The sequence below is a fragment of the Spirosoma lacussanchae genome (genome assembly GCF_005870035.1).
GTDB lineage: Bacteria > Bacteroidota > Bacteroidia > Cytophagales > Spirosomataceae > Spirosoma > Spirosoma lacussanchae.
In genome coordinates, this window is record NZ_SWJG01000004.1 from 418960 (window position 1) to 476630 (window position 57671).

At 54.9% G+C, this 57671-nt stretch carries 52 protein-coding genes; 15 read left to right on the forward strand and 37 right to left on the reverse strand.

Going from position 1 to position 57671, the window contains the following annotated elements:
- Positions 1-277: 277 nt before the first annotated feature.
- Positions 278-1909, reverse strand: a complete 1632-nt coding sequence (locus FBR45_RS17675) for an ABC-F family ATP-binding cassette domain-containing protein (RefSeq protein ID WP_138504675.1) — start codon at positions 1907-1909, stop codon at positions 278-280.
- Between the two features lie 203 nt (positions 1910-2112).
- Between FBR45_RS17675 and FBR45_RS17680 the strand changes: the two genes are divergently transcribed.
- Complete coding sequence (locus FBR45_RS17680; protein ID WP_138504677.1) at positions 2113-2778, forward strand: DUF2461 domain-containing protein; 666 nt, start codon at positions 2113-2115, stop codon at positions 2776-2778.
- A 10-nt stretch (positions 2779-2788) separates the two neighbouring features.
- Here FBR45_RS17680 and FBR45_RS17685 read toward each other — a convergent pair whose 3' ends face one another.
- The 4 genes from FBR45_RS17685 to alaS all read right to left on the reverse strand — a co-directional run bounded on the left by FBR45_RS17685 (position 2789) and on the right by alaS (position 8397).
- Complete coding sequence (locus FBR45_RS17685) at positions 2789-4321, reverse strand: S10 family peptidase (protein ID WP_138504679.1); 1533 nt, start codon at positions 4319-4321, stop codon at positions 2789-2791.
- Positions 4322-4360: 39 nt separating this feature from the next.
- The gene (gene murI, locus FBR45_RS17690) at positions 4361-5179 is read right to left on the reverse strand and encodes a glutamate racemase (protein ID WP_138504681.1); all 819 of its coding nucleotides are present in this window, start codon (positions 5177-5179) and stop codon (positions 4361-4363) included.
- Positions 5180-5193: 14 nt separating this feature from the next.
- Positions 5194-5592, reverse strand: coding sequence for a Dabb family protein (locus FBR45_RS17695; RefSeq protein ID WP_138504683.1), 399 nt, complete (start codon positions 5590-5592; stop codon positions 5194-5196).
- A gap of 120 nt (positions 5593-5712) precedes the next feature.
- Positions 5713-8397 (reverse strand): alanine--tRNA ligase, encoded by a 2685-nt coding sequence (alaS, locus tag FBR45_RS17700; RefSeq protein ID WP_138504685.1) that lies wholly within the window; start codon positions 8395-8397, stop codon positions 5713-5715.
- 135 nt (positions 8398-8532) lie between these two features.
- Here alaS and FBR45_RS17705 point away from each other — a divergent pair, with 135 nt between their 5' ends.
- A complete protein-coding gene (locus FBR45_RS17705) occupies positions 8533-8901 on the forward strand; it encodes a MerR family transcriptional regulator (protein WP_138504687.1) in 369 nt (122 codons plus the stop codon).
- 230 nt (positions 8902-9131) lie between these two features.
- Here FBR45_RS17705 and FBR45_RS17710 read toward each other — a convergent pair whose 3' ends face one another.
- Positions 9132-10970, reverse strand: a complete 1839-nt coding sequence (locus FBR45_RS17710) for a cytochrome c peroxidase (RefSeq protein ID WP_138504689.1) — start codon at positions 10968-10970, stop codon at positions 9132-9134.
- An 88-nt stretch (positions 10971-11058) separates the two neighbouring features.
- Positions 11059-12519 (reverse strand): hypothetical protein, encoded by a 1461-nt coding sequence (locus FBR45_RS17715; RefSeq protein ID WP_171044916.1) that lies wholly within the window; start codon positions 12517-12519, stop codon positions 11059-11061.
- 232 nt (positions 12520-12751) lie between these two features.
- Between FBR45_RS17715 and dprA the strand changes: the two genes are divergently transcribed.
- The gene (gene dprA / locus FBR45_RS17720; protein ID WP_138504799.1) at positions 12752-13864 is read left to right on the forward strand and encodes a DNA-processing protein DprA; all 1113 of its coding nucleotides are present in this window, start codon (positions 12752-12754) and stop codon (positions 13862-13864) included.
- Here dprA and eutC read toward each other — a convergent pair.
- Positions 13797-14603, reverse strand: a complete 807-nt coding sequence (gene eutC / locus FBR45_RS17725) for an ethanolamine ammonia-lyase subunit EutC (RefSeq protein ID WP_138504691.1) — start codon at positions 14601-14603, stop codon at positions 13797-13799. The genes dprA and eutC overlap by 68 nt on opposite strands.
- Before the next feature lie 271 nt (positions 14604-14874).
- Between eutC and FBR45_RS17730 the strand changes: the two genes are divergently transcribed.
- Positions 14875-15849: a glycoside hydrolase family 43 protein gene (locus FBR45_RS17730; RefSeq protein ID WP_138504693.1), complete on the forward strand. Its 975-nt coding sequence runs from the start codon at positions 14875-14877 to the stop codon at positions 15847-15849.
- A 7-nt stretch (positions 15850-15856) separates the two neighbouring features.
- Here the strand turns inward: FBR45_RS17730 and FBR45_RS17735 are convergent, their stop codons facing one another.
- A complete protein-coding gene (locus FBR45_RS17735) occupies positions 15857-17230 on the reverse strand; it encodes an ethanolamine ammonia-lyase subunit EutB (protein ID WP_138504695.1) in 1374 nt (457 codons plus the stop codon).
- A gap of 114 nt (positions 17231-17344) precedes the next feature.
- Between FBR45_RS17735 and FBR45_RS17740 the strand changes: the two genes are divergently transcribed.
- Positions 17345-17467, forward strand: a complete 123-nt coding sequence (locus FBR45_RS17740; RefSeq protein WP_138504697.1) for a 30S ribosomal protein THX — start codon at positions 17345-17347, stop codon at positions 17465-17467.
- Between the two features lie 89 nt (positions 17468-17556).
- On the opposite strand, the gene FBR45_RS17745 is transcribed toward FBR45_RS17740, so the two are convergent.
- Positions 17557-20118 (reverse strand): hypothetical protein, encoded by a 2562-nt coding sequence (locus FBR45_RS17745; RefSeq protein WP_317128625.1) that lies wholly within the window; start codon positions 20116-20118, stop codon positions 17557-17559.
- Positions 20119-20281: 163 nt separating this feature from the next.
- On the opposite strand from FBR45_RS17745, the gene FBR45_RS17750 reads away from it, so the two are divergent.
- Positions 20282-20536, forward strand: coding sequence for a hypothetical protein (locus tag FBR45_RS17750; RefSeq protein WP_138504701.1), 255 nt, complete (start codon positions 20282-20284; stop codon positions 20534-20536).
- A 108-nt stretch (positions 20537-20644) separates the two neighbouring features.
- On the opposite strand, the gene frr is transcribed toward FBR45_RS17750, so the two are convergent.
- The 5 genes from frr to dusB form a co-directional block, all read right to left on the reverse strand.
- Positions 20645-21205 carry a ribosome recycling factor gene (gene frr / locus FBR45_RS17755; RefSeq protein ID WP_138504703.1) on the reverse strand — a complete coding sequence of 187 codons (561 nt, stop codon included), beginning with the start codon at positions 21203-21205 and terminating at the stop codon, positions 20645-20647.
- 126 nt (positions 21206-21331) lie between these two features.
- Complete coding sequence (gene pyrH / locus FBR45_RS17760; RefSeq protein WP_077922794.1) at positions 21332-22054, reverse strand: UMP kinase; 723 nt, start codon at positions 22052-22054, stop codon at positions 21332-21334.
- A gap of 125 nt (positions 22055-22179) precedes the next feature.
- On the reverse strand, positions 22180-22677 hold the full coding sequence (locus FBR45_RS17765; protein WP_138504704.1) for an acetyl-CoA carboxylase biotin carboxyl carrier protein subunit: 498 nt from the start codon (positions 22675-22677) through the stop codon (positions 22180-22182).
- A 56-nt stretch (positions 22678-22733) separates the two neighbouring features.
- Positions 22734-23642, reverse strand: a complete 909-nt coding sequence (locus tag FBR45_RS17770) for a DMT family transporter (RefSeq protein ID WP_138504706.1) — start codon at positions 23640-23642, stop codon at positions 22734-22736.
- Between the two features lie 62 nt (positions 23643-23704).
- Positions 23705-24694, reverse strand: coding sequence for a tRNA dihydrouridine synthase DusB (gene dusB / locus FBR45_RS17775; protein WP_138504708.1), 990 nt, complete (start codon positions 24692-24694; stop codon positions 23705-23707).
- Between the two features lie 139 nt (positions 24695-24833).
- Between dusB and FBR45_RS17780 the strand changes: the two genes are divergently transcribed.
- The 4 genes from FBR45_RS17780 (at position 24834) to FBR45_RS17795 (ending at position 27668) form a co-directional block, all read left to right on the forward strand.
- Positions 24834-25790 (forward strand): CPBP family intramembrane glutamic endopeptidase, encoded by a 957-nt coding sequence (locus FBR45_RS17780; RefSeq protein WP_394344391.1) that lies wholly within the window; start codon positions 24834-24836, stop codon positions 25788-25790.
- 37 nt (positions 25791-25827) lie between these two features.
- On the forward strand, positions 25828-26046 hold the full coding sequence (locus FBR45_RS17785) for a putative signal transducing protein (protein ID WP_077922789.1): 219 nt from the start codon (positions 25828-25830) through the stop codon (positions 26044-26046).
- Positions 26027-26860: a phosphatidate cytidylyltransferase gene (locus FBR45_RS17790; RefSeq protein WP_138504711.1), complete on the forward strand. Its 834-nt coding sequence runs from the start codon at positions 26027-26029 to the stop codon at positions 26858-26860. Before FBR45_RS17785 ends, FBR45_RS17790 begins: the two co-directional genes overlap by 20 nt.
- 85 nt (positions 26861-26945) lie before the next feature.
- Positions 26946-27668 (forward strand): carboxypeptidase-like regulatory domain-containing protein, encoded by a 723-nt coding sequence (locus tag FBR45_RS17795; RefSeq protein ID WP_077922872.1) that lies wholly within the window; start codon positions 26946-26948, stop codon positions 27666-27668.
- 21 nt (positions 27669-27689) lie between these two features.
- Here FBR45_RS17795 and FBR45_RS17800 read toward each other — a convergent pair whose 3' ends face one another.
- A complete protein-coding gene (locus FBR45_RS17800; protein ID WP_138504713.1) occupies positions 27690-28466 on the reverse strand; it encodes a UDP-2,3-diacylglucosamine diphosphatase in 777 nt (258 codons plus the stop codon).
- A gap of 154 nt (positions 28467-28620) precedes the next feature.
- Here FBR45_RS17800 and FBR45_RS17805 point away from each other — a divergent pair, with 154 nt between their 5' ends.
- On the forward strand, positions 28621-29421 hold the full coding sequence (locus FBR45_RS17805) for a hypothetical protein (protein WP_138504715.1): 801 nt from the start codon (positions 28621-28623) through the stop codon (positions 29419-29421).
- A gap of 69 nt (positions 29422-29490) precedes the next feature.
- On the opposite strand, the gene bioB is transcribed toward FBR45_RS17805, so the two are convergent.
- From bioB to FBR45_RS17905, 20 genes are all read right to left on the reverse strand, one after another.
- Positions 29491-30495 (reverse strand): biotin synthase BioB, encoded by a 1005-nt coding sequence (bioB, locus tag FBR45_RS17810; RefSeq protein ID WP_138504717.1) that lies wholly within the window; start codon positions 30493-30495, stop codon positions 29491-29493.
- A 58-nt stretch (positions 30496-30553) separates the two neighbouring features.
- Positions 30554-31717, reverse strand: coding sequence for an acyltransferase family protein (locus FBR45_RS17815; RefSeq protein WP_138504803.1), 1164 nt, complete (start codon positions 31715-31717; stop codon positions 30554-30556).
- A gap of 139 nt (positions 31718-31856) precedes the next feature.
- Positions 31857-33035 (reverse strand): helix-turn-helix transcriptional regulator, encoded by a 1179-nt coding sequence (locus FBR45_RS17820; protein WP_138504718.1) that lies wholly within the window; start codon positions 33033-33035, stop codon positions 31857-31859.
- 90 nt (positions 33036-33125) lie between these two features.
- Positions 33126-34892, reverse strand: coding sequence for a signal peptide peptidase SppA (gene sppA / locus FBR45_RS17825; protein ID WP_138504719.1), 1767 nt, complete (start codon positions 34890-34892; stop codon positions 33126-33128).
- 198 nt (positions 34893-35090) lie between these two features.
- Positions 35091-35738 (reverse strand): inorganic pyrophosphatase, encoded by a 648-nt coding sequence (locus FBR45_RS17830; RefSeq protein ID WP_170315650.1) that lies wholly within the window; start codon positions 35736-35738, stop codon positions 35091-35093.
- A gap of 223 nt (positions 35739-35961) precedes the next feature.
- A complete protein-coding gene (locus FBR45_RS17835; RefSeq protein WP_138504720.1) occupies positions 35962-36942 on the reverse strand; it encodes a glycosyltransferase family 2 protein in 981 nt (326 codons plus the stop codon).
- A 52-nt stretch (positions 36943-36994) separates the two neighbouring features.
- Positions 36995-37699, reverse strand: coding sequence for a tRNA1(Val) (adenine(37)-N6)-methyltransferase (locus FBR45_RS17840; protein WP_138504721.1), 705 nt, complete (start codon positions 37697-37699; stop codon positions 36995-36997).
- The gene (locus FBR45_RS17845; RefSeq protein WP_138504722.1) at positions 37699-38337 is read right to left on the reverse strand and encodes a ribonuclease H1 domain-containing protein; all 639 of its coding nucleotides are present in this window, start codon (positions 38335-38337) and stop codon (positions 37699-37701) included. The genes FBR45_RS17840 and FBR45_RS17845 overlap by 1 nt, the downstream gene beginning before the upstream one ends.
- Before the next feature lie 266 nt (positions 38338-38603).
- A complete protein-coding gene (locus FBR45_RS17850; protein WP_138504723.1) occupies positions 38604-39572 on the reverse strand; it encodes an MBL fold metallo-hydrolase in 969 nt (322 codons plus the stop codon).
- A gap of 100 nt (positions 39573-39672) precedes the next feature.
- Entirely contained in the window at positions 39673-40896 is a 1224-nt protein-coding gene (locus tag FBR45_RS17855; RefSeq protein WP_138504724.1) for a helix-turn-helix domain-containing protein, read from the reverse strand.
- Positions 40897-40934: 38 nt separating this feature from the next.
- Positions 40935-41588 carry a hypothetical protein gene (locus FBR45_RS17860; protein ID WP_138504727.1) on the reverse strand — a complete coding sequence of 218 codons (654 nt, stop codon included), beginning with the start codon at positions 41586-41588 and terminating at the stop codon, positions 40935-40937.
- Between the two features lie 13 nt (positions 41589-41601).
- Positions 41602-41946, reverse strand: a complete 345-nt coding sequence (locus FBR45_RS17865) for a hypothetical protein (protein WP_138504729.1) — start codon at positions 41944-41946, stop codon at positions 41602-41604.
- 112 nt (positions 41947-42058) lie between these two features.
- Positions 42059-44488 carry a TonB-dependent receptor domain-containing protein gene (locus FBR45_RS17870; RefSeq protein ID WP_138504731.1) on the reverse strand — a complete coding sequence of 810 codons (2430 nt, stop codon included), beginning with the start codon at positions 44486-44488 and terminating at the stop codon, positions 42059-42061.
- Between the two features lie 281 nt (positions 44489-44769).
- Positions 44770-46032, reverse strand: a complete 1263-nt coding sequence (gene pepT, locus FBR45_RS17875; RefSeq protein WP_138504733.1) for a peptidase T — start codon at positions 46030-46032, stop codon at positions 44770-44772.
- 49 nt (positions 46033-46081) lie between these two features.
- Complete coding sequence (locus tag FBR45_RS17880) at positions 46082-46552, reverse strand: pyrophosphohydrolase domain-containing protein (protein ID WP_138504735.1); 471 nt, start codon at positions 46550-46552, stop codon at positions 46082-46084.
- 8 nt (positions 46553-46560) lie between these two features.
- Positions 46561-47766, reverse strand: coding sequence for a vWA domain-containing protein (locus FBR45_RS17885; protein WP_138504737.1), 1206 nt, complete (start codon positions 47764-47766; stop codon positions 46561-46563).
- Positions 47767-47851: 85 nt separating this feature from the next.
- On the reverse strand, positions 47852-48700 hold the full coding sequence (locus FBR45_RS17890) for an AAA family ATPase (RefSeq protein WP_138504739.1): 849 nt from the start codon (positions 48698-48700) through the stop codon (positions 47852-47854).
- Positions 48701-48783: 83 nt separating this feature from the next.
- Positions 48784-49344, reverse strand: coding sequence for a hypothetical protein (locus tag FBR45_RS17895; protein ID WP_138504741.1), 561 nt, complete (start codon positions 49342-49344; stop codon positions 48784-48786).
- Between the two features lie 102 nt (positions 49345-49446).
- A complete protein-coding gene (locus tag FBR45_RS17900) occupies positions 49447-50625 on the reverse strand; it encodes a M28 family metallopeptidase (RefSeq protein ID WP_138504743.1) in 1179 nt (392 codons plus the stop codon).
- Between the two features lie 10 nt (positions 50626-50635).
- A complete protein-coding gene (locus FBR45_RS17905) occupies positions 50636-51010 on the reverse strand; it encodes a winged helix-turn-helix transcriptional regulator (RefSeq protein ID WP_138504745.1) in 375 nt (124 codons plus the stop codon).
- Positions 51011-51346: 336 nt separating this feature from the next.
- Here FBR45_RS17905 and FBR45_RS17910 point away from each other — a divergent pair, with 336 nt between their 5' ends.
- The 4 genes from FBR45_RS17910 (at position 51347) to FBR45_RS17925 (ending at position 54724) form a co-directional block, all read left to right on the forward strand.
- On the forward strand, positions 51347-52117 hold the full coding sequence (locus tag FBR45_RS17910) for a type 1 glutamine amidotransferase domain-containing protein (RefSeq protein ID WP_138504747.1): 771 nt from the start codon (positions 51347-51349) through the stop codon (positions 52115-52117).
- Positions 52118-52173: 56 nt separating this feature from the next.
- Positions 52174-52794 carry an NADPH-dependent F420 reductase gene (locus FBR45_RS17915; protein ID WP_138504749.1) on the forward strand — a complete coding sequence of 207 codons (621 nt, stop codon included), beginning with the start codon at positions 52174-52176 and terminating at the stop codon, positions 52792-52794.
- A 91-nt stretch (positions 52795-52885) separates the two neighbouring features.
- Complete coding sequence (locus FBR45_RS17920) at positions 52886-53302, forward strand: OsmC family protein (RefSeq protein WP_138504751.1); 417 nt, start codon at positions 52886-52888, stop codon at positions 53300-53302.
- Positions 53303-53407: 105 nt separating this feature from the next.
- Positions 53408-54724, forward strand: a complete 1317-nt coding sequence (locus tag FBR45_RS17925; RefSeq protein WP_138504753.1) for a cation:dicarboxylate symporter family transporter — start codon at positions 53408-53410, stop codon at positions 54722-54724.
- A 147-nt stretch (positions 54725-54871) separates the two neighbouring features.
- On the opposite strand, the gene FBR45_RS17930 is transcribed toward FBR45_RS17925, so the two are convergent.
- The gene (locus tag FBR45_RS17930) at positions 54872-57061 is read right to left on the reverse strand and encodes a glutamine synthetase III family protein (protein ID WP_138504755.1); all 2190 of its coding nucleotides are present in this window, start codon (positions 57059-57061) and stop codon (positions 54872-54874) included.
- Positions 57062-57671 lie beyond the last annotated feature (610 nt).

The window sequence follows — 57671 nt, forward strand, 5'->3', positions numbered from 1 at the left end:
CAATCCCTATCCTGTATAGAATCTGTTCGCCAGCTGCGCTCTTTCGCCAGTGGCATATAAACTCGTTGCGCCGTCTGTTTGGTGATGAGAAAGCCGGTAAATGAGGCAACGGTCCTTCCAACGTAGCCAGACTGGCTTTGGGTGAGCCAATTTCAAAAAGCGCTGTTGTCGATCGGGGGTGTTTGAGAGTTCTCTGCCTGTTCGACTTGCTGGAGCAACTCCATAAAAAAAGCGCCTGACAAGAGTCCTGTCAGGCGCTTTTAATGAGGTAAACCGGTTAAGCTACAGCTTCGTAGAGTTCTTCCCGCTGCTGCTTTACGCGGGCATCGGAGATGTACTCGTCGTAGGTCATTAGCTTGTCGAGGATACCCGCCGGGGTTATTTCGATAATCCGGTTGGCGACCGTCTGCGCGAACTGGTGGTCATGGCTGGTGAACAGAACCGGACCTTTGAAGTCGATCAGACCGTTGTTCAGCGACTCGATCGATTCAAGGTCGAGGTGGTTCGTGGGTTCATCCAGCATGAGTACGTTAGCACCGGAAAGCATCATCTTCGACAGCATACAGCGTACTTTCTCGCCCCCGCTCAGGACCGTGGCTTTCTTGAGCGACTCCTCGCCGGAGAAGAGCATACGGCCCAGGAACCCACGGATAAAGCTCTCGTCTTTCTCGACCGAGTACTGCCGCAGCCAGTCGACCAGGTTCAGATCGGTCTGGAAGAATTTATCTTTCTCGGCGTCGGTCGGAAAATACGACATGGTGATCGTAACGCCCCACCGGAAGGTACCCGAATCGGCTTTGCGTTCGCCAGCCAGAATATCCATCAGGGCAGATACGGCCAGCCCGTCGCGACTAAAGAGGAACAGTTTATCCTGCCGGTTCACCGTAAACGACATATTTTCGAACAGCTTTTGTCCGTCCTCCGCCGTATAGGTCAGGTTCTCGACGGTCAGAATCTGATCACCGGGTTCGCGCTCGGGTTTGAAGTTAACGTAGGGATACTTCCGCGACGATGGCTGAATATCTTCGATCGTGAGTTTCTCGAGCAGTTTGGCCCGGCTGGTAGCCTGCTTCGATTTGGACGCGTTGGCCGAAAACCGCCGGATGAACTCTTCCAGCTCTTTCCGTTTGTCTTCAGTCTTCTTGTTCTGGTCCTGACGCTGCCGCAGCGCAAGCTGGCTCGATTCGTACCAGAACGAGTAGTTCCCCGCAAAAAGCTTCACCTTGGCAAAATCAACGTCTACGATCTGGGTGCAGACCTGATCCAGGAAGTGGCGGTCGTGCGAGACAACGATGACGGTGTTGTTGAAGTTGGCCAGAAAGTTCTCCAGCCAAAGGCTCGATTCGACATCGAGGTTGTTGGTCGGCTCGTCGAGGAGCAGAATATCGGGGTTACCGAACAGCGCCTGGGCCAGCAACACCCGCACTTTTTCGGAGCCGTTCAGGTCGCTCATCTGCGCGTAATGCTGATCTTCTTTGATACCCAGTCCCGACAACAGCGCAGCCGCATCGGATTCGGCATCCCAGCCGTTCATCTCGGCAAATTCGGACTCCAGTTCAGCCGCCCGCTCACCATCGGCGTCGGTAAAGTCGGTCTTGGCGTACAGGGCATCTTTTTCCTGCGAAATATCATACAGGCGTTTGTTACCCATGATAACCGTTTGCAGGACCGGATACTCATCGTAGGCCGACTGGTTCTGATTCAGCACCGACATCCGCTCGCCGGGCGAGATACTGACACTACCGGTTTGTGGTTCGATTTCGCCGGATAAAATTTTAAGAAACGTCGACTTCCCGGCCCCGTTGGCGCCAATGACACCGTAACAGTTGCCCGAAGTAAATTTTATGTTGACGTCGTCGAACAGGACCCGCTTCCCGTAGCGGAGTGAGACGTTTTGTACCGTGATCATGAGGTTGATTCGTGCTTGAAATACGAGCAAAGATACGAAATTCTGGCGGGAAACGGGCGTCTCCCTCAGGCGGGCTGACCAATGAGACTTGTTCCTTCCCGGAATCCGGGCCGGGTCGGCAGCCGCTTACTGAGCAGGGGCCCGTCGGTTTGGGCAATTGGTGCGTCGGTAGTAGACTTGCGTAACTTTTGACCAGTCTGATTATGCTGCATCCATCTACGCTCACGTTTCTGAGCGATCTGAAAGAAAACAATAACAAGCCCTGGCTCGATGCCAATCGGGCAAGCTACGAAGCCGCCAAAGGCGATTTTATCCAGCTCGTGACGGCACTCATCGACGGCCTTGCACCGATTGATTCTGCTATTGCCGAATCTGGTCTACAGGCCAAAAATTGTATGTTCAGGATCAACCGCGACATTCGGTTTTCGCCCAACAAATCACCCTACAAAACCAACTTCGGTGCCTGGCTGAACCCCGGTGGTAAAAAGTCTGAGTCGGCAGGCTATTACCTGAACGTGCAGCCGGGCGGCAGCTTCGTAGCGGGTGGACTGTACATGCCCGATCCGGCTGCGCTGGCCGCCGTTCGCCAGGAAATCGACTACAACCTCAACGAATTTGAGGGATTACTTAACCAGCCTGCATTTGCCCGGCATTTCAAGGGCCTCGACCGCAGCGACGCGCTGCAACGCCCGCCCAAAGGCTACAGCGCCGACAACCCGGCGGTCGAGTACCTGAAGCTAAAGAGTTTCACCGTTTCGCACCCCTTATCCGACACTGACCTAACCAAATCGACCCTCACGAAACGGGTTCTGGATGCCTTTGCCGCCCTGCAGCCACTCGTGCACTACCTAAACCGCGCCGTCTCCTAAGCATCGGCGTTTATTTGGGCAGGGCCGTTTTGTAGAAATCGGCAACGTGGCGGGTCATATCGATCAGCGCTGGCCGGTCGATGTACATCATATGGCCCGCTTCGTAATACGACATGGTTACATTGCTCTTCAGCGCGGGGTCGAGCATCATGTGGCTGAAGGTATACTCGGTAGCGAAGTAAGGCGTTGCCATGTCGTAATAACCGTTGCAGACGTGAACCTTCAGATACGGGTTTTTAGTCATGGCATTCCGCAGTGTTTCGGCGGTATTCAAAAATTGATTCTGCACGTTACTGTAGTTCCAGGGCCGGACCCGGCCGGTCAGGATTTCATAGGGCAGATCATTCTTTACGTTCAACACCCGATGCAGATGGTCGTTGACGGCCGTAGTAAAAGGACCATAAATGGTCGCATTATAGCTCGGATCAAACTCGGTAGACTCACCCGCACGGTCATAATCGGAGGCCGTGAATCGCCCGTCCAGCCGCCCCACGGTACGGCCCTGTTTGCGAAGCAGTTCTTTGGTAAAGCGGCTATCGCGAATACGGAGGTTACTGCCCAGCAGATAGTCTACCGAAAGGCCAGTAAACTTGTTTAGCTGAGCGGCTACGGCCTGCCGCTCGGCTGGTGTCAGCTTGTCCCCTTTCATCAGCGCCAGGGTGTAATCACCGGCTGCATAGGCCTCTACCTCCTTCAAGAGGGTTTTTAGTTCTTTATAGGCCGGCACCTGCTTGTGGTACCAGGCCATGGCGGCATAGGTCGGCAGAAACAGACTGTAGGGCAGCTCATTGCCTCCGATGGCAAATTGAATGGTGGTGAAGTCGAGTACGGCCGAAATCAGTACAATTCCATTCAGGAACAGCCCGTGCCGATCCTGTAAATACCCCGACAGACCTGCCGAGCGGGTGGTCCCATAGCTCTCACCCGCCAGGAACTTGGGCGATCCCCAACGGTCATAGCGGGTCGTGTATAACCGAATGAAATCACCGACGGACTGAATGTCTTCTACATAGCCCGTAAACTCTTTCTTATCGACCCCCTCGGCCGGGCGACTGTAGCCGGTCATGACCGGATCAATGAAGACAAGATCCGTAAAAGCCAGCCAGGTAAACTCGTTATCGGACACCGTATAGGGCGGGGCCAGCATAGTACCATCGTCGCCCATCAGAATCCGTTTGGGGCCGAGCGCGCCCATATGCAGCCAGACCGAAGCCGAACCCGGCCCACCGTTGTACGTATACGTAATGGGGCGGCTGGCGGGGTTCGTCACGCCGTCGCGGGTATAGGCAACAAAGAAGATGTTGGCCCGGATTTTACCACTCTCGTCGCGTTGCGGCAGGTAGCCGGCCGTAGCTGTGTAATTAATCTTCTGCACCACCCCACCCACACCGGTTATGGTGATGCTGTGTTTGGTAATGGATAATTCCGGGTCAGGGGAATAACTGGTTCGGCTAGCCGGGGGAACTGGCGGATCGGCCTTTTGGGCGATGCCTGTACAGACTAGAAGTAAGCAGAGGGAGAGCGTCAGTAGACTTGTTTTCATCTGTTTCGGTGGTAAGAAACAAATGTAGCAAAAGCCCCTTTACAACGCCAGATGCGCCGATTGGACCGATTCGCCATAGAAGACAGTAGCCTGCCGGTCAAAATCAGCGGGCGAGTCGGTCGTCAGGAAGGTGCGCTGCCCGCCCTGGCTGCACTGGGCTTCCAATGCCGGATGCCGCTGCAGGTAGTTGACCAGGCTGTCGGCAACGATATGGCCCTGGCTCAGTATGGTCATGCCGGGCGGCACAAACTGGCGAATTTTTTCGAGAAGCAGTGGGTAGTGCGTGCAGGCCAGCAACAAGGTGTCGATCCGGGATGAATGCGCCATCACCCGGTCAATATGCTGCTTCACGAAATAGTCGGCACCTGGGCTGTTATACTCGCCGTTTTCGACCAGCGGCACCCACATAGGACAGGCTTCCTGAAAAACGCGTAGTTCCGGAAAGAATTTTTCGATCTCTACCACGTACGACTCGGATGTTACCGTTCCGCGGGTAGCCAATATGCCGACTTCTCCGGTTTGCGAATACGTGCCGATCACTTCGGTGGTCGGTCGAATCACGCCCAACACCCGCCGGTCAGACGCCAGCCGGGGCAGGTCGAGCTGCTGAATATTACGCAGTGCTTTGGCCGATGCGGTATTACAGGCCAGGATGACGAGTCGGCACCCCCGGTCGAACAGATGCCGGACGCACTCGAGGGTGTACTGATAAACGGTGTCGAAGGAGCGGGTACCGTAGGGCGTCCGGGCGTTATCGCCCAGATAGACATAGTCGTACTGGGGTAACGTCCGGACAATTTCCCGCAAAACGGTCAGGCCACCGTAGCCCGAATCAAATACACCAATGGGTTGATTCATTAACACGCTAATAACTACCGCTTCGGGCCTACAGCATCGTAGATAACAACCTTCTCCCAGAGCGATGCGTAGTTATTGCGAAACTCGTCGTGAATGGGGTGCTTCTGGTACGCTTCTTCATCGGCCGGGCTGTCGAAAAAGCACAGCCATGAATAGGTGTAGGTCCGCTCAATCACGGCGCGGTTGGTAGCCGCCGGGGTACCGATATGCACCATTTTAATGGTTGGACATTTGGCCAGCTTGTTCAGCCCTTCCAGTAGCTTGGCCTTATCGGCTTCGCTACCGGGGTTTTTCAGGTAGAACATAACGTGATGAACAAATAGCTCTTTGGGAGCTGAAACCTCAGGCAAGCTGACACCCAGACCGGCCGCTACGCTCCCTTTAACGAATGCTCTACGCGATTGATGACTCATATAATTTTTGGTTACTGGTTTTTAGTACAGATACGGGAATGGGTGTCGACAAACAATGCCAGCGGCCGGCCTGGGAGTAAGCATCCAGCTTCGGCTTGTACGCCAAAGCTGGATTTCGGTTTACGCCAGCAACGCTTTGCCCTGTGCCAGAGCCGCATCCAGACCTGATGCGTCTGATCCACCCGCCGTAGCGAAGAATGGCTGGCCGCCCCCGCCCCCACGTATGTTTTTGGCCAGCTCTTTCACCACCTGACCGGCATTCAGATTTTTCCCCTGAATGAGCGAATCGGGTAGCATGACGGCCAGTTGCGGCTTTCCGTTGATGTCGGCCCCCAATACCAGGGCCAGGTTGTCGACTTTCGCTTTCAGATCGTAGGCGAGCTGCTTCAGCGCGTCGGCCGAGGGTACGTCAACGCGTTCTACCAGCCGCGCATGTCCATCTCCGTCGGCGCCGGTCACGTTTTCGATTTTATCGAGCAGCTGGTTCTTCAGCTGTTGTACTTTTTCGTTCTGCAGCGCTTCGACCTGTTTTTGCAGTGCCACGCGCTCATCGAGCAGCGCCTGTACCGCCTTAACGACGTCTTTCGGGGCTTTGAGCAGTTCTTTCAACTCGCTGACAACCGCCATCTGTTCGTTGACAAGTTCTTCGGCGCCAAGCGAGGTCTTAGCCTCCACGCGTCGAACGCCCGTCGATACAGAGCCTTCACCGGTGAATTTGAACAACCCAATATGACCGGTAGCCGGTACATGCGTACCGCCACAGAGTTCGACCGAGTAGTTGGGATCGAACGTGATAACCCGCACAAAGTCGCCGTATTTCTCGCCGAACAGGGCAGTGGCGCCCATATTTTTCGCCTGATCGATCGGTACGTTGCGTTTTTCGTCGAGCTGGATGTCTTCGCGAATTTTCTCGTTCACGATCCGCTCCACTTCGGCCAGTTGCTCGTCGGTAACCTTGCTGAAGTGGGAGAAGTCGAAGCGAAGGGCATCCGGGCCTACGTACGATCCTTTCTGAGCCACATGCGTACCCAGCACATCGCGCAGAGCCGCATGGAGCAGGTGGGTAGCCGAGTGGTTACTGGAGGTCAGCATCCGGCGATCAGCATTCACGATAGCTCGAACAGAGATGGCCGACTCGAGCGTTTCATCCAGATCAGCCTCGTTAGCAATCAGGATAGACAGATCGTTTTCCTTCTTTGTGTCGACTATCTGTATGATTTTCTGCGCATCGCCCTGACTCACAACCAGTACACCAGTATCGCCGATCTGACCGCCTGATTCAGCATAGAAGGGAGTTTGCCCCAACACAATCTGATACTGGGTTCCCTGTTTGTTCTGCACCTTCCGGTATTTGACAATAAACGTTTCAATCTCTGTCTGATCGTAGCCTACAAACTCAGTTCGATCAACATCATTTAGCTCGACCCAGTCGCCGGCCGAGGAGGTGGCATCTTTACGCGAGCGGGCTTTCTGTTCCTGCAGGGCTTTCTGGAAACCCGCTTCATCGATACTTAGCCCTTTTTCGCGGGCAATCAGCGCCGTCAGGTCGGCCGGGAAACCGAAGGTGTCGTTCAGTTCGAAAACCGTTTCGCCGGGTATCTCCGACTTCCCTTCGCTCGCCAACTGACCAATGATCTGGTCCAGACGCCCCAGTCCGGTTCCGAGCGTCCGCAGGAACGCTATTTCTTCTTCGCGAATGACGGTAGCCACAAAGTCGCGCTGGGCGTTCAGTTCGGGGAACACATCGGCAAACTGCATGGCCAGCGTCGGTACAAGTTTGGTCATGAACGGCTCGGTCAGGTTCAGGTACGAATAACCATAGCGGATGGCCCGGCGCAGAATCCGCCGGATCACGTAGCCCGCTTTGGCGTTGCTCGGTACCAGCCCGTCGGCAATAGCGAACGACACCGCCCGGATATGGTCGGCAATGACCCGCATCGCTACGTCAGACATGCCTTTGCCAGCCTCGTATTGCCGGCCCGACAGTTCTTCTATCACCTGAATAGTACCCGAGAACACATCGGTATCGTAGTTCGACTGTTTGCCCTGAATGGCCATACACAGGCGTTCGAAACCCATGCCGGTGTCGACATGGCGGGCGGGCAGTTCTTCCAGTGAGCCGTCGGCTTTGCGGTTGAACTGCATGAATACGTTATTCCAGATTTCGACCACCTGCGGATGGTCGGCGTTTACCAGCTCTTTACCCGGCTTCTGGGCTACTTCTTCGGGCGAGCGCAGATCGATGTGAATTTCGGAGCAGGGACCGCATGGCCCCGTTTCCCCCATTTCCCAGAAGTTGTCTTTCTTATTGCCCAGAATGATCCGCGACTCGTCCGGTTCGCCGTCGCGACCGAGGATTTCTTTCCAGATGTCCCACGACTCCTGGTCGAAGGGTACGTTATCCCGGTCATCTCCCTTAAAAACCGACACGTAAATGCGGTCTTTGGGAAGTTTGTATACTTCGGTCAGCAGTTCCCACGACCAAGTCAAGGCTTCTTTCTTGAAATAATCACCAAACGACCAGTTACCAAGCATCTCGAACATGGTGTGGTGATAGGTATCGAAACCAACGTCTTCGAGGTCGTTGTGCTTCCCTGACACCCGCAGGCACTTCTGCGTATCGGCCACACGGGGCGACGGTGGCGTACCATTACCGAGGAAGAAGTCCTTGAATTGCGCCATCCCGGAGTTGTTAAACATCAGCGTTGGGTCGTTCTTGGCAACCAGCGGGGCTGAGGGCACAATCAGGTGTTGTTTGGAGCGGAAGAAGTCGAGGAAATGTCGACGTATTTCGTGGGAAGTCATAATAGAATCAATCAGTTGCCCGCTTAATCGCTTATTTCGGGCTCAACCGGGGCTACCGGTCGATCCACCAGGCGGGGCGTCGGCAAATTTACACGAAAACTTGCGTTTTTCGGGTCTGCGTGGCAGGTTTGTCAGATGGAAAGCGAGGGCAAACTGTATTACGGCATCAAGGAAGTAGCCGAGTTATTCGGGATCAACGCGTCGAAGTTACGGTTCTATGAAAAGGAGTTTCCCATGCTCCAGCCCCGAAAAAATCGCTCTGGCGATCGGGTTTATACGCAGGCCGACCTCGACCTGCTCCGCGACATTCTGGACCTGACGCAGGCTAAAGGCTACACCCTGGCCGGTGCCCGAGAATTTCTGAAAAGTCGGGATGTCAACCGCCAGCAGAACGCCCGATACATCGCCAAACTGCGTGAGATCAAATCATTTCTGGAAAAAATTCGCGACGACCTGAACACACCGGTCGGCAATGCGCCATCGGATTCCTCGATCGAATTTTAATCCGTTTCCCAGTTTCCCCAGTTTGAAAACCGGGGCTATTCATTTGTCTCCATCAATGTAAAATCTCAATCGGTGCGATCCATGAATAGTGCCTGATACACCAGTTTAAAAACCGGGGCTATACATTTGTCTTCATCAATGCAGAATCCGGCTCGGCACGACCCATGAATAGTGCTGGCCTTCAGGCTGGCGGATTCGATTCGCGGGCGATTTTAAACCGGTGAACACAATTACAGGGCTTTCAGGAAAGCGATTAGGGCCTGCTTTTCGCTGGGCGTCAGATTCAGTTTATCACCTGGCAAGGTCTGATTATCGACAGAAAGTCCCAGGCCGATGCCCCCGCCTTTGTTATAGAAGTCGATAACCTGATCGAGCGTTTGATAGACGCCATTATGCATATAGGGCGCCGTTTGGGCCACGTTACGAACGGTCGGCGTTTTGAACGCGTGTTTCTGAATCACAATTCGGGTGGTTTGAAATTTACCCAGGTCCGGGTCAAGCTGGTTGTTATCGGCCGTAGCGGGTGTTCCCAGTACCTCGCTCTCGGTTTTCTGATAGGCAGGCGGTACCGTACCGTTGAATAGCGGGTAGAAATGGCAGGTGGCACATTTGGCCTTACCCATGAACAGATTGAATCCATGCCGCTCCTCGGCCGATAATGCAGCCTGGTTCTGATTGCGTAAGGCCTGGTCTACCCGAGAATCGAGGCTGGTCAGCGAACGCACGTAACTCGCAATGGCGTTTTTCAGGTTTTGTTCGGTCACCCCGTCGCGGTAGGTTTTGCTGAACGTTGTCCGGTAGGACGTATTAGCCCGCAGTGCTTTCACGGCTTCGGGCAATGAGCCGTGCATCTCATCGGCATTTTCAAGTACGTCGCTGGCCTGGTCTTCGAGAAAGGTTACCCTCGAATCGGCAAACTGAGCGGCCTGAAAAGCTGCATTTACCAACGTCGGCGAATTACGGGCAATACGCCGGCCACCAAACCCAACAGCCAGACTTTTCGGCTCTCCGTCGGTAAACGCTTTATCAGGTCGATGGCAGGTGGCACAGCTGCGATTGGCCTCACCCGACAGAATGGGGTCGTAGAACAGCATTTTCCCCAGTTCGATCCGGCTGGGCGTAGCCCGGTCACCACGACTGTTCACAAAATAGCTCGGGTCGAAAGCGTCCGGGTCGTTGAGCGTCCGGGCCGAAGCCGACAGGAGACGGCTTTCCTGAAAGACAGGAATGCCAAGGGCTTGTTGCGCGTCGAGCAATAGACTACTCAGCACGTTGGCGTGTTGGGTGATGTAGCCGAACCGATCGAACCTGTTAAAGCTGCGTTCTTTTTGTAAAGCCCCGATGGCACCGGCAAAGGCCTTGTCGAGCCGCTCAGCCAGGTCGGGTCGCTGGTCAGGCAGGTCATAAAAACGGAGATGCTGCTGTAGACTTTGCAGCGCAGCGGCTGCTTCGGGCAGCGAATGGTTGGCAACGGGCGAATCGAACCCGGTGATGCCGAGCGAAACGAGCCGAAACACTTCGAGCCGCATAGCATCAAAGACGTGGCTGTCGGTCATTTCGTTATCCGTAGCGACCCGCGTTAGCCGCCTTACATTAGATTGCAACAGGGCCAGCTGTCCCCGTAATTCGTCCTGGTTGGCCGGGTCGTAGGGAAACAGCAGTTCTTCAATTACCTGAAACCCTTCCGGCTTTATTTCCCGCTGTAACCCATCATCTTCTTCTACTTCGGGCAGGGCAGGCCCATTCAGGCTTTTGGCCGTTTCGGGGTTGTATAGCTCAACCAGAAATTCAACCTGTTTATACGCCAAACGAGCCGTATCAAAGGCAGCCTGAATCCGGCTGGCGGGTAGTTGCGCAATGACAACTCGATTCAGTTGCCGCACGGCAGAGTCTAGCTGCGCGATATCATAAAGGTATTCACGTTTAACCCGTTGCAGTGGAGTTTGCCGGGGTATCAACACTTCATAGAGGCCCCAAAGCGCCAGACAGCCCACCAGGCCAACACCTATCCAGAATACAGGCTGGGTCCGTTTACGGGTTACACTTGACGAAGTTTGTGGGGTAAGCATATCACGAACTGCAAAATTAGGTTTATCAGGACATAAAAAGCCTGACCAACCAGGGGTTGGTCAGGCTGCGTAGTATACGTCGGTTACTTTAGCGGGGCAGCCCTTTTACGACGATGAGCTGACTGGCCTGGTTTTCGTCGGGTCGTTTGGTCCCTCCGTCAACAGCCTTGTACTTATCCCCTCGCCAGGTATGCGGCTGAACGGCAATGATAAAAGTATCAGTCAATCCGAGCTGATCCGATACATCAATCATAGCGCCATACTCCCAGGTACCAAAACGCGATGAGCCCCCTACGTTATATTTTGCGGCATCCGAAGCCGTCCGGCGATGATCCAGCTCCAGAACGGGTTTAAACTCGTTCGTTTTCAGGTTCAACTGGTAGATGTATGAATCGTGGGTTTCGTCCCCATAGCTATTCGGGTCTTCCTGGGTGTAGAGGTAATTCTCCGTCACCACGATATTATCTACGTTCTGAAACGTTTTGGCAATTCCTGCGCGGTCGTCACCATCAAGAACAACTTCAAGCGTTGCCTTGAGCGGATCGGCGGCATCCATCGTCAGGCGGTATACCCGACCGTATTTAGAACGCGAATAATCGGCGTTCGGACCAGAGTTTGCCTGCCCCGTAACGTTGAAATACACTTCGCGGCCGGTACTCTTTTTACGGTAATCGATGTCTTCAACCCGCCCAAATTTGATGGCTTTGAGGTCGTTTACTTTGCCGTTGATCTGTGCACCTGTCAGCGTTTTATGATTGTCAACCTTGACAAACTCCACCGGGAACTTAGCGCCCACTTTCATATCCATTTCACGCTGGTTGCCATCGGTGCGCTTCAGCATGTAGAGCGAGCCGTTATCGAGGTCCCCCACTGTGTTGGAAAGGTACAAAGCCAACTGACCCCCGTTTACGTCAGAATCGTCATCACCAATCAGGATGGCGGTTTTACCGGTGTAGGCCTGCTTGGGCAGCGGCACCGCGTTTTCCGCACTCCAGCGGCCCAACCCGGCAATTTCCTTTGACACGCTCGCGGTTCCTACGTCGCCGAAGGGGTTCACACCGTGGGTTCTCGACTCCTGACCACTTTCACCACAGGTCAGGTATAGGGGCCCAAATCCATGTTCTTCCTGCGTGGCCATCGTGGCCGAACAAAGCCGCCATACGCCCCCATCGGAGTTCAGGATATACTCTCCCTTAACCGGCTTAAACGTTTTGTCGAGGGTAATGCGTGATACGGCGAAGTTGTCTTCGTGGTTGACAAGCAGCGTATACGTACCGTCCGCGTTTTTGAGCATACCTGCTCCATCGGCCGACCCGCCAAAAACGTAGTTGGGCGACTGATCCAGTTTATCATCGCTGCCGACAAGCGAAAAAATCTCTACGTTATTGACGCCCGGCATAGCTTTGGCCAGGGCAGGCGTAACGGATTGGTTCTTTAGTACTACCTCATTGGTCGGCTGAGTGCCCGGATTTTCCTGGGTACTGCAGGCGACGGCCATAAACAGGGAAAGCAACGCAGTTGAGGATAGCAAACGTTTGTTAGGAAGCATTGGTCAGTGTTTTTTGTACAGGAAACTTTTCACAAAAATACTCCCACGGTTTCTTCCAACAGCGCCCGGGTAATTATCTCACCGCTACCTTTTTACCAACCAATTTAATAGATAGTTTACATACTATTCCTTGATAAGCCACCTGTGTTGGGTTTGCGCCTGAAAAACAGTAAGCTTGCAGAGGCTGCTCGCCAGCCTTCTCATTTCCGTAACTTCTTTGCTTTATCTGAACGTGTCTACCGACGCTCATTCTCAAGTTGCCCTCACCCTTGTTCCGGGCTTGGGCAGTATTCTGATTCGGCAACTGATCAGCTACTGCGGATCGGCCCCGGAGGTCTTCCAGTCGCCCCTGGCCCGCCTGCTGAAAGTACCCGGCATTGGCGACGTAACCGCCCGGGCCATTCGTACTTCCGACGCGCTAACAACTGCCGAACGGGTACTCAAACGACTCGAAACCCTCGGCGCTACGCCCCTTTTCTACACCGACAAAGCCTACCCGGCCCGACTAAAAACCTTATACGACGCCCCGGCCCTATTGTACTGGCAGGGCGCTGGTGACCTCAACGCCCCCCGCACCATTGGTCTCGTTGGCACCCGGCAGGCCACCGACTATGGTCGGCGAATCACTACCGATATAATCGATGCACTAGCCCCCTATAATGTCACCGTCATCAGTGGCCTCGCCTATGGCATCGATATTGCCGCCCACCGGGCCAGCCTGACCAACGGACTGCCAACCATAGGCGTCATGGCCAGCGGACTGGACGTAGTTTACCCATCGGTCCATCGGCGAACGGCGCAGGAGATGCTGACCCAGGGCGGTCTGTTGACCGAGAGTATTCCAGGTACCAAACCCGACGCCCACCTGTTTCCGGCCCGCAACCGAATCATTGCCGGCCTGAGCGATGCCATTGTTGTGGTAGAAGCAGCCGCCAAAGGGGGCGCCCTCATTACGGCCGAGTATGCCAACAACTACCACCGCGACGTTTTTGCGGTGCCGGGCCAGCTGAACCAGACCTTTTCGGCGGGTTGTAACAAACTCATCCGGGAAAACAAAGCGCAGATTTATACCAGCCCGGCGGATCTGATCGAAGCTCTGAACTGGGATCAGCCAGTGGGGCAGCATCCGCGCGGCCATACAGCCCCGGCCCTGCCCGTAGACGTAACCGATGAAGAAAGTCAGGTCCTGGCCCTGTTGCGGCAATCGGCCGACCTGCACATCGACGAGCTGAGCTGGCAGTCGCAGATTCCGATGGGCCGACTGGCTTCGCTCCTGCTCAATCTGGAGTTTCGGGGGTTTGTTCGATCACTACCGGGTAAGAAGTATTCGGTAGTGTATGTGTAGGCATTTCATCTTTCAGCCCCACGCCCGATAGCTGCCGTGTTTTCATTTCGGTCAGCAGATACGCGAGTTTCTGCGCGGCAAGCTCATAGGGCAGTCCTTCGGGGCGGATGTTGGACACGCAATTGCGCGACTCGTCGGTCAGACCCGGACGGGGCTTGTAGGTAAGGTAAGCGCCCAGGCTATCGGGCGATGACAGGCCCGGCCGTTCGCCAATCAGGACCAGTACCAGCTCAGCCCCCAACCCGTGCGCGATCTCGTCACCAATAGCTACCCGCCCCTGCCGCACCAGACAGATCGGCGCCACCGACCAGCTCAGGCTGCTTATCAACCGAAGCAGGGCCGACACAACGGGTACCGCATGCGTATTGACCGCCGTAGCCGACAAGCCGTCGACGATGACGATAGCCAGCTCGAAGCCGTTCGCCCCTTCGTTGTCGGCGGCTAAACGGGTCAGGTGGGCAACTGATGTTTCGTGCAGTCTGCGACCCAGATCAGGCCGTTTCAGATACACGGCGCGATCACCAGCCTGACTTTGGAACGAGTAGGCATCGGCTCCCAACGCCTGGATATTGCTCAGCAGTTGCTCTTCATCGAGTACCGAATAAACGGCATCGCGAGCCCGGGCATGGTCGAGTTGAAAATCCAGTAGCGCCCGGGTCGGCAGACTGTTGCCAACCCGCCCCTGCGCAATGCGCGCTCGGGTATGTGCCTGTAGAAAAGACCACGAATCTGCATTCATACAGGCAACCTACGAAAACAACAGCTGGCACACAAGCGGTGCCGCAGGCGACCAGACGCCTGCGTACGGTTCACCATCTATCTTTTCCGATCCGGTCGCTTGCCCACAGTCGACGCATCCGGGCCAGTGCGTACGGCAATTTTCGGCTGGGCTATATACACGGAAACACCGTACGGCCTATATTGCCCGTCAATACCGCCGAATCAAGGCGGAGCTAAACCCCGCTGGCCTATAAATGCCAGCGCCTGACAACACCACAACATTGCTTCGAATGACTATTCTTACACGCCTTTCTTTGCTCGTTTTAGTACTCAGCACGCTGTCCGTTACCGCCCAGTCGACCAAACGCTCGGGTAATCCGGTATTTCCGGGCTGGTACGCGGACCCGGAAGGAGCCATTTTCGGCAATCGGTACTGGATCTACCCTACATACTCCGACAAGTATGAGAAACAAGTGCATTTTGATGCCTTCTCTTCGCCCGACCTCGTCAACTGGACCAAGCACCCCCGCATTCTCGACTCGTCGGCGGTGAAGTGGGCCAAAAAAGCGATGTGGGCGCCTGCTATCGTGCAGAAAGGTGGGCAGTATTTTCTCTTTTTCGGCGCTAACGATGTCCACCCCGGCGAAGTAGGGGGTATTGGGGTAGCCGTGGCCAACAACCCCGCCGGTCCTTTCCTCGATCATATCGGCAAACCGCTGGTCGGTGAAGTTCATAACGGTGCTCAACCTATCGATCAGTTTGTTTTCAGGGATACCGATGGGAAAGAATATCTGATCTATGGCGGCTGGGGCCATTGCAATATTGCCCAGCTTACAAGCGATTATAAGGGGTTCATTCCCTTCGCCGACGGCACCACGTTCCGCGAGATTACCCCCAAGAATTACGTAGAAGGACCAATCATGTTCGTACGAAACGGACGCTATTATTTCATGTGGTCGGAGGGCGGCTGGACGGGTCCCAACTATTCGGTAGCCTATGCGGTGGGGTCGTCTCCGTTCGGCCCATTCGAACGCGTTGGCAAAGTGTTGCAGCAGGACCCGACCGTGGCGACCGGTGCTGGCCATCATTCGGTCATCAACGTGCCCGGCACCGATGACTGGTACATCATCTACCACCGCCGTCCGCTTACCGAAACCGATGGTAACCACCGCGAAACTTGCATCGACAAACTGTACTTCGACGAAAAAGGCGCCATCAAACCGGTTCGGATTACGAAAGAGGGTGTTGAAGCCCGGCGTTTATAGAACCTCACTACATACCGGTCAGCAGCCGATGGCCCGTGCCGGCAGGTAGTAGCTGACCCTGGTCGTTTAGCAGGCCCATGCGCATAAGCCACTGTTCAAACTCGGGCGAGGGTCGGCGGTTAAGCAGCTGTCGGATGTACAGCGCATCGTGGAAACTCGTACTCTGGTAGTGCAGCATCACATCATCGGCGCCCGGAATACCCATGATGAACGTTACCCCGGCGGTGCCGAGTACCGTGAGCAGGGTGTCCATATCGTCCTGGTCGGCCTCCGCGTGATTGGTATAACAGATATCGACACCCATCGGTAAGCCGAGTAGTTTGCCGCAGCAATGATCCTCCAGCCCGGCGCGAATGATCTGTTTGCCGTCATACAGGTATTCAGGACCGATAAACCCAACCACCGAATTGACCAGCAGCGGCTCAAACGCCCTCGCTACGGCATAGGCCCGGACTTCGGCGGTTTGCTGATCCAGCCCACAGTGGGCGTTGGCCGATAGCGCGCTCCCCTGCCCCGTTTCAAAATACATTACATGTTGCCCGAGTGTACCGCGCTTCAGCGAGCGGGTTGCCTCCAGCCCTTCCTGTAATAAGCCGAGGTTCACCCCAAAGGATGCGTTCACGCCTTCGGTACCACCAATACTCTGAAACGCCAGATCGACGGGAGCGCCCTGCTCTATCGCCTGTAAAGTCGTAGTCAGATGGCTCAGCACACAGGTCTGCGCCGGAATAGAAAACCGTTCCCGAACGCTGTTAAGCATATCCAGCAGCCGAATAGTTGTCTGAACATGATCCGTGGCGGGGTTGATACCAATTACGGCATCTCCAGCCCCGTAGAGCAGCCCGTCGACCAGGCTGGCCGCAATGCCCCGCACATCATCAGTGGGGTGATTAGGCTGGAGCCGAGTGCTGAGTCGACCGCTCAGACCGATAGTATTCCGAAACCGGGTGATCACCTCACATTTGGCCGCCACCGTAATCAGATCCTGGTTCCGCATCAGTTTCGAGACGGCCGCTACCATTTCGGGGGTTAACCCCGGCTGCAGCCGGCGAAGCGTTTCGGTATCGGTTGTCAGGCTTAGTAGGTAATCGCGCAGGCCGCCCACGGTCAGGTGCCGGATCGGCTGAAACGCCCCGGCATCGTGCGAGTCGATGATGAGCCGGGTCACTTCGTCCTGCTCGTACGGCACGACGGCTTCGGCCAGAAAGGTGGTGAGCGGCAGGTCGGCCAGGGCCATCTGAGCTGCCACCCGCTCTTCGGCCGACCGGGCCGCTACGCCCGCCAGTTCATCGCCCGACCGCCGGGAGGTGGCGCGGGCCAGCAGCGTCCGCAAATCATCGAATACATACCTGGTTTGACGAACTGTATGTCGGTACGGCATGGGCAATCAGCGGTTGAAAACGAAGGGCGTAAAGATGACAAAATAAGCAGCGGGTAGGATTACCTTTTTTCAGGCTTCATACACTAGTAATGTACATTAAATCAATTAATTATTATGGGAAAAGGCGACAAGAAGTCACGGAAAGGCAAAATTTCGATGGGGTCGTATGGCAACACCCGTCCGCAGCATCCCAAAAAGTGGAGCGCTCCGAAACCCGCTCCGAAACCGGTCGATTAACTCGCGAAAATGGGTCCCGACTGTTACTACGCGCAGTAGTGACAGTCGGGACCCATCGTTATAACCCCTTACCGGTTGGGTAGGTCCGGCTATCGGGTTTTGGCTTTCGTAGGCTTTGTCGCTGCGGGCTCCGGGGCCGGAGGGCCGACTGGCTCAGGTTCTGATACCGGTGTAGACTGCCGATTGCGACCTTCCCGAAAGATGACGAACCCAATCAGCGCAATCAGCAATACGTTGGCAATGAGATCGATGGTGTCGCCGGTTTTGGCAGCGGGCGGATCGAACCGAAACTCGACCGTATGTTTACCCGCCGGTATGCGCAGCGCCCGCAACACATAGTTGGCCCGTAGCTGCTGAACGGGTTTCCCGTCGATCAGTGTCTGCCAGTCTTCGTTGCCCCGGTAGTAAATTTCAGAGAAAACGGCTAACCCGTCGCGGGCGGCATTGACCTCGTAGATCATCTTGTCAGGCCGGTAATTTGAAAGCCGGATTGTACTGCCGGCCGGGTCGAGGGTGGCAGGCAGGCCCGACAGCTGCGCAGCGAATCGCTTATCGACCACGGCCGTATCGCGCGGATTCAGGGTTTTCATGGCCGCAATCTCCGCATCAGCCCCTTCTACCATCTGTACCGTTTTCACGAACCAGGCAGCTCCGAGCACCTCCGGGTTAGGCAGTGCTACCGGCCCCGTCGGCGCCTGTTGCGGGTTATTGGGGTCCTGCTCGCCCTGCCGAATAACATATTTGACGTTCAGCATATTCAGCATGTTGAGCGTATTGGGCTGAAAAGCATACGTAATCAACTCCTGATATCGCCTAAGTTTAGCCGCGTGGTACCCACCAATGGACCGGTGGAAGTAGGACGCGCGGTTGCTGTTCATAAAGTCGGCAGTCTGGTCAAACACCCGGAAGCCGGGCGTCTTATCCTGCAAAATCTGCTCGTCGGCGGGCGTTGGTTCAAACACCTGACTGGCCTGCGCTTTTGTGACAAAATCGGCATTATTCAGGTAGCGTTTATCAACACCGAACAGGTCGAAAACCACCAGCGCCAGCAGCACCGGATAAAAGACAATGGGCTTGACCTTACCGGTGACCAGCCCCCACACAGCACCCGCCGTCAGCAGGATCAGGATAAACGACCGGAAGGCATCGCTCCGGAGCAGCCCCTGCCGATCGCTGATGAGCGCGGGCAGAAACTCTTTGCCCGCTTCGCCGAAATAGCGCGCCATCATATCGGCATCGGTCGGCGTCTGAAAGCTGAACAGGGTACCGCCCAGCAGCGCCAGAATCAAGGCCAAGCCACCGGTCAGGCCAAAGCTGACCAACAGCGGCTGGCGAAGTTGCGCAAACGTCCATTTCTGACTCACGAGGGTCTGCACCGCCATAGCCGCCCCAATCCCGATAAACAGCTGCGCCAGGCAAAGCGCCATAGTCATAGCCCGGAATTTGTTCAGGTAGGGCAGGTAGTCGAACAGCAGGTAGTTGATGGCCGCCAGGTTTTTACCCCAGGCTAGCACAATCATGAGTACAGCCGCGCTCAGCAGCCACCACCGGATGGGGTTGCGGATCACGAACATACCCAGCACGAACAGGAACAGCAGAGCCGCCCCCGCATAGGCAGGGCCGCCTACCATCGGCTGATCGCCCCAGTAGGTTGGCGTACCTAACTCTACAAACTGCTGCGCCTGGGCGGGGTCGAGCCCCCGGTTCACGAGTGCCTTGTAGAAGTCTGAACCGGTACCCAGACCGCCCCCCGACGCGCCCCCGAAGGCATTCGGCACCAACAGCGTGAGGGTTTCGGCTTTCCCGTAGCTGTAGCTGAACGCGTATTCCTTGTCGAGTCCGTTTCTGGCTCCACTTTCGGCCGATTTACCGTCCGGATTGGTTGTTTTTGCCGTCAGCTCCGACGTACCCCGAATGGTTTCCTTCGTATATTGATTCAGCACGAGCAGGCGCTTGCCAAAGCTGCCCCCGGCCAGAACCCCCGCCAGGGCCAGCGTGGCCAGGCCCATAGCCAGTTGCCGGCCTTTACCCGCCCGCACCAATGCAATCCCTTCAACGAGTATGTACAGGCCGATGGTCATGAACAGGTAGTACGTAATCTGAATGTGGTTGGCCCCCAGCTCCATACAGCCGAACAGCCCGGTCAGGGCGGCCCCCAGCCAATATCGTCCCCGCAGTGCCAGTACCACCCCGGCCAGCAGGCCAGCTCCAAACCCCATAGCAAACAGTTTGGAAATATGCCCGGCTTCGAGGCTCACGATACCGAAGGTGCCGAACCCATAGGCAATAGCCCCCAGCACCGACAGCCACGCATTAACCCCCAGCACCACCAGCAGCAGGTACGCACAGAACATGACCACAAAGACAACCGAGGCTGTATTGGGCAACAGGCCCACAACCCCCATAACGGCTTTGTAAACAAATATGTAAGGATAGTTGAAGTCAATCATATAGGCGGGCATGCCGCTGAAAACCGCATCGGTCCAGAGCGGTTTTTCGCCCGATTGCTGGCCAATTTCACGGATTTCGCGGGCCGAAGCAACCGCCTGCTGTACATCGCTCATGCTTAAGGTCTTGCCCGACATGACCGGCGAGAAATAGATAATAGCCAGCACCAGCAGACCCACCACGGCGATCAGGTGTGGGCGCAAACGTTGGAAAAAAGTAGGTTGGTTCATACAATGCAGTCAGTACACTGCCCAAAGATACAGGTTTACCAGAAAACGGACGGCGCACCCACCGGATTGTTGCAGGGAACCGGTATCTCTGCCGACAAATACGCAACCGAACGGGCCTTTTTTGCGTACGGGGGGTATGCGCTACATTGTTGTTTTCGCTCAACAGGAAATTGGTTACGCGGTCGGGTTCGATACTTTCGCCGACGCGACCGATTTTTTATACTGGGGTTACGAGGAGTACCAGCTGATTCCCTACGGAACCTTCGACGCCCTCACGGGGGAAGTGTGGCCCTACCGGCACCGGGGCGAACAGGTAGCCGATGTCGATGAACAACTGATCAGCCGCACGGCGCTCGACTACCTCCGCTCAGCCATCCGCCGGATTTCCTGATCCAATTACCTACGAACCCGGTCGGCTCTCCCCCACTGGCTCAGCAAGACACAAAAAACCCGGCTCTAACGGGTAGAACCGGGTTACGGTTTGTTATCATCAGGCAGATTATACCATCAGAATATCTTTTTCTTTAGCCGCGAATACCTCGTCGATGCGGGCAATAAATGCGTCGGTAAGTTTCTGAACGCGTTCTTCGCCCTGCTTGACGGCATCTTCCGAAACGCCTTCTTTGACCAGCTTGCGGATGTCGTCGTTGGTATCTTTGCGGATATTACGCACGTTGACCTTGGCTACTTCCACCTCCTGCTTTACTTTTTTCACCAGGTCGCGCCGGCGTTCTTCGGTCAGGGGGGGCACGTTGAGCCGGATCATTTCCCCGTCGTTGTTGGGGGCTAGGCCTACGTTCGAGTTCCGGATTGCCTTTTCTACTTCGCCGATGAGTTTCCGCTCGAACGGCTTCACCACGATGGTTCGCGCGTCGGGCGTATTGACGGAGGCCACCTGGTTCAGGGGCGACATCATCCCGTAGTACTCGACCTGTATACCGTCGAGCATCTGAGCACTGGCCTTGCCGGCACGAATTTTTGTCAGTTCAATGGCCAGGTGCTTCAGCGCCTTCTCCATCGTGTCTTTTGCATCGTCGAGAAATAGCTCGATCTCTTCCATCCTTTTTTACAGTTTACTGTATTCAGTGTACCGTTTTCAACGGGCGGCTGTAGCCCGGGGGCTAACGTGGCCGCTATGTATGCAGGCATTGGCTCACCAGAACCGGCAAAACCGACCCTGGGTTGCTTAGTTCGACGTCACCAGGGTGCCCGTGTCGCTATCGCCCTGGATGACCCGGAGCAGACTACCGGCCTCATTCATGTTAAAAACAATGATGGGCAGGTTGTTCTCCTGACAGAGGGTGAAAGCGGTCAGATCCATGACGTTCAGTTTCTTCTCGTAAACGTCCTCGAACGAAATGGTGGTATACCGGGTAGCCGTTTTGTCTTTCATAGGGTCGGCCGTGTAAACACCGTCTACCTTGGTTCCTTTCAGCACCACGTCTGCCTCTACCTCGATGGCCCGCAGGCTGGCGGTGGTATCGGTAGTGAAGTACGGACTACCGGTACCGGCCCCGAAGATCACAACCCGCCCTTTTTCGAGATGCCGCACGGCACGACGACGTACATACGGTTCGCACACCTGCTCCATCTTGATCGCCGACATGACGCGGGTATACATGCCGTGTTTTTCGAGGGAGCTCTGAATAGCCATGGCATTGATCACCGTAGCCAGCATACCCATGTAGTCGCCCTGCACCCGGTCGATACCAGACCGCTCGCCCGATACGCCCCGGAAGATATTACCTCCGCCGATGACGATGGCGACCTGCACACCCAGATCGACAACCTGTTTGATTTCTTTACTGTATTGCTCCAGTACGGCAGGGTCGATGTTGTAACCGCTGGGACCGGCCAAAGCCTCTCCGCTTAATTTGAGCAGAATTCGTTTGTACTTCGTTGATGTCATGCGGGGTGATTTTTGCGGGGGCAAAGATAGGAAAAAAAGGGGAAGGCAGGAAGGACGGAGCCAATGAAAGCAGCAAACGAAAAGCCGGTAAACCCGTCAAGAGCCCGGCTGTAACCCCGCTTCGACTAACCGAACTCGATCAGCACCTGTCCTTTTTCGACGCGGTCTCCTTTCTGAACACGAATGGCTTTTACGGTGGTCTCGGCGGGTGCTTTTATCGTGTTTTCCATCTTCATGGCTTCCAGAATCAGCACCGTATCTCCTTTCTGCACAGTGGCCCCCACCGCAACCGTGATGCCCACGATCAGACCCGGCATTGGTGCTTTCAGGTCGCCGATTTTAGCCGCGGCTGCGCTGCTCATGCCCATCTTTTCGAGCAGGAGGTCGAAGCGGTCTTTCAGCTGTATGGTATGAATTCGCCCGTTTAGTTTTAGGGAAACGGTTTTATCAGCCGCGTTCAGCTCCAGCACTTCGGCATTGTAAGAACGGTTCTGATAGAGGATATGCAGGGTACGATCCGTCAGTCGGACCAGGTCCCAGCCGAAAGGCTCGCCGTTGAGCACCGGGCCCGTTGCTGAGAAATCGATGGTAGCCGGTTGTTGATCGAGGGTTGTCTGGTACATGGGTTATGGTTGGTAAGGGCGTTGGATACCCCGAACGAAAATCGATCACAAGTAACTCAGTTTCGATTCACCAACCAAATTCCGAGCAGGCAGATCCCCATGCCGGCAAACTGTACAGCATAGATTCGCTCGCCGTCGAGCACGCCCCACAGCAGCGCCACGATCGGGATCAGGTAGGTTACCGAAGCCGCAAACAAAGGAGAAGCCAGCTGCATGATGCGGTTAAAGAACACCGACATCAGGCCCGACCCGAGCACCCCCAGAATAATCAGGGCTATCAGCGAGGTGGTATGGGTGGGATCGAACGCGCGCGTCAGAAAGTCGGTCGGCAACAGAGTCAATACCGCAATCGGCCCGATGAACGCAAACAGCCAGGCCGTAGAGACCAGCGCGGGCAACTGGCTGATGTAACGTCCGATAAAGTTAGTGTTGAAGCCGTAGCAGACCGTTGCCAGCATAACCATCAGGGCGTAGCCGTTGATCTGAAAAGAACCGGTGGCGCTGAAAAAAACCAGCAACAACGACCCAGCCAGCCCCAGCAGAATACCCGTTACCTGCCTGACTTGAAGCGCCTGCCCAAAAAAAAGAGCACCCAGAATAAGTGTAAACAATGGACTCAGCGAGTTGAGCGCGCCCGACAGCGAGCTGTTCAGATGTGCGCCTGCTTCGGCAAACAGAAAAGCGGGAATAACGAACCCCACTACTCCCGCCACCAGCAGCGCCCACCACCGAGGCCGAACAGCTGCTCTGACGGCGGGTTGCTGGGCCTGCCGGGCCAGGAAGGGCACAAAAAAAAGCAGGGCAAAGAGCAGTCGGCCAGCCGCAACCTGCGTGGGCGAAAACGCACCCAGACTCCGTTTAATGAGGATAAACGAGCTGCCCCACACCAGTGCCAAGGTACAAAGCAACACCCACGCCATAACCGGGCGTTTCTGATTTACTACAACGGACTCTTGGGTAGGCATGAACGTAAGGGAAAGGAGCCGCAGCGCCAGCGGGCATCAGCGTTGTCGGCTGGCGCTGCGGGTTATACATAGGCTTCGGCGTACCGATCGGCTACTTCGTCGAGTACGGCCCGGGTTTCGAGGTATGTATTGGTCGTAACGAGCCGCTGCCGGTAGGGCTTGAAATCCGGAAGCCCTTTGAAATAATTGGTGTAGTGCCGGCGCATCTCGAACAGGCCCGTAATCTCGCCTTTCCAGCGGATCGAGAAGTCGAGGTGCTGACGACATACCGCTACCCGATCCGCAATGGTGGGTGGAGTACGGTGTTCTCCGGTCCGGACAAAGTGCTTGATTTCGTCGAAAATCCAGGGGTATCCGATGCTGGCCCGGCCAATCATGACCCCGTCTACGCCATATCGATTCTTGTACTCGAGCGCTTTTTCAGGGGTGTCGATGTCGCCATTGCCGAAGATCGGAATTTTGATACGGTCGTTGTCTTTGATGCGGCCGATGAGCGTCCAGTCGGCGCTTCCTTTGTACATCTGTACCCGCGTACGCCCATGAATGGTCAGCGCCTGGATGCCTATATCCTGCAACCGTTCGGCTACTTCCTCTACGTTGCGGGTGTTCTCATCCCAGCCGAGCCGGGTTTTCACCGTTACGGGCAGGTGCGTGGCTTTGACAACGGCCTCGGTCATTTTCACCATTTTCGGGATGTCCTGAAGCAGCGCAGCGCCAGCGCCCCGGCAGGCAACGTTCTTGACCGGGCACCCGTAGTTGATATCGATCAGATCGGGGTTGGCACGGGTAGCAATGCGGGCGCACTCGCCCATCGTTTCGATGTCGGAGCCAAACAGCTGGATACCAATGGGCCGTTCGTATTCGAAAATATCCAGCTTCTGTACGCTCTTGGCCGCGTCCCGAATGAGCCCCTCTGAGGAGATGAACTCGGTATACATCAGGTCGGCGCCGTTGGCCTTACATACCGCCCGAAACGGCGGATCGCTCACATCTTCCATCGGGGCCAGTAGCAACGGGAAGTCCGGAAGTTCTATATTACCAATCTTAACCACAGTACATATTGATTTCAGCAACAAAGCTATAGATACCCTTTCTTGGTTAGAATTACGATTTGCAGCATTGTTTGGTTCCTGGGTAAATACCGGCTGACATCTCGTAAATCCGTGTTCTGTCTGTAAATTTACGGGAATTATGCAACCTATTGTTTCGCCCAACCATTCGTCATCCCGATCGCCAACCCTTGGCGGGCTTAGTATGCTCGTTGGTTTTGTACTGCTGGGGGGCGTTATCAGCACCCTGCTGCTGTTCGTTGTGCTGATGGTGAGCAAAGGATTTGACCCGGCTGAAGCGCAGGCGTATCTGCTCCGGTTGTCGGGTAATCCGACCTCGGTGGCGAACGGCTGGTACGAAATTATGGTTTTGCAGGCGGTCAATCACCTGGGTACGTTTTTACTGCCTGCCCTGCTTTACTGGTATGTGATCGAGCGTCGGACCTGGCCCCAGTTTAGCCCACGTCCGCTGACAGCCGTTACCGGTTTGGGTATCGTCGTTCTGATTGTTATAGCCTTCATGCCCGGCAACGGACTCATCATCGAGTGGAACCAGAATCTGCATCTGCCGCAGACCCTGGCCCCGCTCGAACAGTGGATTCGCGACAAAGAAAAAAGCCTGGCAGGCGTCACCAAATACATCACCACGTTCAACACCCCACTTCAGCTCGCGATTGCGCTGCTGGTCATTGGCGTGATTCCGGCCATTGGCGAAGAAGCACTCTTCCGGGGCATCTTACAGCGCAACCTCACCGTCTGGACGGGTAACGTACACCTGAGCATCTGGATAGCCGCGGCCCTGTTCAGCGCCATTCACATCCAGTTTCTGGGATTCTTCCCCCGCCTGTTGCTGGGCGCTCTCTTTGGCTATCTGTACGTCTGGTCGGGCAATCTGTGGGTGCCCATCCTGGCCCATTTTGTCAATAACGGCTTTACGGTGCTGATGGTGTACCTTTACCAGCGCCGGGTCGTTGCCGTCGATATTGAGAGTACCCAGTCCGTCCCGATCGTCGGCGCCATTCTGTCGCTGATACTGTCGGCGGGGCTATTAGCTTACTTTAAACGAAGTAATGCGGGACATCCTTCGCCCAACACCTAGTTACTCATGCATACGGCGGCCAGCCTGCCTTCATCTTATGAACGAAACCTGGGAATCTATATACAGTACCCCGCTGCCCCACCGGGCCGAACTGGCCAAGGCGCTCCTGACTGAACACGATATTCCGGCGGTCGTTGTCAATCGTCAGAGCAGTTCCTATCCATCTATTGGCTGGGGAAAGAGTGAAGTACACGTGCCGCTCCAGCACGCTACGCTGGCCAAAGTAATTATCGAGAATGAAGCAACGTTTAGCTAAGTTGACGAACCTACAGCAGCGGGTTGTTGCAGCTGTAGTGGCGGTACCGTTTATTATTTTCATGATCTGGTACGACGACTGGACGTTTGCTCTGTTGTTTACACTGATCAGCGCGCTTACCCAGCGGGAGTTTTATAAATTGCTCGGCCTCGACGGATTTGAGCCCCTGACGGCCTACGGAACCGTAGTGGGCTGTCTGGTCTGTGTGCTGGCTTACTTCATCGAGAAAGGCATGCTCGGCACCGACAGCTACTTCCTGATCTGCCCGGCTTCGTCGATGATCTTTTTGATCAAACTCTACAAAAAACGGGATATGAAGCCGTTCACCAACATCGGCTTCACCTTTCTGGGTATTATTTATGTAGCCATGCCGTTTGCCCTGCTGATTGTGCTGGCGCTGCGGGGTAATGCCTACCACCCAGCCATCATTCTGGGCTGTCTGTTGCTGCTATGGGCCACCGACATCGGCGCTTATTTCGCGGGCACCTACTTTGGTCGGCGTAAACTGTTCGAGCGTGTATCGCCCAAGAAATCGTGGGAAGGGGCCATTGGCGGAGCTGCCGCTGCGGCTCTGGTAGCGCAGGGACTGGCCATCTACGCCCCCGAACTCCAACCCTGGCAGTGGTACTGCGTCGGTGGTATCATCGTCGTAACCGGTACCTACGGCGACCTGGTCGAGTCGCTCTTCAAACGCAGTATTGCCATCAAAGACTCAGGCAGTAGTATTCCCGGTCATGGCGGCTTTCTGGATCGGTTCGACGGGCTACTGCTGGCCGCTCCGTTCATTATCAGCTTTCTGAAACTGTTTGCCTGATCAACTTAATCTTTCTTAAAAAATACCCGTCCGAAACCTAATCCAGCTGTTTGGGCGTTTACTTTGTAGTTTCGCTGATTTGCCTATGAATAAGTCATTGACGGTATTGCTGATTGGACTGATGCTGCTCGTAGCAGGCGCGTCGACGACGCTCTTTGCGCAGGGTCAGGACCGCCAGGTGACGTTCACGGGTTTCCTGACGGGTGGTAAAACCAATGAGCCGTTGCCGGGTGCCTATATCTATATTCCCAAAGCCGGGCGGGGCGTATTGTCGGCCACGAACGGTTATTTTGCGCTGCCGGTTTTCCCGGGCGACAGTATCATTTTCAGCTACGTTGGCTTTAAAACCCAGTATCACATCATTCCGCGCCGACTTACGGACCTCACTTATTCGGCGGTAGTAGCGTTGCAGGAAGACGTCAAGACCCTGGCCGAGGTAAAGGTATATCCCTATGCTACCGAAGAGCTGTTTAAAGAAGCATTCGTCAACCTGAAGCTGCCCGATCAGCAGGAACGTGACAACCTGGCCCGCAACACTGACCCGGCCGCCATTATGCGTCAGGCAGCCACGATGCCTATGGGTGCCATCGCCAACCACCAGAATTTTGTGAACCAGCAGTTTTTTGGGCGAGAGTCGGTCTACGGACGTAACAACATGACCACCTTCTCGTTTACCAACCCCTTCGCCTGGGCCAATTTTATCCGGTCGGTCAAACGAGGGGACCTGAAGAACAAGGAGTGGCGCAGTGAGCTGAACAAAGCTCCACGCGAAAACATGACCCGGAAAGACCTGCTGGAAGGCAACTAACCGACGGCACTTTACCAGCTGTTAGCTTGCCCAGGTCTTTAACTGCAGGTCGTTTCCGTCAAATTCGGCGTAAGTGCGCGCCGACACCCATTCGCCCAGATTCACGTAGCGGCTTCGGTCATTGACGGCCAGGTTCATGGGTATGTGCCGATGACCGAAAATGTAGTAATCGTGGTGATGTACCGCTTCTACCTCGCGGCAATAGTGCATCAGCCATTCGCGATCCTCGCCCAGAAACTCCTCCCCTTTCTCCTGATTGCTGATGCGGCTCCGGCGCGACCAGGCCTGGGCCAGACCAATGCCCACATCGGGATGAAGGTATCGGAATAGTCGCCGGGCTAGTCCGCTCTCAAAAAGCACCTTTAGTCGTTTGTACGTATAGTCGCCGGGGCCGAGGCCATCGCCGTGTCCGATCAGGAAGCGTTTTTCGCCGATGTCGTACCGGCGTGGGTGCCGGTAAACCGGGATGCCCATTTCCTGGGTAAAATAATCCTGCATCCACATATCGTGGTTGCCGGTAAACAGGATGATGCGGGTACCGGTGTCGGTCAGTTCAGCCAGTTTCCCCTGCAAACGGATAAATCCTTTCGGAATGCTGCGCTTGTACTCGAACCAGAAATCGAAGATGTCGCCTACCAGAAAAATCACGTCGGCATGGGGGCGGATGGTATCGAGCCAGGTTACGACAGCCCGTTCACGATCCCGGCTTTTTTCGGGCGATGGGGTACCGAGGTGAAAATCCGAGGCAAAAAAAACCGAGCGGTTTGGAGGCAACAAAATCGTTTCGACGTCAGTCATGGTGGCGTAATTCGGCAACAAAAGTACGCAACTCGGCGCATTTCGGCACTGGCCCGCTGCCGATGAGCCAATGGCTTGATTTAGGGAAATTGTTTGAACCGGCAAACAACGGATAGTCGATTTTAGTCTTACAACAAACCTACACTCACGTTTTATGAGCACGAAATTACTATGGCTGGCTCTACCAGCTCTATTGCTGACGTCCTGTTTCCAGGGTGATAACGCATCCAATACAGATGGTGCCAACGATGCAGCCGGAACCGGCAGCCCTAACCTGGCTAGGGAAGTAGCTGGCGTATGGCAGCTTAGTACCGATCAGCGATTTGGGTACGATGAGCCCTGCAATATGCTGAACGATGGACTGGTTCAGGGAATGTTCGACATTGGGCTTACCGAAGAAATGACCACCCTCGACTATCCGAACGGCTGTCAGTTCAAGTGGAAAGACGGAACCGTCAGCGTCGCCTTTGGCGGTCCGAAACCGTATCCATCCATGTACCATGCCGAATACATCTTCGACAAAATGTACCAGGGTGGCGCGGGCCAGGTATCGGGCCAAATGGGCATGACGGCCGAAAAAGCTCCTATTAGCGGCCCTGAAACCCAGGGGACCGGCGCGGAACGACCAGCCACTGAGCCGACAGGCGGTTCAGAAGCCGACATGGACGAAGATGCAACGGCCAATAACGACTCGTCAAATACAACCTCGGGGGTTCCGCCGGTAGCAGCTCAGTTCACTAAACCGGCTGTGAGCACGGGCCGATTCGTGGCCGTACCCGGCGTGGGCGACAAAGCCGTTTGGGATCCTGCCAGTAAGGCGCTGCATGTACTCTATAACAACCATATCATCAATGTGACGGTACAGACAAAAGCTAATGCAGCTGCCTCACAGCAGAAAGCGACATCGCTGGCCGAGGTGGTGCTGAGCCACTTTATCGAAGAAGCCTCTATATAATACCAGCAGACTACAAACTAAAGAGCCCGCTATGTTCTGTAGCGGGCTCTTTAGTTTGTAGTCTGTACACTAGTAAACAGGAATCTGTTCGAATACAACCGCCGGCTGCGATGCGTCCTTGAAGGCTTTGCGCGGGCGGATGTTCAGCGTCTGGAACAGCTGCTGATCGGCATCTTCGTCCGGGTTGGGCGTCGTCAGCAACTTATCGCCGGCAAAGATCGAGTTGGCCCCTGCCAGGAAGCACAGCGCCTGCTCTTCGGTGGTCATCCGAACCCGGCCGGCCGACAAACGGACCATTGCTTTTGGCATAATGATTCGGGCGGTAGCAATCATCCGAACCATTTCCCAAACCGACACGCGGGGCTGGTCTTCCAGGGGCGTACCTTCTACGGGCACCAGCGCGTTGACCGGAACGGACTCGGGGTGCTGGGGCAGGGTAGCCAGTGTGTGCAACATACCGATCCGGTCCGTGTGCGACTCGCCCATGCCGATGATCCCACCGGAACAAACCGAGATGCCAGCCTTACGAGCATGGCCAAGTGTATCGAGCCGATCGTCGTAGGTACGGGTGCTGATAATGTCGCCGTAAAATTCTTCGCTGGTATCGAGGTTGTGGTTGTAGGCGTAGAGACCGGCATCCTTCAGCTTCTGCGCCTGGCTTTCGGTTAGCATACCCAGCGTGCAGCATACCTCCAGCCCCATCTGGTTTACGCCCTGTACCATTTCCAGCACTTTATCGAAGTCGCGGTTGTCGCGTACTTCGCGCCAGGCAGCGCCCATGCAAAAGCGTGTACTGCCCGTATCTTTGGCCCGCTGTGCAGCCGTCAGCACCTCGTCGACCTCCATCAGCTTGTGTACCTTCACGTTCGTGTGATAACGGGCCGCCTGTGGGCAATACGCACAATCTTCGGGACAGCCACCTGTTTTGACGGACAACAGCGTGCAAACCTGTACTTCCTGCGGATCGTGATGCTGCCGATGCACGGTGGCGGCCCGGTAAATCAGATCCAGCACGGGTGAATTGTATATATCGGCTATTTCGGCGCGTGTCCAGTCAGTACGGAAGTCATTCATACAGCTAATAATCGTTATGTCGTAGTCAAAAGTAGTAGTTGGGGGCGTTCAGGGCAATTTATTTAACGCCAAACAACAGCCGAGTCAACCTGAACGGTCGAATGAGCAGCCCATACACAGCCAGGCAAACGATTAGTGATGAGATACTTACTACCAAAAATCCATCGTATAAGCCGAGTGTAGTTTCTGTCAGCACATAATAACCAATTCCGACAATTACGGTCTGATGGAGGATATAAAATGGATAAACGGCTTCGTTCAGTCGGGGCAGTATCGGCTTATTGATGTTCAGGTACCGGTAGCCATACGCAATCGTGGCCAGTACAGACGATACCATCAGGGCAAGACTGTTTGTAAAGTACCAGAAGTCAATCCAGAAGACCGTATCGATCTCCTCGTTCGTAAATACCATCCGCATACCGTATAGTCCGGCGGTAAACACGAGGGTAGCTACCAGAAAAATCCGGCGCTGGTCGGTCAGCACTGACCAGAACTCCCGACGGCTGATAAGCAGATACCCAAACCAGAATAGCAGTAGGTTCTCGACAAAGTAAGCCCAGTCGTCGATCAGCGCGTGGGTCTCATCGGGGTAGAACGGGCGGGTCATGTACTGACTGGCCGCAATAACCCCTACCATCAGCCACAAAGCCCCGCCCGGCCGATTAATCACCTGCCCGATCCGGTCCGTAAACCGCTGGCCGACCGGGCTCTTCAGCCACCGAAACACGGGAATACTGATCAGCGCATAGAGAAACAGATAGGCGATAAACCACAGGTGGTGCCAGCTGAAGGCTCCGCCGGACCCGCCATCTCTGTACGGCTGGAACTTGAATACATACGGGTAAAACTCAGCGTAACTCCCGCTAAATCGCCCCCTGAACAGCCATTCGGCGTAAATCTGGGGCGGTACGATGACGAACATGCCGAAGACGAGCGGCAGAAATAACCGACGAACCCGCTCCCCGGCGTAGTTACCTACTGTTCGTTTTCGCAGGGCGAAATAGGTCCCTGCCCCTGAAATAAAGAACAGCAATGGCATACGCCAGCGGTGTAGCCACCGCATTACCTCCTCGAAGGGTCGGCTGGTTTCTGTACTCTGGATATGCCAGCCCCAGGAGACATAAATCATGCCCGTATGGTAGAACAATAACGTCAGAATGGCTATGATACGAAGCCAGTCGAGGTCGTATCGACGAGTGTTGAGCGTGGAGGAATCGTCCATCGGGAGGGCGGCCGGGGAAGTTGGTTGCACGAGAGTTGGCGTTTGGTTGACAGCCCAAAAGTGGCTCCAACGGCTCCAAACGCACTATGTCCCGGTAATGATGAAGTTCGCGCCGATCGGGACGAACAAACCCGGCGCTTTATTCTACCTGCTCGCCGAGCACTTTGGCGCGATACTGGGCCGGCGTCTGATTCGTCAGCCGCTTAAAGGCCGTATGAAAGGCGGAAGTGGAATTATAGCCCACCCGCTCGGCAACCTCATCAATTTTAAGGTGCGCCAGCGCTGGGTTACTCAGCAGTTGCCGTGCTTCGGTTGTTCGATAGGTAGCCAGCCAGTCGAAGAACGTCAGTCCCAGCCGGTCGTTCAGGAGCTGAGACAGGTGATGGGGACTGGTATCCAGCTGCTCGGCCAGCCTGGACAGCGACAGCCCGCTGTTCAAATACGGCTTATCGGTTTCGAGTAAGCGAGTCAGCCGGTTTAGTACGGCATCCTCGACTTCTTCTGACAGGGCCGACTTTTCGTACTTTTTTTTCAGTTCGACAGGAGGATCCGATCTGGCAGGTAGTTCGCGAAAAAAGCTGGACCCGCGCATCACCAGAAAGCTAATGCTGTAGATCGCAGCCGCCATGTAGGTAGCCAGCAGATAATCACCCACATCATGGTAGAATTGGGGCTTCACGAGCACGATCAGCAAGGGTACTAGTGCAACCAGCCAGCTCAGGAAACGGAGCGAGTTCAACTGGGGCGCTGCCCAGACGGCGGGGCGCTGCCGGCGTACCGATCGGATGATCATGAGCGACAAAAACGCGTAGACCAGACAGCTCACCAACGTCATTTCGTTGATCCAAGCCCGCATTCCCGTAAAGTCTTCATCCCAATACGGCTGAGCCGGTATATACGGCAGCTCCGGATGCAGCGAGTTCACGTACGAATTGTATTTGAACTCAACAGGCTGATAAAACCAGGTTGCCGAATTGAGCAGCCAGATGCCAAACGGCAGCAGATGCCAGCCCCAGCGCCGGGGCAGTCGTTGATGAAGCCGACTAAATACGTAAAAGAAAAACAGCGGACCCAGCACGAAATTCAACGGCTCGGCAAAATCGACCGCCCACAAAAGCTGAAACGTATAGTTGGTATAGTTCAGAAATATTTCGCCACTCACGCCCGACAGGGCCAGGGTAAACCAGCCCAGACAACGGTTCGCTACCTGTTTGGCCCGCTCACCCGTCAGAAAGAAAACTCCCAGAAATAAGCCCTGCGCAACACCCAGCAGGATGATCAGCGCAAACAGGTCGAGATGTACCGGCAGAGTCTGCATAGTTGTTTCGGGCAGCGGGCTGTTACACAAAAAGACCTAAACGATTCCAGTCTATCGTTTAGGTCTAACTACTGCAAACCAACTTAATTTTTATCGAATCTCCAGCTCAAAGGGCAGGCGCATTTGTATGCCTTCCATAGTTTTCAGCTTCTGAAGGTATTTTACGTAAGGAGCCAGTTCACCGAGCTGGGCGCTGATACGGGCTTCTTCGTCATTGCTAAACGAAAACATAAGCTGCTCGAAGAAATCTTTCTTACGGGGCTGGTACTTGAGCCGGTAATCGCCTTCCTTGAGCTTGGCCGATCGGGCCGCCAGCTTGATAGCGTCGTCGAGGCCGCCGAGCTGATCGACCAGGCCGATCGCTTTACCCTGGGTGCCGGTCCAGACGCGCCCGCCCGCAATGGCCCGCAGACTGTCGACGGTTAACTTACGTCCCCGGGCAGCCTTCGACGTAAAGTCATTGTAAATCCGTTCGGTGCTGCGCTGCAGAGCCTGCTTCTGGAAGGGGGTCATTTCGTGGGTAAGCGCCGGGAAGTCAGCATTCTCGTTGGTTTTTACCCGGTCATACGTCACGCCAAGCTTGTCTTTGAAAAACGATTCGGTATTGAACAGCAGCGAGAATACGCCAATCGATCCCGTAATGGTGTTCGGCTGGGCAACGATCTGGTTGCACCCCATCAGCATGTAATAGCCTCCCGAAGCGGCATAATCAGACATTGACCCGATAACCGGTTTGGTGCGCTTGGCCAGTTCAACCTCGCGGTACATGACATCAGACGCCAGCGCGCTACCGCCACCCGAGTTAACCCGCAGCACGATGGCTTTTACTTTGTCATCGAGCCGGGCTTTACGCAGTTCTTCCACAATAGTTTCTGAACCGATGCTATTCTGGTTGCTTTTGCCCGAGTTGATATCGCCCGAGGCAATAATGACCGCAATCCGGTTTTTGCTGGAGCCTTCGTCCGAGTCGGCAGCTTCAGCATCTTCGTACTTGCTGAGGCTGACATAATCGATTTTTTTCTTGTCTTCGATCTTAAGCTGTTTTTTAATCAGGCTTTCGAGTTCGTCCTGATACCCAACGTTGGTAATCAGTTTCGTACGCAGCGCGTCGCCCGGCTCGCGGATGGTCAGCTGATCAGCGTAACGCTTGAGCGAGTCAACTCGCAGGCCACGGCTGCCGGCAATATTGACCAGCATGTGATCATTGACCGAATTCAGGAACGACGTAACCTGCAGCTTGTTCGGCTCACTCATGTTCTCACGGGTGAACGGCTCGATGGCGCTCTTGAATTCGCCCACGCGGAAAATTTCGGGTTTCAGACCCAGTTTGTCCAGCGTGCCTTTGAAGAAAGACAGTTCGGCATTGAGACCGTTCCATTCCAGTTCGCCCGCCGGATTGAGGTAAATTTTGTCCGCTACGGAGGCTAGGTAATAGCCCTTTTCGCTCATCGTCTCGGCATAGGCGTATACGAACTTCTTCGATTTCTTGAAATCAATCAGGGCGTTGCGCACTTCCTCAAGCGAAGCCCAGCCTGCCTGCGGATTCTCGCTTTGCAGATAGATGCCTTCAATGTTGTCATCGTTCTTTGCCTTGGCCAGTGCTTCTTTCAGCTCAATGAGTCCAATGGCATCGCTGGTGCCGCCTGCTCCGAACCCGCTGAAGGGATTCTCGACACTGCGTTCTTCAATGGGTTTATCCAGGTTTAATTTCAGGACTGTATTCTCCTTTACACTGACTTTTTTATCGGTCGAAGACGACAGTGCAGTTCCGATGCCGACCAGCAGAATAAATCCGATGAACGAAAACAGAAGCAGGCCGACTATCGTGGCGAGCACATATTTAAAAAACTGGAGCATGAATCAGTTTACGAATTGGGTTATACTTACCTATAGAACAAAAATACTGACACATTCGGCGACTAAACCCGAAAAAATGTCAAGTGCGACAATTATCGGATAAATGGTTGAGCCGGGCTTTAAACAAAAAAAGGAACCAAAGGGATTTGATCCCCCGGCTCCTCTGGATTTAAAATCGACGTGTGCTGCTGCTTATGCTTACGAAGGCATCTCGGCATAGTCGTCCATAGACGTCTGGATGACCTCCAGCGCTTCGTCGCGGCCGTAAATGTTGGCCAGTTCCATGACGGCAGGCTCGCCCGGCAGGTTCTTATAGGTCAGGAAGTAGTGACGAAGGCGTTTCACCACGGCTTCGGGCAGTTCGCTCAGGTCTTTGTACTGACCGTACATCGCATCGCCTTTCAGAACAGCAATGATTTTATCATCAGCTTCTCCTTTGTCGATCAGCCGGAACCCCCCAATCGGAATAGCCTGCAACAGAATATCACCGTGGGTGATTTCGCGCTCGGTCAATACGCAGATGTCCAGCGGGTCACCATCGCCTTCGCTGATGATATGGCCCGACCGCTCCGAAGCCAGTTTGGCGATCCGCTCTCCGCAGAACGTTCTGGGAACGAACCCGTACAGCGCCGGAATGATGTTGGAATACTGCTGCGGCCGGTCAATTTTCAGATAGCCTGACTCTTTATCGATCTCATACTTCACGGTATCGGTGGGTACTATCTCAATGAAGGCCGTAATGACGTGGGGGGCATTTTCGCCCGGCGAGATGCCATGCCAGGGGTGTGCTTTGGAAGGGGTTTTTGCCATCGGATCAAGTTGTGTCGGCTCTAGAAAAGCTTGCATACAATTTCGAGAAAAAATAAGAATAAATCGAGTTCATCAATTGGCCCAAACAAACATTCCGCCCGCTATTGGTGGCAAAGCCTGACCAGCAGCGGGCGGAATGATGTCTATGGGAGCAAAAATACGTCTAAAAACCTAATTGTCGTGATTTTCTGTGCAAACGGGCCTGAAATACAGCAAAGAGTCAGGGCGGAACTGCGGGGTGTAAACGTCTTGTTTTTGACTACCCATCAAACCCAACCCGTTCGGCAACGAGCAGTTCACCGCTTTTATTCAGGCCCTGCCTCACCAGCATCTCCCCCAGAAACCCAGCCAGAAAGAGCTGAACCCCAAGTATGATGGCAACCAGACCAAAATAGAAAAGCGGGTTGTCCGTAGCATTACGGAACTTGACGCCCTGCGCTATGTTGATCAGCTTTTCGGCTATGATCCAGACGGCCAGCACACTACCAATGAAAAACGACAAGGTTCCCAGCGTGCCGAAGAAGTGCATAGGCCGTTTGCTGAACCGGTGTACAAACCCGATGACCAGCACGTCGAGGAAGCCGTTGACGAACCGCTCGAGTCCAAATTTGGTCGTACCGTATTTGCGCGCCCGGTGCTGAACCACTTTCTCGCCTATCTTCGAAAATCCGTTCCAGTTGGCCACGATGGGCAGGTTCCGGTGCATGTCGCCGTACAGGGCGGGTGCAATGGTTTTGACAACCTTCTGTCGATAGGCTTTCAGGCCACAGTTAAAATCGTGCAGCTGAACCCCCGAGATCCAGCGCGAGACGGCGTTGAAGAGTTTGGTGGGCAGCGTTTTAGTAAGGGGGTCGTACCGCTTCTGTTTCCAGCCCGATACCAGATCGTACCGATCCTCAACAATCATTCGATAGAGTTCCGGTATTTCATCAGGGCTATCCTGCAAATCGGCATCCATGGTTATGACGACCCGGCCCCGAGCGGCCTGAAAGCCCGTCTGGAGGGCCATCGTTTTGCCGTAATTTCGGTTGAACCGAATGCCACGTACGGCCGGATTCTGCGCCGAAAGTCGCTCAATCACCGCCCACGACTCATCGGTGCTTCCATCATCGACAAACAGAATTTCATACGAGTAAGTGTGTTCGTTGACGACCCGAACAATCCAGTCGTGCAGTTCGGGCAGCGACTCTTCTTCATTATAGAGTGGAATCAGAACGGTCAGTTGAAGCAATTCAGTCATGGAGGTATCTAAACGCCAGGCGCGCAGCGACGGTGCAAAGGTCGCAGAGTTTTCAGAATATCAGATAAAAATCGCGGAGCAACGTCCGGAACGCGGGGGTGTAGGTCAGGTTGTCCGGATCATATATCGTTAACAACTCCTCGTCAGGGTTCGTTGCACCAAACGAGAAACCGCTGATCAGCCGAAAAACGGGTTTGTCGGCCCGATGCCGGAGCTGAAGCTGCCGGAAAACTCCCAGCCCTGCTTCCTGCGCTATGGCACGGATCAAACTCATCTCATACGGAGGCAGCAGCACCCACCACTGCCCGGCCGGCTTTAGTAGTCGGGCAACAGCCGTCACCAGCTCCTGGAAGGGCAGGTCGTCGGTATGCAGGGCCCGGTTCACAGCCGTATCGGGCGATCGTAGGTGATTGGTGTAAAAGGGCGGATTGGTCAGTATACGGTCATACGGTCCCGACGATGGTGAAAAATGCTGGATGCGGTCATGCCATACACGAACCCGGTCAGCAAAGGGACTGGCTTTGATGTTATCGCTAGCCTGACCGAAGGCATTATTGTCGATTTCTACCGCATCGACCCTGGCGGCCGGATTACGCTGGGCGGCCATGAGGGCCAGCAGGCCGGTGCCGGTGCCTATATCCAGCACCCGGGTGTTTGCCGTGCCGACATCCGCGTAAGCGCCCAGCACGCAGGCATCGGTGCAGACTTTCATAGCCGCCCGCTCCTGATGGATAGTGAACTGCTTAAAGGCGAACATTATTTTCGGCCGAAATCCGCCGGGTTTTCTCCCCAGACGGTTGTTTCCCACTTTAATACCGGATTGGCGTACCGATGGGTCTGCAGCCAGGTCTCGGCCCGGTCGATCAGATCGAATAGTTCGGCGTTACGCGTCGTTTCTTCCAGCTTGGTATTGGCTTTTTTCTTGTTCACCCAGCCGATGGCCGTTCTGGAATCAGAATAAACCGGTATGTTGCTGCCTTTCTGGTGCAACAGCGCGAGAGCATGTACAATGGCCAGAAACTCACCAATATTGTTGGTTCCATCAGGGTAAGGGCCTTTCAAAAACAGCTTCTGGCGCGTAGCCAGGTAGATGCCCTGATATTCCATATCGCCGGTGGCCGTGTTCCAGGCGGCATCGACAACCAGGCTGTCCTGAATAGGCAACCCCACGAGCCCATCCAGTTTTCCCTGTTTTCCAACGGGTTTAGGGCCTTGCCCTATATGTTTGTGAGGTTTATCACCAAAGGCCTTAAGAGCAGCAGCTTTGCTGTCGAACGATTTGAATAACGGTTTGGCGAATCCGTCTGTCTGCACTTTGGCCTCGTCCCAGCTGTCATATACACCGGGTTTCCGGCCCTGCCAGACTACATAAAATTTAGGTTTCTTCTGGGACATTTCTGCGTATGCTAATCCGCAAAACTAAACATTCTATCCCGGATCCTAGGCCTTACCCCGCCAGGCCTGCCCATCGAAATCCCGGCTGAAATTGATTTCGCAGGCCTTCAGGCCGGGGGAACGAGAAATACAAACAACCCCGGCCTAAGGGCCGGGGCTAGTCATGTACTTGGCTCAATGTAAAACCCTGGTGTGTTCCACCAATGGTTAGCCCCGGCCTAAAGGCCGGGGGACGAGAAATCGGCCCGAAGGCCGGGCAATTAATATCAATCGTCGGATGAATCGCTCGGCCACAAGGCGATCAGGAGAATACCGGCCAGCATACCCCAGCCGATGGCTTTGGCCACGGTATAGGACGTTGGCGCGGGCATATCACGGATGCCCTCTTCATCAGTCACCGCGGCCTGGCGTACATACCGGCCTTCCGATGGGATCGACAACTCGTCGAAACTATGAGACAGACGGCTAAGGCCCAGCTCCAGATCGAGGCCACTCACAGCAACGCCATGTCCCGTACCCACCGCCCGTGGATTCAGCGCCACCAGTTTCTGCACCGACTGCCGGGCCGCTTCCCAGTCGCAGGTGAAATAGGCTGGCGGGCCATGAATTTCCTTTTTCTGTTGCGCCACCGCAACAGCCGAGTTCTGATTGGTAGTCACGAAAGCGTCGCCCACGATGAGCGTGCGATCACTGTCGCGGAAGAGCGAGATATGACCGGGCGCGTGGCCGGGTGTATGAATGACCCGCCAGCCGGGTAGCTCCGGAATCAGGCCATTGTCGGGAATAGCGCTAACCCGATCACCAAAATTATCGGGACCGATCGGAAAAATAAATGAACTGTAGGACATAAAGCCCCCACCAATGGCCGGATCGGGTGGTGGATAGCTCGACCTCCCCGTCAGATAGGGCAGTTCAAGTTTGTGCGCGTACACCGGCACCTTCCACATCTTCAGCAAACTTTTTAGCGAACCCGTATGATCGAAGTGCCCGTGCGTAAGCACGATCGCTTCTGGCTGGGTGCCAGCACCGAATAAGCGCTCGGCTTTCTTTTTAATTTGGCCCGTATAACCCGGCAAACCAGCGTCGACAAGTACCCAGGGGTTGCCCTGACCCGGCTCACCAATAAAATAGACATTGACCATGAGCGCCTTGAGCCCCGCTACGTCGTGCGTTACGTCGTAAGGCGACCCTGCAGTGGTTCCGACTGGTCCGTCGAGTTCAACTTGAGATTCCATGCGCGTTGAGTTTGATACCTTAAATCAACCTACCAATTTAGTAGATTGTTTTCCAATCATCGTCAACGGCCATATCGGCGCAGGCCAGCCCCGGGGCTGGCTAGGCTGCCTTTTTCAGTTCGTTTAGAAACTCGCCCGGTGAGGTGCCCGTAAACTTCCGGAACGCCCGGTTAAAGGTGGCTTTCGAGTTAAATCCGCAGTTGAGAGCGAGTCCGAGAAAGCTTAGGTGCATAGTTGCCGGGTCATGAACCTGCCGCTTAAACTCGTCAACGCGGTATTCGTTGATAAAATCATTGAAGTTTTTCCCCGTCCCCGTGTTAATTACCTGCGAGAGTAAGACGGGGTTCGTATGCAGCCGACGAGCCAGATCAGCCAGCGACAGGTCGGGGTCGAGGTAGGGCTTCTCGGTCGCCATATAGTTCAGCAGGTTGGTCAGGCGCTCAGACAAGTCGGGGGGCAGTAACGGTGCCGTTCGGGCCTCTGTCGTGTCAGGCGCTTCCGAAGCGGGTGTCGATACCACCATCGGCATGGTATCGGCGGCTACCAGAACCGCATCGGGGGCTTGTACCGGTACGGGTTCGTTCCGAAACGTGAGCCGGCGAGCCACCTGCACCTGGGCGTAACCTTCTATGCTCACGTAGTAGATCAGCGCGACACCAGCCAGCTCATCCCACCAGTCCTGCCAGAAATTCAGATTGAACGCCAGGCTTATCAGGGTCATGATCAGACCAAACAGCGACGTGACGGCCATTGCGATCATGAAGTTACGGAACCACCGGAAACTGATCGTATCGATTTCAGAAAACTGATTCCTGATCCAGGACTGGTACTGCCGGTACAGTTGCAGCGCCCAGTAGAGATATAGAATGTCGATGCCAATACCAATGACAAACTCTGCCGTTTCCACGTAATACGGGTAATGCACTGTCTTCTGCCATTCGCTCACGAACGCGGGGCCCATGGCAAATACGCTGACATGATAGACGACGAAGAGCAGAAAGGGAACGGCATGCCAGATATCCCGGCGGCTAAACCGAAACTCGGCATTTGTCTGACTCTTCAGATAAAAATAACACAAGACGGGAAACAGATAGCCCAGTGTACGGGGAAAAAACTCCAGCTCACGCCATAGCACCTCAATGCCGCCGAAGCCGAGCATATATTCCCAGATGTTGAGGCTGCATCCGATCAGTACCCAGCCCAGCAGAATATCGGACAGGCGCTCCTCGCGTCGGCCCCGTATCCACAGCAGGATAGCGTACACCCAGCCCTGGACAAACCCAAACAGCAAGGGGGTTGAGTAAGCGTTAAAATCGAACTGCATCGGAGAAATAAATAATGACTGGTTATCGGCAGGCTTAATTACTCAAAAATGTCGAATGTTCGGCCACTATCGGTCGATCTCACGATCAAAAAAGGCGTTTCCTTGTCAATTCGGCGACCACTCATCACGGTGTCGACCTGGCGATCGTCGGCTATGTAGACGCGGGTGCCAGCGGGCAGTTCCAGCCGAGCCGACCCATACGGAGCCAGTTGAACAATACGGGTGCCATTACCCGATTCGTCGGGTCGGTACGTAATGATAGCCACGCGACTGAACATTAGCCGATTGTTTCGAAGCCGGACGCTCATCAGCCGGTCCGATTCGGTGCGCCGGGAGCGATCAGACAGCCGGGGCCGATGGTCGGAGAGTGGGGCGTCGGTAGTCAGGGTCCGGCCAGCGTCGGCAGCAGTGACGGTCAGAATCTGCCCGTTGGTCGTTTCGCCGTCGGCGCTGAAATACAGCTTTGCACCAATAGGCCAGTTACAAGGTATGGATTCACGCCGGTTCATAGTGAACCCGTAGGCAATGCCCGGCCCTTCGACCCGAAACATGCGGTGATAGCCCAGTGTGTTTTTAAGGACAAACGAAACCCGTTCGACCGATTCGGTTGCCGGGGGGAGTGCCGACGGCTGTTGAGCAGAAAGGGGTTGATTAGCGAGGCAACAGGCCATAATCAGCAGCAGCGTTTTCATGGTTTTTAGAGGATTAACGTTTTTGAATCAGGTTGATCGTCTTGCCAGCATCGTCGGGCTGGACCACCAGCAGCGGTTTACCCGGAACGACTTGCCCCTGCATGGTGGCGTTGATTTCGGTCTGGGTGACCAGCGCCAGGGAGGTCCCTACCTTCAGCCGGACGGTATACGACTGGCCGGGCAGCAGGTAAGCAGTGAATACATTGGGGTATTCACTGGCCGGGTGCCTTTCCAGAAATCTGAACTCCCGAGGCACCAGGCCATTGTTTTTAAGCATGAACGTCACTGTAGATACCGGCTGAGACCGGGTTATACCGCCCAACAGGCTTAGCATAACGAACAGGGCAATTGTCTTCATGGGATTAACTTTTTAACGTTTGACATGATGCAATTGGCGGGGATAGAATTGGGGCCAGTGTGTAAGACGCGAGGGCCGGGTCGCCGGGCGGTGAGACGCGAGGGTCGCGTCTCTACAGGTTGCCCTTCGTTTTGATGCGGCTGGCATCGGTGCCGGTTTCGCGCTCACGGGCCGATTTGATGTCGTTACTCCCGAAACGGTAGGCGAACCGGAGACTTACCCGCCGACTTTCCCACTTCCTGTCGATCACAAACTGCTGGGGACTGGCCGGGTCGAGGCTGAAATTGGCCGATTGTTTCCAGCGCATGGTGTTCAGCACGTCGTCGACGCTAAGGGTGAGCTTACCCCGGCCTGCCCAGACTTTTTTCTGAACGCTTAGGTTAATTGCTCCGAGTCCTCCAATCCGGTATACCGTCTGCGTGGTGGGTGCGCTCCAGAAACCTGACACCTGGGTTGACCAGACCGGCGATAGCGTGAATGCGTGCTGCATGTAGCCATCAAAGGCAAAGGCGCGCTGGTCAAACGGTTCGCTGACCGACAGGTTGCCCCGAAAGCGATTCCAGGTAGCCCCGGCATAGACGTACCCATTCCACCACTTGGTTATGGGTAGCGGGGTACTAAACGAGACGTTCAGCGCATCTGTCCGGCCCACGTTGGCAACGGTCTGATAACCCGTGATGCCCTCCTGGCGAATCACATCCGTCGCGAAATCGTTAGTCTGGCTGTAAGCGATTTTTACCGTCGTCGCCCACTTATACGTGTAACTCAGTTCGGCATTATGCGTGTAGGACGGACGGAGGTATGGATTACCGCGCTGGCTGGTATAGGGGTCCAGCTGGTAGATAAACGGATTCAGATCCTGGTAGTTGGGTCGACCAATCCGTCGGCCGTAATTGACCGAAAAGAGGCTTTTCTCCGTCGCCTGGTACTGCACAAAAGCCGTCGGAAACAGATTCAGGTAGGTGGTATCGGGTCGCTCCAGGCTGCCCGACGAGCGTAAATCCGTAGACCGCCCCCGCACCGTGGCGTGTTCAGCGCGCAGACCCGTCTGTACCGCCCATTTCTTGCCGAACGACCGGTTCAGCGATGTGTACACCGCGCTGACGATCTCGCGATAAGTAAAGCGATTCGTGCGGTTGATATCAGGCGTATTCTCCGGTCCCGAGAAGACCAACAGTTCGTTATCCGTGGCTACGTCGGTATGTTTGACGCCGGTTTCCAGTTTCAGGCGCTGGGCTTTCCATTCTTTTTCCAGATCTGCTTTCAGCGTAACAATCGTAATACCGGTACTGGCATCGAACCGGTTTTGCCGACGAAACAGCGGCTCCCGATTGGCGTTCACATAATCGCTGATGATGGTACTGGGCGATACGTTACTGAAGCGGGTCAGGTCGGCGTCCAGATTGACGACCAGGCCCAGCGTGTCGGTATAGCGGTAATTGAAGGCACCATTGACCCGGCTAAACCGGCTCGGGTTGTTGACCTGGTTGGCCACGCTGGAATCCGGGCGGCTCTGGTTGCTAAGTATATCGGTTGTCGTGTAGGTACCGAACCGGTTCGATGCCGTATTGCCCGAAATAATCAGCCCCAGGGTATGACGACTACCGATAAAGTAATCGGCACCGGTTTTATAGACAAGCGCCCGGGTTCCGTCCGAGTCGTACCCACGCTGCCGAAACTGGAGCCCCCCCGCCGTCCGATCCAGTCGAACATTCGTGATCTGAAAGTTGTCGGTCCCCGAGAGGTTTCCGAACAGGTTCAGCCGTTTGGTCCGGTAGTTCAGATCGACGGCTGCGTTGGCCCGGTGGTGGTCGCTTTGCCCGTAGCCACCCGACGCATTCCCATTCAGTCCCAGGCTTTTGTCGCGCCGAAATTTGATATTGATGATACCGGCCCCACCCTGCGCATCGTACCGCGCCGACGGATTGGTGATCAACTCAATTTTTTCGATGGTCGACGCGGGCGTTGACTTGAGCAGGTTAGCCAGATCTGTGGCCGATAGGTTCGTTGGTTTTCCATCAATGAAGACGGTAGCCCCCTGCTTACCCGCCATTCTGACGTTGTCGTTCGGATCGATCACAACCCCGGGGGCCTGTTGCAGTAACTCATAAGCCGTTTTCCCCTGAGCCGTAGCGTCAGCCGCTACGTTGAGTACCGTTTTGTCGGTCTGCTGTTCGATATACGGTTTCTGAGCACGCACCGTCACGGTTGTCAGGGTCTGGCTGAGCGGCCGAAACGTAAGCGTGTCTACCGCTGTCGGCTGTCCGGTCTGCACCTGTATGATCCGGCTCGTTACGGTGTTCATACCAACCAGCGACGCCTGAATACGGTAGCTGCCGTCGGCTACGTTTTTAAACACGTACAGTCCCTGTTCGTCGGCCACCGTGCCCCCGGCAAAGCTGGAATCGGCAGTGCGCATGAGTTTCAGGGCGGCAAAGGAAGCCGGCTGGGCATTCGAATCCCGAATGACACCCGTTAAAGTTTGGGCAACGGCCGGTACGGATAGAACGGCCAGAACGATGAGATAGAGATAGCGTGCCATGAGCTTGGGGCTCAGCGGTTGGGGGGTCGACGTTGACCGACATACTGCGCTGAACGATGGCTCAAAGGTGGCTGGCGACAGGCTCCGTATCGACTCAGGAATAATTTGAGACGCGTCAGGTTATAATTTGAGACGCGTCAGGCGGGTTTATGAACCCGTAGTCCGTAGTTCGGCAACAGTTTTTGCGGTAGCGGCACTACTATTAACAAACGGGGCAAGCTATCCCGGCAGTTGTTTATTCCTACCCGATAGCTTGCCCTGCTTAAGTATGTATGCACAAATCAGGCCCGTTCCTCCCAAACCCGGGCTACGTTGACAATCACCTCTACCGCCTTCTGCATATCCTGAACCGATACCCACTCCTGCCGCGAATGAAACGCATGTTCACCAGCGAAGATGTTCGGACAGGGCAGCCCCATGAATGATAGTCGCGAGCCATCCGTACCGCCCCGGATGCTTCGGCGCCTGGCCGATAAGCCCGCCCGGCGGATAGCTTCGAGCGCATTATCGACAACCGCCGGGTGCAGATCCAGCACTTCTTTCATATTCCGGTATTGCTGCTTGACGACAAAATCGGCTTTGGAGCCGGGATAACTAACCAGCACATCGTTGAGCTGGTTTTGCAGGTACGTTTCCTTCTCGTGCAGACCGGCTTCGGTAAAGTCGCGGATAATAAACTCCAGCACCGCCTGATCCTGGTTACCCTCCAGCCGGGTGGGGTGAACAAACCCGTCCTTCTCGTCGGTCGTTTCGGGCGACAGGGCTTCTTTGGGCAGGCTGGCCAGCAGGTCGGCCGCAATCTTCAGGGCGTTTTCGAGTTTGCCCTTCGCAAAGCCGGGGTGCGTACTGACGCCCTGAATCTGAATCCGGACCGCATCGGCCGAGAAGGTCTCATCTTCGAGCGTACCCAGGCTCTCACCATCGATGGTATAACCAAAATCAGCGTCCAGTTTTTGAATGTCTACTTTTTCGGTGCCCCGTCCCACTTCTTCGTCGGGCGTGAACAGCAGCCGGATTCGACCGTGTTTGACCCCGGGGTGGGTAAGCAGGTAGTGGGCGGCATCCATGATCTCGGCCACGCCCGCTTTGTTATCGGCCCCCAGCAGCGTCGTGCCGCTGGCGGTAATGATATCGTTCCCGATCTGATTCAGGAGATCCGGGTGATCGGCAACCTGAATAACCTGCGCCGGATCGGCTGGGTTTACCCGGTCGGGTAAGCTAATGTCGTCACCGTTCCAGCGTTCGTGGATAATCGGCTTCACACCAGCCCCCGTCACATCAGGCGACGTATCGACGTGCGAGCAGAAGCAGATCGTCGGCACGTTTGCTTTGTCGGTAGTAGCCGGGATGGTCGCGTATACGTAGCCCCATTCATCCATCTCGGCATCGGTAACGCCCATTTCCAGCAGCTCCTGAACCAGCAACCGGCTTAGGTCCTTCTGTTTTTCGGTACTGGGGTTGGTTGTCGATTGCGGGTCCGACTGGGTGTCGATCCGGACGTATCGCAGAAACCGGTCAACGGCAGTAAAGGTGTAGTTTTCCATAAAACATCGTGCGGTCTTACCCTAATCCGGCAGGAGACGCCTGCCAGACTTAGTGCGCGTTAACGATTGACAACAGATCGGCGGGTGAATAATTGACACTTTTGAGCGTCTTGTGGTCGGCGTCGCGATAGACCAGAAATTTACCGTCAGACTCCACGTAGTGGCAGGCAACTCCCTTGGCGGTGTACTGAGCCACGGTGGCTTCGGCCTCTTCTACAGTCAGGCAGGCTTTGCTCATGTTCGATCGTTGTACTTCGTCGAACAAGGCTTTGAACGAATGACCCAGCCCAAACTCCAGCACCGCTCCCGACAGCACATACTGCAAATCGCAGAGTGCATCGGCTACCGCCACGATGTCGTTGGCATCGATCGCTTCCCTGAGTTCATCGAGTTCTTCGGCCAGCAGCGACACCCGCAGCTGGCAGCGGGCGGGCGACGGAATCTGGGGGGTTTCTAAAACGGGGGCATGAAAAGTACGGTGGAACTCGGCCACCTGATTCAGCGAATCGGGTTGTTGCATGAATGTAGTTAATCAGTAAACGTAATCTTAGGATTTTTCAGGCTTTTCATGGCCTGTTCGAGCCCGTTGAGCGAAAGCGGAAACATTCGGTTGCCCGACCACTCCCGAATCAGGGCCGTACTATGGCTGTACTTCCAGTAGGCGGCCAGATTGGGGTTGAGCCAGACCAGATGCGGATATTGAGCCTTGAACCGATCGAGCCAGACAATACCGGCTTCTTCGTTATAATGCTCCACGCTACCCCTGGGGGTGGTTAGTTCATAGGGGGCCATGGACGCATCGCCTACAAAAATCACTTTGTACTGCCGGTTAAATGTATGAAGTACCTCCCAGGTCGGCACCCGCTCACGACGGCGCTGGTTATCTTTCCAGAGCGTTTCGTACACGCAGTTGTGAAAATACAGAAACTCCAGGTGTTTGAACTGGTAACGGGCGGCCGAAAAAAGCTGCGAACACAGGTCGATGTGCTCGTCCATCGATCCGCCCACATCGAATAACATCAGCACTTTAACCTGGTTTTTGCGCGAGGGCTGCATCCGTATGTCCAGATACCCGCCGTTGCGGCTCGTCCCGCTAATGGTGCCGTCAATATCCAGTTCATCGTCCAGGCCCTCGCGGGTCAGAATGCGCAGCCGACGAAGCGCCATTTTCAGGTTCCGGGTGTTCAACTCGATCTGGTCGTCGAGGTTCCTGTATGCGCGCTGTTCCCATACCTTGGGCGCGGTTCGGTTACCTCCCGATGAATTCTTCTGATCGGGCGATTGGGGAGCGCCGTTTCCCGGCAGGCCCCTGTTCTCATCGCCCCCTACTCCGCTCTGTCCGGGTTGTGTCCAGAACGTACTGGACTCGCCGGGCTGGTCCATCAGCTCGCGCAGCTGCTTCCAGAGTGCATCGATGCCCCCCGCCATTTCGAGCGCCTGCCGGTCGGCGTCAGTTAGCTGACTGTTCAGACCGTCGCGCAGCCAGTCGGGCAGTAACGGAGGTAGGCTGGCAGCCGGGGCCGATGGCTTAGCCGTTACATACTCGCCAAAAAGCCGGTCGAACAGGTCGAGGTGCTGTTCGTGCTTAACCAGGGTGGTTTTGCTCAGGTAGTAAAACTCTTCGATCGATGTACCACCCACCTGGCTCCGCATCACCGACAAAAGCGTCAGGTACTCCGGCAGGGTTACCGGCAGTGCGTGACGACGAAGGAGTAGAAAGAAGTCCAGAAACATGCGGTTGTCTTGAATAGGCTCCCGTAACGAGCTGGTGGGCGCACTGGTTTTTCGGTCGCTACCGGCATACAAATCGGTTCCCGGATCAATAAGGCCGGCCCCCTTTTCGGCGAAGGGCGGTCATCAGATCGGTATCCTGTTCGTTTTTCAGCAGGGCTCCCAGATACGGGGGCAGTTCGTTCAGGGCGTCGAGATCGTTCAGATCGTCGTGGGTAACGCCCGCCACCAGCAGCAGCCGTATCCAGTCGATCAGCTCACTGGTCGATGGTTTCTTTTTGAGCGCTCTCACATCCCGAATGCTGTAGAATACCGACATTGCTTTGGTCATCAGCTCCTGAGGCAGGTCGGGATAATGAACCCCCACAATCTGCTCCATCGTTTCGCGGTTTGGAAACCGGATAAAGTGGAAAAAACACCGGCGCAGAAACGCATCGGGCAGTTCTTTCTCGTTGTTGGAGGTGATGATAACGATAGGCCGGTGCCGGGCTTTGATGGTCTGCTGCAGCTCGTAGCAGTAAAACTCCATGCGGTCCAGTTCCAGCAGCAGATCGTTGGGAAACTCAATATCGGCCTTGTCGATTTCGTCAATCAGCAGTACCGCCTGCTCCTCCGACTCGAAAGCCTGCCAGAGCTTTCCTTTTCGGATGTAATGGGCGAGATCCCCTACCCGGTCCGATCCGTCGCCAAACTGTGAATCGCGCAACCGCGATACCGCATCGTACTCATACAGCCCCTGCTGGGCCGAGGTGGTCGACTTAACGTGCCAGGTATACAGCGGCTTACCCAACGACTGCGCAATCTCATAGGCCAGCAGGGTTTTGCCCGTTCCCGGTTCGCCTTTGATGAGCAATGGCTTCTGAAGCTGAACAGCCGCGTTGACCGCCATGCTCAACTCGCGGGTGGCAACGTAGGTAGCGGTACCGGAAAAGGCCATGAGTATGTGGGGTTCGGTGGGCAGGTATCGGTTCGCTCTGGTCAGCGGGTCTGAAAACGGCGAACCGATACCTGTCCGTCAGGTTATTCTTCGCCCTCGCTCGTAAAGGAGTACAGGGTGTTGTCCAGATGCAGGGCGTTGGCTTTGTAGTTCCGTACGAACTCTTCGATAACCTCGTCGGTGATTTCTTCTACGTTCAGACAAACGTCCAGCGCAATACCATAATCCGTCTCGGTATCAATCTCTACATGTTCCTGAACTTTCACCGTTTCGGTTTCTTCGATTTCTTCGATGATTTCGGTCAGCGCCGTTTCGGCCTCCTCCTCCATCTCGGGCGAGATCGTGTAGCCAGCACTCCGATCTTCGGGTGGTACGTATTCCGGATAGGTCTTCCGCACCTGCTCTACGGCCATTTCGTACACCAGACTGCTATGGTGCAGCCGCAGGGTGTAGACCAGTGCATCATAAATCACCTCCTGGGCCTGATATTGACCAGGAAACTGAATATGAACACATTCGCCGGATTCCAGCACGTCCAGATCGTCGTCTTCAACGTAAATAAACGATTTGCCTTCCTGTTGGCACTCCTCTTTCAGCGCACTGATTTCTTCGGGGTCGTACCCTTCGTTCTTGTAGTTAGCCATGCGGCAAAAGTAAAACTTAATAGTGAGTAATGGATGAATCGACGGTGGCAGAAGCCGCCCGGCCGTCAATAAACCAGCCACTGGTCTGAGCGGGAGAATGGATCAGGCTGGCAACGGTACGGTTTCAGTGGCCCAACCCGTGACGAGCGCTTGCGCAAAATCGATTGCCTGGTAAACGGACTTCAGATCGACAGCCTCTATGGTATCTTCGGGTTGATGAATGCGAGGCATTTGTCCCGACGGGTCCAGCGCACACAGCGCCACGACCGGTATCCGGTTTCTGACGAACCAGACGCTGTCGAAGTCGGCGGTATGCCACTCGCCCATCTGCACCCGCTCCCGAAAGGCATCGGTGTTGATCAGCTCGCGGGCTCGTTCTGTAGCCGGGTTGTCGTACCGGATAACCTCTATGGTTCCCGTCTGCTCCACGACGGTTAACTGCCCGGCCCCCAGCGTATCAAAATTGATGGCCAGCGTCTGCTTCCGGTTCCACGTACGTTTGTGAGCCTCCACGTAGTGATAGGCGCCAATCATGCCGGCTTCTTCGGCACTGGTCAGAACGACTTCAATAGCCAGATTGGGCAGGTGCTGCTGCCGAAGCTGTTCGGCGGTGACGAGGGCCGCAGCCACGCCCGTTGCGTTATCGCTGGCTCCGTTGGTATATCCCTTCAGCCAGTACCCCGCCGTACCAACCCCGGCCTGTATGACAAAATAAGCCATGAGTGCGTAGCGAAGGTAGGTAACATAAGGTAGCCCGGTACCCATTGCCTCGGCGGTTGCCAGCATGGCGGCTATGACCATCAGCCCCAGCGAGACGATCAGCGACGTTCGGAAACCGGCCTGCTGTTTAGGGCCGTAGAGCAGGGAAACAGGCGCGGTATCGTAATGGGCCATCAAAATCACTTTTTTTGTATCGGCCGGGTCGGTCTGGGCGGGCCAGTGACCTATTACATTACGTGCTGTAAGCTGCCCTGGGAAGCGGGTAATAAACGAGTAGCGCCAGTTGAAATACCGCCAGGCCATCCATACAAAATACCAGACCAGACCTACCGCTACCCCGGTTACCGGTACCAGCGCCAGCCCGGTCAGGATACCGCCAATGATCCAGTATACAACCGTAACATACGTGCGGGGTGTCTGAAACGCTTCGGTGCGGACGCTGGCCCCCATCTCCGTTAGCTGCTCCTGTAACAGGCGGGCCGCTTCGGTTTCGTAATGAGTAGCCGCGCCCCGATGGGGTAAGCGTGTGAGGTCGCGCAGAAGAGCGTCGATCTGAATCATAAGAATTCGGTTAATGCTCGGGTTTTTGAAACACTTGGTCTGGGTCGATCCCGGCCTCACGCATGAGGCCCATACCGTACTGACGAATGGTGTCGATAACCGGAATAGCGCGCTGGCCTTTTTCGGTAAGCCGATACTCCACCTTGGGCGGCACAACCGGGTATACCGTCCTTGTTACGAAACCATGCGTCTCCAACTCCCGCAGTTGCGTGGTCAGCATCTTGTGGGAGATATGAGGCAGGTATTTTTTCAGATCACCATACCGCAGCACTGCTTTTTTGCTGAGCCGCCACAAAATCGGCATTTTCCAGGTTCCGCCAATCTGGTGCATGGCGTATTCGACCGGATTGTAATACACTCGGCCGTCGTCAACAAAGTCGGGCATATCGGTACTAATTTGAGTATCAACAGTATTTACTTAAAAAGCTGAATGCTGCCGGGTCAATTACGGGCTAGGACACCAGCGGATTCGGTGCCGAATGTACGCCGGTAAATGATCCTGGCTACTTTAATATGTCAGTTCACCTGCATCCATCAACTCCGCACTACTGCCTGTCATCCGATTACCGCGCTGCTCGTGAGGCCCGGTGTTGTTTCGGCTTAGTTAGTCACTCTCCTAAAAGAGAGTATGGCACTAAAAAGTACCTAACTGGATAATACTCCTGTTAGCCAGCACATTTGTGGCACGTTTTTTACCGAACCAGCAACCAGATCCTCTGTCATGAGCTTAAAAGACCCCAACCGCGTCCATGCTGAACGCCCGAAGCGCGTTGCCATCGTCATTGCCAATCCGGCCGTATCAACCACCACCGGCTGGCCAGTTGGCTTCTGGTGGAGCGAACTAGCCCACCCCTACCACGAATTTACGGAGAAAGGCTACACCGTAGAGGTATTCAGCCCAAATGGCGGTCCCTGCCAGGCTGATGCGATGAGCGACCCCAACGACCCAAGTGGCTACTCGGCTGGGGATCTCATTTCGCAGGGATTTATGCACACCCCCAAACTGCGGGCATTAATCGATTCGACCCGGCCCGTTAGCGACCTGAACGTAGCCGATTTTGATGCTCTCGTGGTGGCGGGTGGGCAGGCGCCCATGTTCTCCTTTGAAACCGCTACCGACCTGCATCAGAAGTTTGTTGCGTTTTATGAAAGCGGTAAGGTAACAGCGGCACTCTGCCACGGGGTGGCGGTGTTGCGCTACGCCAAACTCAGCAATGGCGCCTACCTGGCTACCGGCAAAACCGTAACGGGCTTTGCCAACGTGGAAGAAGATTACGCCGATCAGGCGGTCTGGGCGTATGGCCTTCTTCCACGGGGCACCCACCTGATGCCGTGGCGCATAGAAGACGAGTTGAAGAAAATTGGCGCCAACTACGTACAGGCGGGTTTATGGCGTGGATTCGCCATCCGGGATGGTAACCTGATTACCGGTCAGCAAAACTTCAGCGGGGCCGAAACAGCCCGGGCTATCGTTGCCGCGCTGGGAGAATAATAGTAGCTGGCCGCTCTCCCCGTTAATTCTGTTTTCTTCTCTTTATCGTTCCCTATATGCGAATTGCAATTATCGGCGCCGGTCATGTTGGCGGTGCCCTCGCCCAGCGCTTCGTTCAGGTCGGTCACACGGTGCTGATCGGGGCCCAGTTTCCGCTCTCCGACAAATCGATCAATCTGGCTAATCAGATTGGGCAGGATCGCTTCATGAGTATCCCAATGGCCGTTCAGCAGAGCGAAGTCATCGTATTGGCAACCCCGGCGGCTAAAACCCTGGAGGTGGTGAACGACCTCGGCGATACCAGTGGTAAAGTCATCATCGATGCCATGAATACGGGTCGCGGTACGGGTCTCGCCGGCTTTACTACCACTACCGAGGCCATACTAGCCCATACCGCCACTACCGATGTCGTCAAGTGTTTCAACACGACAGGTTATGAAAATATGCTTAACCCGGTTTACGGGGGTGAGGGCATCGATATGTTCATGGCCGGCAACAGCGACGCTGCCAAAGCCACGGCCCGACAGCTGGCCATCGACATTGGTTTTGCTAATTGCTATGATCTGGGCGGGACCGATGCCGTTGGTTTGCTGGAGCAGCTGGCCATGTGCTGGATCAAACTGGCGATGGGTATGGGGTACGGACGCAATATTGGAGTTAAAATTGTGAGACGCTGATTGGTCAGGTATTTTCCGTAAAAACAAACCCGACAAAAAACACCATCGTCCTTAGCGAGTTATTTAGCCTGTAACCCAAACACACTACCAAATGCAGATCAAACGTAATGCCACTGCCCATTGGACCGGCACCGGCAAAGATGGAAAAGGTACGCTCAGCACCGCCAGTACGGTACTGAACCAAACCCAGTACTCGTTCAACACCCGCTTCGCCGATGGCGTGGGCACCAATCCGGAAGAACTGGTGGCCGCTGCTCATGCGGGCTGTTTTGCCATGCAGCTGGCCTTCAATATTCAACAGGCAGGTTTTGCCGCTGACTCGCTCGACGTGCAATGCACTATTACCCTGGAGGATGGCGGGATCAGCAGCTCAAACCTGAAACTCACGGCCAGCGTTCCGGGCCTTGAAAACGAGAAGTTTAACGAACTGGTCGAGCATGCCGAGAAGAACTGCCCTATCTCCAAACTGTTCAACACAACCATCAATGTTGACGCCACCCTGAATTAATGAGTGAATGAGTGAACGAGTGAATTAGCGATTTAGTGAGCTCAACAAGTGGTTTATGTGGCAAACATTCGCTAATTCGCTCAATCGTTAATTCACTCATTGCCGATGAAGCTTCTGACCAACCTCACCTTTTGGGTACTGACGGCTATTACGGCCGGTATTCTGCTTGGCCATTTTCGGCCCGACATCGCCCTCCTGCCGGTACTCGACGCCCCTATTAAAGGACGATTTATGGGACAGGAGCTATCCCTGGGCGCTACGTTGAGCGAGTTCCTGAGTGGGTTGTTTATCAGTACCGTCAAGCTCTTCATCAGCCCGATTATTTTCCTGACCATCACGCTTGGTATTGTCAGCATGGGCGACCTTAAGAAGGTGGGAAAAGTAGGCGCCAAAGCGCTGCTGTATTTCGAAGTCGTTACCACCGTAGCGCTCCTGATCGGAGTGCTGGTAGCCAATATCATCCGGCCGGGCGATGGGGTTATGACCTCGGCCGTGGCGGGCGGAGACATCAGCAAATACACAAAAAGCGCCGGTGCGTTCAGCTGGTGGCAGTTTTTCCTGGACAACGTTACCCTGCAGGTGCTGGTACTGGCCATACTGACGGGGGTCGTGCTAAGTCGATATTCGGGTCGGGATGCCATCGTTGCCGGTATGAATCGCTTATCCAAATACATCTTCAGAGCCCTCCATATGGTCATGAAGCTAGCCCCCATCGGCGCGTTCGGGGGGATGGCCTACACGATCGGTAAATACGGACTGGCTACGCTCCTGCCCCTCGGCAAACTAATGCTGACCGTTTATACGACCATGGCGCTGTTTATATTCGGAGTGCTTTGGTTCATTCTACGCACCGCCCGCGTCAACCTGCTCGATTACCTCCGGTATGTTCGCCAGGAGTTACTTATTGTTCTCGGCACTTCCTCGTCAGAAGCCGCTTTGCCCTCACTAATGGAGAAGCTCGAGCGCATGGGCTGTGCTAAGTCCGTAGTGGGGCTGGTGGTGCCAGCCGGTTATTCGTTCAACCTCGATGGGACGACAATTTACCTGTCTATGGCAACGATTTTTCTGGCGCAGGTATTCGGCATTGAACTAACCCTAAACCAGATGGTAACCATAATCGGTATCCTGATGGTGACCTCGAAAGGGGCGGCCGGCGTTACCGGCAGTGGATTTGTTGTGCTGGCCAGTACCCTGACCGCCATTCAGGTTATTCCGGTAGAAGGGCTGGCCCTGCTGCTGGGCGTAGACCGGTTTATGTCCGAAGCCCGCAGCCTGACCAATTTTATTGGCAACGGGGTAGCTACAATCTGGCTTGCCAACCACGAACGCGCCTTTGACCGGACGCAAATGCACCACGCCTTCAGCGAGGTAGAAAATCTGGAAAGCACCCAGGCCAACCCGGTTAAGAACGAAACGCCGTAGCCACTCCCGGAACGCAGGCCTGCCAAGAGACCACCGAGCACAAATCGTAGTTATCCTCTGTCTTTCGCACCGTAACAAGGTTTTTCCGACTTCAGACTTGTGGGGCTGAAGTCGGAAAAACCTTGTTACGCCACCCCGTACGTTGTTTTATTTGACGAATAAAAGCTCCCGGTACTTCACCAGGGGCCAGTCTTCGTCATCGACGACCTGCTCAAGCTTGTCAACTTCGTACCGGATAAGGTCGAAATAATCTTTCACCTCGGTGCCGTATAGCCGGGCGCGTTCAACGGTGTCGGTTATATTGTTGGCTTTCTTACGGCTTTCGATCATTGCCTCTACTCCCTTCTTGATCACGATGACCCGCGCCGATAATTCGCGCAGTATGTCCTTGATGGGCTCGGCTTCGGCGGTCATACCCAGCTCCACCAGATGGCGTGCGGTTTCGGCCAGTTTATTCTGATATTTTAGAACCGTCGACACAACGTGGTTCATAGCCAAATCGCCCATTACCCGCGACTCGATCTGAACTGTCTTTATGTATTTCTCCAGTTCAATCTCGTACCTCGATTCAACTTCCGCATGACTTAGCACGCCCGTACGCTCAAACAGCGCCAGCGACTCGGGCTGAACGTAGACGGCCAGCGCGTCGGGCGATGATTTAATATTCGACAGGCCCCGCCGGGCGGCTTCGGCTACCCACTCATCAGAATACCCGTTGCCTTCAAACAGAATCCGTTTAGAATTAGCGTAGTACTCTTTCAGGATATCGACAATGGCCAGCTCTTTCTTCTCTCCCCGCGCCAGTCGGCCGTCGAGTTCGGTTCTGAACTGGTTGAGCTGATCGGCCACTATAGCGTTCAGCACCGTCATAGTCGAGGCTGAGTTGGCCGAGCTGCCTACCGCCCTAAACTCGAATTTGTTGCCGGTAAAGGCAAAAGGCGAGGTACGGTTACGGTCGGTGTTGTCGCGCATCAGGCTCGGAATCCGGTTCAGGCCCAGTTTGTAGTATACGTTATCGCCTTTGTTGAGTGAAATTTCGTTTTTGGTTTCAAGGTCTTCCAGTGCCCGGGTCAGCGTTTCGCCCAGAAAAATAGAGACGATAGCCGGGGGGGCCTCGTTAGCGCCCAGGCGATACTCGTTACCGGCCGATGCAATACTAGCCCGCAAAAGGTCGGCGTTGTCGTGCACGGCTTTCACCACATTGACCAGAAACGTTAGAAAGCGGAGGTTTTCTTTCGGCTTGGTGGTGGGTGACAGCAGGTTCACGCCGGTATTGGTGCCCATCGACCAGTTGTTGTGCTTACCTGACCCGTTGATGCCGGCAAACGGCTTTTCGTGGAACAGGACCTTCAGGTTATGCTTCTCGGCAATTTTCTCCATCAGATCCATCAGCAGCGCATTATGGTCGACGGCCAGGTTGACTTCCTCAAACGTGGGTGCCACCTCGAACTGACCGGGCGCTACCTCGTTATGCCGCGTCCGGACAGGCATGCCCAGCTTCATGGACTCGAATTCAAAGTCGACCATAAAGGCGTTGATCCGGGGCGGGATCGAGCCGAAATAATGGTCGTCGAGCTGCTGCCCCCGGGCGGGCTGATGGCCAAAAACGGTACGACCGGCCAACACCAAATCAGGGCGCGCGTAGAAAAGGGCACGGTCTACAACGAAGTATTCCTGTTCCGGTCCCAGCGTTGGGGTCACCTTGGTAATGCTCCGGTCAAAATACTGGCAAACGGCAGTAGCCGCTTTATCCAGCGCGTTCAGTGATTTGAGCAGCGGGGTTTTGTAATCGAGGGCCTCACCCGTATAAGCGATGAATACCGACGGAATACAAAGCGTTTTACCACCCGCGCCATTATCCATCAGAAAAGCCGGGGAGCTGGGGTCCCAGCCGGTATAGCCCCGTGCTTCGAACGTATTACGCAGGCCACCACTCGGAAACGACGACGCGTCGGGCTCCTGCTGCACCAGCGCACTGCCTTTGAACTTCTCCATCGCCTTGCCATCGGCGGTTATGTCAAAGAAAGCATCGTGCTTTTCGGCCGTTTCGCCCGTCAGGGGCTGAAACCAGTGGGTGTAGTGCGTAGCCCCTTTCGACGTTGCCCACGATTTCATAGCACCGGCCACTTCGTCGGCAATGGCCCGGTCGATCGCGCCGTTGGTCTGGATAGCCTCGGTAACTTTCAGATAAGCTTCGGGCGACAGCAGCGCCCGCATCACCTCATTGTTGAATGTATTGGAACCAAAAAAATCACCTACACGCTCGGTCGGGGCGGCAACAGCCACGGCCTGGCGGCTCTGAGCAATTTCAAGGGCTTTGAACCGATAATTGGACATAGTACAGTCGGGGCGGTTTGGGAATGAAATGGTTTATCAAACATACATGCGTTCAGCCCAGATTACAACCTGGCCCATAAAAAAGCCCGGCTACCGAAGCAGCCGGGCACAGATCAGGTTTAGCTTACGTTCAGTCATTAATGAAACAAATGCAGAAGGTGTTTGCACAGAATATCTTAGCAGACAGAGCAGCGTAGTAGCTCTTTCTTAGTCATCGCAGCTTTGACAATACCCAAGGATAAAATTTTCTGTTTATCAATATGTTAGTAAATATTAATTTCTCAACCCATGAAAATAATTGTTTTTGTGTATCGCAAAACACGTTCAATATGTTACTTATAGCAAACTACACGTCTTACCCAAAAGGTTTTTTGTTTGGTTGATTTTGGTCGACAAGACAATCGCTTCTGATTTCAGGCGACGATAAGCTCGGCAGATTCCTAGTAATAACAGGAACATCGGCCTCTCAATCGTTTGACTTCAGAAAATAATATATCAATGCACTTATCCTCCATCTATGTGTAAAAGGTGATTTCACTAGTAATGTGCCTTTGAGTTGATGGTTTAATCATCATTCAAGCCGTTCTTATTCTGTTCGAGACTTGTTTCA

Coding starts and splice junctions, on each gene's coding strand:
- FBR45_RS17675 (WP_138504675.1), bottom strand. CDS start 1,909: ATGATCACGGTACAAAACGTCTCACTCCGCTACGGGAAGCGGGTCCTG.
- FBR45_RS17680 (WP_138504677.1), top strand. CDS start 2,113: ATGCTGCATCCATCTACGCTCACGTTTCTGAGCGATCTGAAAGAAAAC.
- FBR45_RS17685 (WP_138504679.1), bottom strand. CDS start 4,321: ATGAAAACAAGTCTACTGACGCTCTCCCTCTGCTTACTTCTAGTCTGT.
- murI (WP_138504681.1), bottom strand. CDS start 5,179: ATGAATCAACCCATTGGTGTATTTGATTCGGGCTACGGTGGCCTGACC.
- FBR45_RS17695 (WP_138504683.1), bottom strand. CDS start 5,592: ATGAGTCATCAATCGCGTAGAGCATTCGTTAAAGGGAGCGTAGCGGCC.
- alaS (WP_138504685.1), bottom strand. CDS start 8,397: ATGACTTCCCACGAAATACGTCGACATTTCCTCGACTTCTTCCGCTCC.
- FBR45_RS17705 (WP_138504687.1), top strand. CDS start 8,533: ATGGAAAGCGAGGGCAAACTGTATTACGGCATCAAGGAAGTAGCCGAG.
- FBR45_RS17710 (WP_138504689.1), bottom strand. CDS start 10,970: ATGCTTACCCCACAAACTTCGTCAAGTGTAACCCGTAAACGGACCCAG.
- FBR45_RS17715 (WP_171044916.1), bottom strand. CDS start 12,519: ATGCTTCCTAACAAACGTTTGCTATCCTCAACTGCGTTGCTTTCCCTG.
- eutC (WP_138504691.1), bottom strand. CDS start 14,603: ATGAATGCAGATTCGTGGTCTTTTCTACAGGCACATACCCGAGCGCGC.
- FBR45_RS17730 (WP_138504693.1), top strand. CDS start 14,875: ATGACTATTCTTACACGCCTTTCTTTGCTCGTTTTAGTACTCAGCACG.
- FBR45_RS17735 (WP_138504695.1), bottom strand. CDS start 17,230: ATGCCGTACCGACATACAGTTCGTCAAACCAGGTATGTATTCGATGAT.
- FBR45_RS17740 (WP_138504697.1), top strand. CDS start 17,345: ATGGGAAAAGGCGACAAGAAGTCACGGAAAGGCAAAATTTCGATGGGG.
- FBR45_RS17750 (WP_138504701.1), top strand. CDS start 20,282: ATGCGCTACATTGTTGTTTTCGCTCAACAGGAAATTGGTTACGCGGTC.
- frr (WP_138504703.1), bottom strand. CDS start 21,205: ATGGAAGAGATCGAGCTATTTCTCGACGATGCAAAAGACACGATGGAG.
- pyrH (WP_077922794.1), bottom strand. CDS start 22,054: ATGACATCAACGAAGTACAAACGAATTCTGCTCAAATTAAGCGGAGAG.
- FBR45_RS17765 (WP_138504704.1), bottom strand. CDS start 22,677: ATGTACCAGACAACCCTCGATCAACAACCGGCTACCATCGATTTCTCA.
- FBR45_RS17770 (WP_138504706.1), bottom strand. CDS start 23,642: ATGCCTACCCAAGAGTCCGTTGTAGTAAATCAGAAACGCCCGGTTATG.
- FBR45_RS17780 (WP_394344391.1), top strand. CDS start 24,834: ATGCAACCTATTGTTTCGCCCAACCATTCGTCATCCCGATCGCCAACC.
- FBR45_RS17785 (WP_077922789.1), top strand. CDS start 25,828: ATGAACGAAACCTGGGAATCTATATACAGTACCCCGCTGCCCCACCGG.
- FBR45_RS17790 (WP_138504711.1), top strand. CDS start 26,027: ATGAAGCAACGTTTAGCTAAGTTGACGAACCTACAGCAGCGGGTTGTT.
- FBR45_RS17795 (WP_077922872.1), top strand. CDS start 26,946: ATGAATAAGTCATTGACGGTATTGCTGATTGGACTGATGCTGCTCGTA.
- FBR45_RS17800 (WP_138504713.1), bottom strand. CDS start 28,466: ATGACTGACGTCGAAACGATTTTGTTGCCTCCAAACCGCTCGGTTTTT.
- FBR45_RS17805 (WP_138504715.1), top strand. CDS start 28,621: ATGAGCACGAAATTACTATGGCTGGCTCTACCAGCTCTATTGCTGACG.
- bioB (WP_138504717.1), bottom strand. CDS start 30,495: ATGAATGACTTCCGTACTGACTGGACACGCGCCGAAATAGCCGATATA.
- FBR45_RS17815 (WP_138504803.1), bottom strand. CDS start 31,717: ATGGACGATTCCTCCACGCTCAACACTCGTCGATACGACCTCGACTGG.
- FBR45_RS17820 (WP_138504718.1), bottom strand. CDS start 33,035: ATGCAGACTCTGCCGGTACATCTCGACCTGTTTGCGCTGATCATCCTG.
- sppA (WP_138504719.1), bottom strand. CDS start 34,892: ATGCTCCAGTTTTTTAAATATGTGCTCGCCACGATAGTCGGCCTGCTT.
- FBR45_RS17830 (WP_170315650.1), bottom strand. CDS start 35,738: ATGCAAGCTTTTCTAGAGCCGACACAACTTGATCCGATGGCAAAAACC.
- FBR45_RS17835 (WP_138504720.1), bottom strand. CDS start 36,942: ATGACTGAATTGCTTCAACTGACCGTTCTGATTCCACTCTATAATGAA.
- FBR45_RS17840 (WP_138504721.1), bottom strand. CDS start 37,699: ATGTTCGCCTTTAAGCAGTTCACTATCCATCAGGAGCGGGCGGCTATG.
- FBR45_RS17845 (WP_138504722.1), bottom strand. CDS start 38,337: ATGTCCCAGAAGAAACCTAAATTTTATGTAGTCTGGCAGGGCCGGAAA.
- FBR45_RS17850 (WP_138504723.1), bottom strand. CDS start 39,572: ATGGAATCTCAAGTTGAACTCGACGGACCAGTCGGAACCACTGCAGGG.
- FBR45_RS17855 (WP_138504724.1), bottom strand. CDS start 40,896: ATGCAGTTCGATTTTAACGCTTACTCAACCCCCTTGCTGTTTGGGTTT.
- FBR45_RS17860 (WP_138504727.1), bottom strand. CDS start 41,588: ATGAAAACGCTGCTGCTGATTATGGCCTGTTGCCTCGCTAATCAACCC.
- FBR45_RS17865 (WP_138504729.1), bottom strand. CDS start 41,946: ATGAAGACAATTGCCCTGTTCGTTATGCTAAGCCTGTTGGGCGGTATA.
- FBR45_RS17870 (WP_138504731.1), bottom strand. CDS start 44,488: ATGGCACGCTATCTCTATCTCATCGTTCTGGCCGTTCTATCCGTACCG.
- pepT (WP_138504733.1), bottom strand. CDS start 46,032: ATGGAAAACTACACCTTTACTGCCGTTGACCGGTTTCTGCGATACGTC.
- FBR45_RS17880 (WP_138504735.1), bottom strand. CDS start 46,552: ATGCAACAACCCGATTCGCTGAATCAGGTGGCCGAGTTCCACCGTACT.
- FBR45_RS17885 (WP_138504737.1), bottom strand. CDS start 47,766: ATGTTTCTGGACTTCTTTCTACTCCTTCGTCGTCACGCACTGCCGGTA.
- FBR45_RS17890 (WP_138504739.1), bottom strand. CDS start 48,700: ATGGCCTTTTCCGGTACCGCTACCTACGTTGCCACCCGCGAGTTGAGC.
- FBR45_RS17895 (WP_138504741.1), bottom strand. CDS start 49,344: ATGGCTAACTACAAGAACGAAGGGTACGACCCCGAAGAAATCAGTGCG.
- FBR45_RS17900 (WP_138504743.1), bottom strand. CDS start 50,625: ATGATTCAGATCGACGCTCTTCTGCGCGACCTCACACGCTTACCCCAT.
- FBR45_RS17905 (WP_138504745.1), bottom strand. CDS start 51,010: ATGCCCGACTTTGTTGACGACGGCCGAGTGTATTACAATCCGGTCGAA.
- FBR45_RS17910 (WP_138504747.1), top strand. CDS start 51,347: ATGAGCTTAAAAGACCCCAACCGCGTCCATGCTGAACGCCCGAAGCGC.
- FBR45_RS17915 (WP_138504749.1), top strand. CDS start 52,174: ATGCGAATTGCAATTATCGGCGCCGGTCATGTTGGCGGTGCCCTCGCC.
- FBR45_RS17920 (WP_138504751.1), top strand. CDS start 52,886: ATGCAGATCAAACGTAATGCCACTGCCCATTGGACCGGCACCGGCAAA.
- FBR45_RS17925 (WP_138504753.1), top strand. CDS start 53,408: ATGAAGCTTCTGACCAACCTCACCTTTTGGGTACTGACGGCTATTACG.
- FBR45_RS17930 (WP_138504755.1), bottom strand. CDS start 57,061: ATGTCCAATTATCGGTTCAAAGCCCTTGAAATTGCTCAGAGCCGCCAG.